Genomic DNA, 57,671 nt, shown 5'->3' with positions numbered 1-57,671 from the left:
GCGTAGAAGCCGCCCACTAGCCGCTTGCGGCTGGACAGGTAGCGGTGTTCGCGCAGGCTGATCTTGACGTTCTTGCCGGCCAGCGGCTTGCCGGCGGTGTCCAGTACCACGGCCTTGAGCTGCAAGGCGCGGCCGGCGGTGATCCAACTGTCCACGCTGATGCCCACTTGCAGGCCGGCCGGCCACAGCGGAATGCGGCGGGTCAAGGTTTGCACTTCACCGTTGGGGTCGCGGTAGGCGGCCTCGGTGACCAGGTCATAACGGCGGTCCAGCTTGGGCAGCTTGTCCAGCGTGGCCTTGCCGTTGCCGTTGGCGTCCAGTTGCAGCGCGGCCTTGTCCAGCAGCACCTTGCCGTCCAGCGAGGATTCGGCCTGATCGCGCTGGCGCTGCGGCGGCGAGAAGCTGTAAGCCTCATAGCCCTTGATGCGCTGATAGGCGTCGGCCAGCATGGCGCTGACTTCCACCGGCCAGCCCTTGGCCGGGCCGCCGTTGCCCCAGGACAGGGACACATTGAGCGGCAGCTGCTTGGGCGCGATGCCGGCGTTCTTCACCGTGGAGATGCGGCCGGTCATGGTGGGCAGGCGGAATTCCTCCACCCGGAAGTTGCCGCTGCGCAGCGAATAGCCGTCCAGCTCCGGGCTGGACGGTTTGTCCTTGTCGTCCGGGCCGCGCGCGCCCTTGCGTTCCAGGTAGAGCGTGTATTCGCCCAGCTTGGCTTCCTTGGGCAGCGCGTAGCTGCTTTCCGCGTAGCGGCCGTTGCGCCAGCTTAGCGGCAGGCTGATTTCGTCACCGCTGCCATCGTGGACGATGCGCAGTTGCTGAGGCAGCTGGCCGGGCTTGAGCTGGGCCAGGCCGCGGCTGACCTGGGTGCGCAGCAGGTGCTTCATCGACACGGTTTCGCCGGCGCGGAACAGGGCGCGGTCCAGGATGGTGTGGGCCAGGATGTTGGGGCTGTCGCTCCACTGGGTGGGGAAGGGGAAGCGCCAGGATTCGATGCCGCGGTTCCAGCTGGAGCGCACGAAGGACACGTCGTCGTTGCCCTTGGCGTCCTTGGCCGCGGCGGTGATGAACAGACCGGACAGCTCCTCGTTGTCGCAGTTGCCGGCCGGCAGCACGGATTTGACCGCGGCCACGCCTTTGGCGTCGGTTTTGCCGGACCACAGCGCGTTGCCTTTGCAATCGTAGATGTTGACGCGGGCGGCCGGCACCGGCTTGCCCTTGTCCAGCGTGGTCACCCACACCGCCGCGTTTTCCTTGGAGCTTTTGAAGTGCACCGCCATATTGGTGACCAGCGCGGCGGTACGCACATACATGGGCTTGGTGCTAGCCAGCAGCGATTTGCCCAGCAGCCGCGAGGATACTTCCACCACGTAGAGGCCGGGTTTGGGCAGGGGGATGCCCACCACTTCGAACGGCCATTTGCCCTGCTTGTCCGGCTGGCTGGGCAGCTTCAGCGGCTGGGCGGCTGGCTCCTTGGCCAGCAGCGACAGGCGCCGGCTTTCTATCGTCTTGTCCTTGCCGGCGGGCAGATAACTTTCGTGATAGCGCAACACCTTGGCCAGCCAGGCCATCATGTCCTGGTCTTTGTTCAGCCGCAGCGCCTGGCCGCCCAATTGCACGGATTTGATATTGAGGTCGCCCTCTACCCCGCGCAGGGTGATGGGCAGCGCCGCGTCCGCGCCGGATTCGATGATGCCGAACGGAGCGGCGGCGAATTTGGCCAGCGGCGGATAGTCGGCCAGCTTGATGGCCAGCGGGAAGCGCTCCGCGTTGACCAGCGGCCGGCCCACCTCGTCGCCAAAGTCCTTGGGCAGTTTCAGCGTCAGCGTTTCCAAGGGCGGGAACGGCGGCGCAAAGCTGATGCTGTCCACCGGCTCGCCCTTGCCGCGCGCCTCCGCCTGGGGCGGGCGTTCTGCACCGGCGCCGCTCAGACGCACCGCCATCGCCAGTTTTTCCGGCACCGGCGAGCTGAAATTGAGGGTAATGGGCTTGAACGGAATGCACGCGCCTTTAGCGTTCTCACGCAGGCAGCTCATGCTGGCGGTGAACGGCGGCCGCACCTGGTAATTGAGCCGGTCCGGCGTGGCCGCGCCGCGCAGGTGTACCAGGGTGAGCTTGCTGTCCGGCGCCAGGCGCTGGCCGCAGCGCAGCGTCAGCACCTTGGCGGATTGCGATTCCAGCTTCAGATGCTTGAGCAGTGCCGCGCGTTCGCCGGCCGGCAGGGGCTGGACCGGGATGCGCTCCGGCAGGCTGGAAGATTGGCAATACAAGGACGAAGCCGGCACGCCAACACCGTTGAATTGCAGCACGAAGGCTTGGTCTTCCTCGATACGGCCGTTACGCGGCCAGCGTTCCACCACGACCGGCGCGCCGGTGTAGAAGCGGAAACTCAGGCCGGAGCCCACGACATTGCCTTGCAAGTCCTTGAGGCCGGGTTTGGGCGTGAAGCGGCAATCGGTATTGGCGGCCGGGGTTTCGGATACGTCCAGCACCCAGGTCTTGTCGTCCACCCAATGCCCCTTGGCTTTTAGGCCGCAGCTCCAGGCGAACGGCGCCGGCGCGGCGCTATTGCCCAGCGGAATCATGCTGCTATTGAAGGTGGCGCGCACCTGCTGCACTTCTTTGACTTCGCCCTGGGGGCTGAAGGTGGTGACGCCGGCGGCAAGAGCGGCGGCGCAGGCGAAACTCAAAAGAGCGGGGGCAAGGCGGAATGGCAAAGACATGGGCGAAGCTCCGGAAAATACCATCGCAATTATACGCGGCTGGCAGACCATTGCGCGTGGAAGGGCGGCAATCTTTGTTTGCTGTTTTGGGGAGAGTATTAAAATTCGAACACAAATTTGTTGTTTTTTTACCATTCCATTGCGTTTTTTCTGAGTGAAATACAGGTGCTCGTTATGCGGGGATGAAGGTTTTTTCCTGAGGGATGCCCCATCTCCAGCGGAACTTCTGCGCGGCGTCCGTTTGCGTGCAAGCCCTGTCTGAGGCTTTCTCCATCAGGGTTGCGGGCTTGCTCTGGATAATGACCTAGAGCAAAAATTACTAATTAAAACAACGGCTTTTTTGTGTATTTGTGTGAAGATTAACATTCCCGGAATACGTAGTTATACGGATTGGGAGACAGCGCCACTGTCATAAAATCGCGGATTTTCAAGAAGACGCTATTTTTGTATGGGGCATTTGAAAGCATCGGCGCGGGTTTGCCGTAAGCCGGCCGGCCGCGTTGCGGCCTCGCTTTTGGCGTTGGGCTTTACCGCGCCGGCATGGGCGCTGCCGGTGGCGGCGCCGTCTCCCGATCAGCAATTGATCTTGCAGCAGGAGCGCGAGCGAGCCTTGCAAGAGCAGGTGCTGCCGGCAGCGCCCGACGTGCGCTTGCCGCGGCCGGCCGACGCTTTGGCGGACTATCCGGCCAGCGAGGCTCCGTGTTTCGCCATTCACGAGCTGCGCATGGTTGGCGAACTGGCCGAGCGTTTCCGGTGGGCCTTGACCGCCGCCGACGCCGCCGGCCGCTGCTTGGGCGTTCAGGGGGTAAACCTGGCGATGAAGCGGGTGCAGAACGCCTTGATCGCTCAGGGCTATGTGACTACCCGAGTACTGGTCAAGCCGCAGGACTTGAAGCCGGGGGTGCTGGCGCTGACGCTGATTCCCGGCCACATCCACGCCATTCGCTTCGCCGAGCCGGCCTCGCGGCGCGCGCGCTGGTCCAACGCGCTGCCGGCGCGGCCGGGCGATGTGCTCAATCTGCGCGATATCGAACAAGCGCTGGAAAACTTCAAGCGGGTGCCGACGGCGGATGCCGACATTCAGATAGAGCCGGCCGGCGCCGACGGTGAAAGCGATTTGGTGATCGCCTGGAAAGAGGCTTTGCCCATCCGCCTGTCTTTGAGCTTGGACGACGGCGGCAGCGACGCCACCGGCCGCTACCAAGGCAGCGCCACGTTGTCGCTGGACAATCTGCTCACCGTCAATGATCTGTTCTATTACAGCCAGGGCAAGGACTTGTTCCAACACGACCCGTTGGGCTCTAAAAGCCGTTCGCTGCATTACTCGCTGCCCTTGGGTTACTGGCAACTGGGCCTGACCCTCAATGATTACCGTTACCACCAGACCATAGCCGGCGCCAACGAGAAATACCTGTATCGCGGCGACAGCGAGAACAGCCAGCTGAGCCTGTCGCGGGTGGTGTACCGCAGCCAGGCGCACAAGACCACGCTCAGTCTGCGCGCCTATCAGCGCAAATCGCGCAACTTCGTCGAAGACACGGAAATCCGCCTGCAGCACCGGCAGACCGCCGGCTGGGAGCTGGGGCTGAACCAACGTTCTTATCTGGGCGAGGCCACCTTGGACGCCGGCCTCAACTGGCGGCGCGGCACCGGCATGCTGGGCGCCTTGCCCGCGCCGGAGGAAGAAACGGGCAACGGCGGCTCTCGTCCCAGCGTGGCGACCGCGGACCTGAGTTACAACCAGCCGCTGCAAATCGGCGCGCAAAAGCTGCGGCTCAACAGCCAATGGCGCGGGCAGTGGAGCAAGGGCGCGCTGGTGCCACAGGACCGCTTCGCCATTGGCGGACGCTACACCGTGCGCGGCTTCGACGGCGATCTGAGCCTGTCCAGCGAGCGCGGCTGGCTGTGGCGCAACGAGTTGTCCTGGGCAATGGGCCCCAGCGGCCAGGAATTGTATCTGGGGCTGGATCTGGGCCGCGTCAGCGGCGCCGCAAGCAGCCAGCTGATAGGCCGGCAGCTGGCCGGCGGCGCCGTCGGCATGCGCGGCAGCCTGTTCAAGCGCCTGTCCTACGACATGTTCACCGGCTGGCCTATCCAGAAACCCGCCGGCTTCCATACCGGCGCCGCGTCGGGCTTCAGCCTGAACCTGCAATTTTGATCTTTGAATTCGGGGCCGGCGGCAACGCTTTGCGTTCACGGCCTCGTCCTTGTCGAGAGTTTTGGCCATGAACCGTCTTTGTTACCGTCTGATTTTCAACCGCGCGCGGGGCCTGATCATGGCCGTCGCCGAAATCGTCAAGCCGATGGGCGCGGGCGGCGGCCGCTCCGCCGAGCCGGCGGCCAACCGGCGCTTGGGCGTGACCCTGCGCGGCATCGTCTGGGCCAGTTGGTGCGCGCTGGCCGGAGCGTCCGCGCTGGCCAGCGGCATCGTGGCGGACCCGAACGCGCCGGCGGCGCAGCGCCCCAGCGTGATCAATACCGCCAACGGTCTGCCGCAGGTGAATATCCAGGCTCCCAGCGCCGCCGGAGTGTCGCGCAACCAGTACAGCCAGTTCGACGTCGACAAGGGCGGGGCCATTCTCAACAACAGCGGCACCAGCGTGCAGACCCAGCTAGGAGGCTGGATTCAGGGCAACCCCAACCTCAATCCGGCCGCGCCGGCGCGGGTGATCCTCAACGAGGTCAACAGCGCCAACCCCAGCCAGCTGCGCGGCTTCCTGGAAGTGGCCGGCGGCCGCGCCCAGGTCATCGTGGCCAACCCCTCCGGCATTCTCTGCGACGGCTGCGGCACCATCAACGCCGGGCGCATGACCCTGACCACCGGCCGCCCGGAACTGAATCCGGACGGCAGCCTGGCCGGCTACCGGGTGGAAAGCGGCACTATCCGCATCGAGGGCGCCGGCATGCAGGCTGGCAGCACCGAGTACGCAGACCTGATGGCGAGGGCGGTGGACGTGCAGGCCGGCATCTGGGCGCCGCAGCTGAGCGTCAGCGCCGGCCGCAACCGTATTAGCGCAGATCATCAAAACGTTCAGGCCCTGGCGGCGGACAGCGCCGGACGGCCCGGCTTCGCCATCGACGTGGCGCAGCTGGGCGGCATGTATGCCGGCAAGATCCGCTTGTTGGCCACCGAGGCCGGCGTCGGCGTGCGCAGCAGCGGACAACTGAGCGGCGGCGAGCAACTGAAACTGGACAGCGCCGGCCAACTGACTCTGAACGGCCGCCAAAACGGCGGCGATATCCAATACCATGCCGCCGGCGACATCGAACACGGCGGCGCCAGCTACAGCCGCGGCAAGCTGGAGTTGAGCGGCGACGCCGCCCTGCGCCAGAGCGGCACCGTGGCGGCGGCCGGCGATGTGAAAGTCAGCGCGCGCGGCATCGTCGCCAGCGGCGATTTCGCCGCCGGCAGCGATGACAAAGGACAAGTGGGCACGACTGGCGCGCTGAGCCTGAAAGCCGGCAACAGTCTGCAACTGAGCGGCCACGCGCTGGCCGGTTCCAGCCTGGGCCTCAACGCGGCGGCGATAAACGCCGCCGACGCCAAACTGCGCGCCAACGATAGCGTGAGGCTGACGGCGGAGAACGGGCTGGGGCTCAGCCGCGCCAGCTTGAACACCGGCCGCTTGGTGGTCCAGGCCGGCGGCCGCATCGATAGCGACGCGGCCAAGCTTCAAGCCGGTCAATGGCAGGCCAGCGCCGCCGCGCTCAACAACCTGGGCGGCGTTTGGGAACAGATAGGCCAGGGCAGCGGCGACTTCCGCATCGGCCAGCTGCTGGACAATCGCGGCGGCCGTATCGAGGCCGACAGCCTGGCGTTGAGCCTCGGCCAATTGGACAACGGCGGCGGCAAATTGCTGGCCTTGAGCGACGCGGCGCAGTCCTGGAGCGTGCGGCAAAGTTTGAGTAATCAGGGCGGCTTGATCGGCGGCAACGGAAACCTGAGTTTGAACGTCGGCAACCTGGACAACGCCGGCGGCGCCGTGCAGAGCGCGCGTCGCCTTACATTGCGAATTGATGCCGCGGCAGGCAACCGTGGCGGCAAGCTGCTGGCCGCTGATGGTTTGAGCCTGGATGCGGGCAGCCTGGACAACCGCGACGGCGGGCGCGTCGACGGCGGAGAGAGCCTGGCCTTGAATACCTCCGGCCTGCTGGACAATGGGGCCGGCCTGCTGGCGGGCAGCGCCGATGTCGCCGTCAGCGCCGGCGCGCTGAGCAATGCCAAAGGCGCGATAGAAAGCCAGGGGGAACTGAGGCTCAGCGCCCAAGGCTTGTTGAACAACAGCCAGGGCAAACTGCTGAGCCGCCGCGCGCAAACGCTGAAGGCCGGCAGTTTCGCCAATGACGGCGGCAGCATTGGCAGTCGCGGCAGCCTGTCACTGGACAGCGGCGTCGCCAGCAACCGCGGCGGCGAAATACTTAGCCTGGGCGACGGGGCGTTCCAACTGGCCAGCCTGGACAATGCCGGCGGCAAGATTCACAGCGACGGCAAGCTGGAGCTGCGGGCGCAGGGCGACATCCTGAATCAGCAAGGGGTATTGAGTACGCTGCAACAGCTGGAACTGCATAGCCGCGACGGCAAGATAGCCAGCCAAGGCGGCAAGCTGCAAGCCGGCGATACGCTGACACTTAGCGCGCAACAGCTGGACAACGGCCAGGGCGGCGTCATCGACGGAGACGGCAAGCTGACGCTGAACAGCGCCGGTCAAATGAGCAACGACGGCGGGCGCATTCGCGGCGGAGCCGGGGTGGAGCTTCAGGCCGGCGGCCTGAGCAATGCCGGCGGCGCGCTGGAAAGCAAGACCACGCTTGTGGTCAAGGTAGAGGGCGCGCTGGACAACCACGGCGGCAAACTGTTGAGCGAACAGGCGCAGAGTTTGCAGGCCGGCAGTCTGAATAATGACAAGGGCAGCATAGGCAGCCGTGCCGGCTTGAAGCTGGAAAGCGGCGACAGCAGCAACCGCGGCGGCGAAATCCTCAGCCTGGGCGACGCAGAACTCAAGCTGGCCAGCCTGGACAACGCCGGCGGCAAAGTGCACAGCGACGGCAAGCTGGACTTGCGAACACAGAACGACATCCTGAACCGCCAGGGCCAGCTCAGCGCATTGAAGCAAATGGAGCTGCGCAGCCAGGCCGGCAAGCTGGACAACCAGGGCGGCAAACTGCTGTCCGGCGGCACGCTGAACGCCAGCGCGAAGCGGCTGGACAATAGCCAGGGCGGCGTCATCAGCGCCTCCGACAAATTGACGCTGGATAGCGCCGGCCGCTTGGACAATGCCGGCGGCCGGATCGGCAGCGGCGCCGACATCGCGCTGCAAGCGGAAGCATTCGATAACGCCAATGGCGTGGTGGAAGGCGAGGCCGCCGTCAGCGCAAATATCGACCAGGCGCTGAGCAATGCTCAAGGCAAGTTGCGCAGCAAGCAGGCGCTGAGCTTGACGGCCGGCAGCGTCAACAACGACGGCGGGGAGATCGCCAGCCATCAGAGCTTGAGCTTGCAGACCGGCGCGGCCAGCAACCGCGGCGGCGAAATCCTCAGCCTGGGCGATGGCGAGTTCCAACTGGCCAGCCTGGACAATGCCGGCGGCAAGCTGCTTAGCGACGGCAAGCTGCGCGTGCGGGCGCAAGGCGACATCCTGAACCAGCAAGGGGTAGTCAGCACGCTGCAGCAACTGGAACTACATAGCCGCGACGGCAAGTTAGACAATGCGGGCGGCAAGCTGCAGGCCGGCGATACGTTGACGCTTAGCACGCAACAGCTGGACAACGGCCAGGGCGGCGTCATCGACGGCGGCGGCAAGCTGACGCTGAACAGCGCCGGTCAACTGGGCAACGACGGCGGGCGCATTCGCGGCGGCGCGGCGGTGGAGTTACAGGCCGGCGGCCTGAGCAATGCCGGCGGCGCGCTGGAAAGCAAGACCACGCTTGTGGTCAAGGTAAAGGGAGCGCTGGACAACCACAGCGGCAAACTGTTGAGCGAGCAAGCGCAGAGCTTGCAGGCCGGCAGCCTGAACAATGACAAGGGCAGCATAGGCAGCCGGGCTGGTTTGAAGCTGGAAAGCGGCGACAGCAGCAACCGCGATGGAGAAATCCTCAGCCTGGGCGATGCCGAACTCAAGCTGGCCAGCCTGGACAACGCCGGCGGCAAAGTGCATGGCGACGGCAAGCTGGAATTACAGGCGCAAGACGACATTCTGAACCGCAAGGGCCAGATCAGTGCGCTGAAACCACTGGAGCTGCATAGCCAGGCCGGCAAGCTGGACAACCAGGGCGGCAAACTACTGTCCGGCGGCGCGCTGAACGCCGGCGGACAGCAATTGGACAATAGCCAGGGCGGCGTCATCGATGGCGGCGGCAAGCTGAGCTTGAACAGCGCCGGCCGACTGAACAATGCCGGCGGCCGGATCGGCAGCGGCGCCGACATCGCGTTGCGAGCGGGCGAACTCGATAACGCCAATGGCGTGGTGGAGGGCGAGGCCGCCGTCAGCGCCGAGGTAGATCAAGCGCTGAGCAATGCTCAAGGCAAGCTGCGCAGCAAGCAGGCGCTGAGCTTGACGACCGGCAGCGTCAACAACGACGGCGGGGAGATCGCCAGCCTGCAAGGCTTGGATTTGCAGACCGGCGCGGCCAGCAACCAAGGCGGCGTCATCGCCAGCTTGGGCAAGGGCGAGTTCCGACTGGACAGTTTGCGGAACGACGGCGGCAAAATCCTTAGCGGCGGCCAGCTGCAGCTGCAGGCGCAGCGCGATATCCAGAATGCGCGCGGCCTGATCGGCGCGGATCAACAACTGAAGCTGAGCAGCCTCAACGGCAAGATAGACAATGCCGGCGGCAAGCTGCAGGCCGGCGACACCTTGGCGCTCAGCGCGCAACAGCTGGACAACGGCCAGGGAGGCGTCATTGACGGCGACGGCAAGCTGACGCTGAGCAGCGCCGGTCAAGTGAGCAACGACGGCGGGCGGATCCGCGGCGGTGCGGCGGTGGAGCTTCAGGCCGGCGGCCTGGGCAATGCCGGAGGCGCGCTGGAAAGCACGACCACGCTTGTGGTCAAGGTAGAGGGCGCGCTGGACAACCAGGGCGGCAAGCTGTTGAGCGAGCAAGCACAGAGCTTGCAGGCCGCCAGTCTGAACAATGACAAGGGCAGCATAGGCAGCCGCGCCGGTTTGAAACTGGAAAGCGGCGAGAGCAGCAACCGCGGCGGCGAAATCCTCAGCCTGGGCGATGCCGAACTCAAGCTGGGCAGCCTGGACAACGCCGGCGGCAAAGTGCATGGCGACGGCAAGCTGGAGCTGCAGGCGCAAGGCGACATTCTGAACCGCAAGGGCCAGATCAGCGCGCTGAAACCACTGGAGCTGCATAGCCAGGCCGGCAAGCTGGACAACCAGAGCGGCAAGCTACTGTCCGGCGGCGCGCTGAACGCCGGCGCGAAGCTGCTGGACAATAGCCAGGGCGGCATCATTGACGGGCGCGGCGCCTTGGACCTGACCGCCAACGACGGCCTGGACAACCGCGGCGGCACGATCAGCGCCGGCGCCGGCTTGACGGCGCAAGCGGCCAGTATCGACAACGCCGGCGGCGCCATGGAAAGCGAGGCCGCGCTGAGCTTGAGCGCCAGCGGCCGGCTGAATAATGAGAAAGGCTCCTTGCTGAGCCACCAGCGGCAAAGCTTGAAAGCGGGCAGCCTGAACAACGACGGCGGCGATATCGTCAGCCGAGCCGCGTTGAAATTGCAAACCGGCGCCGCCAGCAACCAGAGCGGGCGGATCACCAGCCTGGGCGACGGCGAGATCCAGCTGGATCAACTGGACAATGGCGGCGGCAAACTGCAAAGCGGCGGCGCGCTGACCTTGTTGAGCCAAGGCGAGATCAACAACCAACTGGGCCGCATCAGCGCTCAGCGCTCGATGCGACTGGACGGCGGCGCGCTGCGCAATCAGCAAGGCACGCTGGCCGGTGGCGAAGACATCACCGTGCGCGCCGGCCAGATGAGCAATCAGAATGGCGCGGTGGCCAGCCAGCGCGGTCTGAGCCTGACGCTGGACGCGCTGGACAACCGCGACGGCAAAATGCAGACCCTGGGGGCGCTAACGCTGAGAAGCGCCGGCCTGCTGAATAATCAGGGCGGCAAGCTGGTGGCGAATCAGGGCCTGCAACTGAGCGCCGGCGAACTGGACAACCAGCGCGGCCTGATCAATAGCGGCCAGACCATGAAGGTGGACGGCGGCGTGCTGCGCAATCAGCACGGCAAGCTGATCAGCAGCGGCGATGCAAGCTATCAGCTGACGCAATTGCTTAATCAAGACGGCGAGCTGCAAAGCGGCGGCGCGGCGCAGCTGAGCCTGAGCGGCGCGCTGGACAATAGCCAGGGCAAGATCATCACCGATCAGGGCCTGCGGCTGCAGGCCGCCGCGGTCAGCAACGCAGGCGGCCTGCTCAGCAGCCGCGGCGCTTTGGCGCTGAGCGCCGGCGAGCTGGGCAACCGCTACGGCAGCCTGCTGAGCCTGGGCGACATCAGCCTGGGCCTGAGCGGCTTCGACAACCAATACGGCCAGGTGCAGACCGCGGGCGCGCTGGAGGCGCAACTGAGCGGCCAGATCGACAACCGCCAGGGCAAGCTGATCGCCGACCGCGACCAGCGGCTGCGCGCCAGCCAACTGCACAACCAAGGCTGCGCGGTCAGCAGCGGCCAGGCCTTGAGCCTTCACGCCGGGCAGTTGAACAATCAGAGCGGCAACATGGTGGGGCAGGCCAGCCTCAGCCTGGACCTGCAGCAGGACTATGTCTTCCGCGACGGCGACACCCTGGCCAGCCAGGGCGCGCTGAGTTTGCGCACCAGCGGCAGCCTGCGCAATGAGGGAAAATGGGCCAACGCCGGCAACATCAGCCTGCAAGCCGCCAGTTTCAGCAACGCCGCCGGCGCCAAACTGGCCGCGCGCGGCAAGCTGGACATCAATAGCGCCGGCCAGGCGCTCAACCAGGGCCGGCTGGACGCCGAGCAACTGAGCTTGACCGCGGCAGCGCTGGACAACACCGGCATGATCAGCGGCCGCGACGTCACGGTGAACGGCGGCGTCATCGACAACCACGGCGGGCAGGCGGTGCTGGCCGCCACCCGCAGCCTCAGCCTCAACGCCGGCTCCCGCTTGAGCAACCGCGACAGCGGCTACATCTACAGCGGCGGCGCCTTGAGCCTGAGCAGCGGCGACCTGATTGAAAACATCTCCACCACCATAGAGGCCGAAGGCGATGTTTCCATCCGCGCCGGCCGGCTCAACAACCAGCGCACCCACGTTAATATCCAGCGCGCGGCGGAAAGCGAAAACTATAGCTGGTACAAGTACAACTACTATTGGGACGTGTTCGAACGCGTGGGCGGCTGGGACTGGTCCGCGGTGACCAAATCCCTGCCCGTCAACGACGCGGAAGCGGCCAAGACGCGTTACGGCACCATCCTGCAGGTGAATGAAGCCAAGAAGCAGGCCCTGGTCCGCTTTCAAGGCACTCAGGAACGTTGGGTCAACTACAACGCCATCAAGAAAAACGACAGCGGCGGCTACGACATGACCTTCTACCAAGGTTACAGCTGCTTCCAGGGGGCGGCCTGTCCCTATGAGCACACTGTCTGGCGCGAGGTATGGTCTGGCCGCAACGAACAATGGAACCCGGCCATTCACATCAATCCGCTGGAGTTGGACTTTGTCGACCCGAATAACAAGTTCAACTTGCGGACCCGTTCCGCCAGCGGCACCAAGACCCGCGACAAACTGATCTCCGTCGGCGAAGTCGCCAGCCTGAGCGCAGGCGGCAATATGACGGTGAACATCAGCGGCCAACTCTTGAACGACGCCAGCCGCATCGCCGCCAATGGCGGCATCACCATCAACGGGGCGGATAACGGCGGCGGAGATGGCCGGGTGATCAACCGCGCCTATTCCGTCAACGAGCGCATTCAGGAAACCGGCACCGATCACTACGACCGCAACACCCGTCACTGGTATCCCACATACACCTTGGACAAAACGGTGGCGCTGCAGACCATAGACGCCACCATCGCCGGCCACCAGGGCGTCAGCGTACGCGCGCCCAGCATAGAAAACATCACTGTCAACCCGGCCCAGGTTAGCGTGGCGGAGGCGGCCAAGGCCGCCGCTCAAGCGGAGCAGGCGGCCTGGGACGGCTCGCAAACCGCAGCCAGCGCCGGTCAAGCTAGAGGCGGCCAAGGTCCGGAAGCCGGCCGTCTGGGCCAGGTGCCATCCGGCGGAGAAGCCTTGCCCCTGAGCTTGGGCGCGGGCGAACGCATCGCCCCTGGCACCGGGCATAACGCGGTGGCCGAGGTGCAAGCCGGCGCCGCGGCTCAGCAAGTCAAGCTGGAACAAAACCCATCCACCGTCGGCCCAGCGCTTGAAGGCGCCAAGCTGGACCATGCCCAGGCCGGCGGCGCTCCCGCCGCCGCGCAAGTGGCCACGGCCCAGCCGCGCGCGCAAACGCATCCGCTCAAGGGCAGCGCTGCCCAGCCCGGCTTGCTGGACCGCCTGCCCAACAACCAGTTGTTCCAGCAAAACCCCAGCCCCACGGCGCCTTACCTGATTGAGACCGACAGCCGCTTCACCGAGTACAACAACTTCGTCAGCAGCGATTACATGCTGAAGCAGTTGAACTACAACCCGGCCGGCGTGCACAAGCGCCTGGGCGATGGTTATTACGAGCAAAAGCTGGTGCGCGACCAGATCCTGGCGCTGACCGGCCGTCCATCGCTGCGCGGAGAAGACGCCACCGAGCAATTCAAGGCGCTGATGAACCAGGGCGTGAACGTGGCCAAGGACTTCCGCCTGACCACCGGGGTGGCGCTGACCCCGGCGCAAATCGCCGCTTTGCAGCAAGACATCGTCTGGATGGTCAGCGAAACCGTCCACACCGCCAACGGCCCGCAAACCGTATTGGTGCCCACCGTCTATCTGGCGCACAACACCGTGAGCCTCACCGGCGACGGCGCGGTGATCGCCGGCAAAGACCTTAGCCTGTCCGCCGCCAGCCTGAGCAATAGCGGCAAGCTGCAGGCGGACCAAAGCCTGGTGGCCAAGGCCGATGTCATCCGCAACACCGGCGGCCTGATCCAGGCCGACACCGTCAAGCTGTTGGCGGACAGCCTGACGCTGGACACCGATTTGCAGAACGCCGGCCGCCAGGCCGCCGTCAGCGGGCGCGATGTCAGCCTGAGCGGCGTGGACATCGCCTTGAAAGGCGCCAAGATCGATGCGACCGAACTGCTCAGCCTCAGCGCCAGCAACAACCTGACCTTGGGCACCGCGCGCAGCCGCAAGGAAGGCAGCGTGGATCTGATCGCCGGCAGCATGGGCAACCGCGACGCCACATTGGGCCCCGACGCGGGCGGCAGCGGCGTCGCCACCGTCAGCGGCGTGTGGGAGACCGCGCAGGGCAGCAGCCTGCAATCCGGCGGCAAGCTCAACTTGAGCGCGGGCAAGGATCTGACGTTGACCGGCTCCAGCGCCCAGGCCAAGGGTCAGCTCAATGTCAGCGCCGGCAACCGGCTGTCGGTGTTGGCCGACAAAACCACCAACAACACCAAGCTCACCGCCGATAGCGCGAGCTCTCGCGTGGAGGCGCGCTATCAGGCCGATACGCTGATCGCCAGCCAGCTCAGCGGCGGAGCCGGCGTGGTCGCCGTGGCCGGCCAGGAACTGAGCGTGCAAGGCAGCCGAGTCGCCAGCGATCAGGGCCAGGTGCTGTTGTCCGGCACCCAAGTGGACATCGGCGCGACGGAGCGCCATGTGGAAATCGACGACTACGAAAACAACCACATCGGCCAGACCCGCAGCCAGCGCCAGCAAGCCATACGCGACACGCAAGCGCAGGGCAGCCAGATCGGCGGTCAGCAGGGTGTGACCATCCAGGCGCGCGATACCGACATCAAAGTGCTGGGAAGCGATATCGCCAGCGATAAAGGCGATCTCAAGCTCAGCGCCTCCCGCGACATCCAAGTGGGCGCGGCGGAAGAAAGCTACAGCTTCCAGGAACAATCCAGCAGCACCCGCAAGGGCTTGGCCAGCAGCAAGCAAAGCCAGGGCAAGACCGATAATTGGCAAACGACAGCCAAAGGTAGCAGCCTGTCCGGCGACAGCATTCGTATGCAAGCCGGACAGGACCTGACCGTGGCCGGCAGCAGCGTGGCCGCGACTCATGATGTGGATCTGCTCGCCGGCCGGGACGCCAACGTCACCACCGCAGAGAATCGTCAGTACAACCACCACGAGGAAAGCGTCAAGAAATCCGGCCTGCTGGGCAGCGGCGGCATCGGCTTCACCATCGGCAGCCAGAAACAGCGAGACCAGGTGGGCGAAACCAGCATCAGCCAAACCAATAGCACGGTGGGCAGCGTACTGGGCAAGGTCAATATCGACGCCGGCCGCAACGCCTTGATCAAGGGCTCCGACCTGGTCGCCGGCGGCGATATCGACGTGTTGGCGCAGAACATTCGCGTGGAAGACGTGGCCAACCGCTATCAGCGCGACGAGAAGCACGAAGCCAGCAAGAGCGGCCTCACCGTGGCGCTGTCCGGCGTGGTGGGCGCCGCCGCCAATACCGCGGTGCAACAGGTGCAGGAACTGAGCAAGGCGCCCAGCGGCCGCCTGGCCGCGCTGCAAGGCGTTCAGGCCGGTTTATCAGGCTACCAGGCTTATCAGGCCTACCAGCAGGAAGCGATGAAACCAGCGGCGGAACAAAGCTTTGTCGGCGTCAGTCTGTCGGTGGGCAGCCAAAAGAGCGAATCCCACAGCCAGCGCCAGCAAAGCCAGAGCCAGGGCAGCCAGCTCACCGCCGGCGGCAATCTCAACCTCACCGCCACCGGCAGCGGCGCGAAGGATGCCCAGGGCAAGGCGCAGGATGGGGACATCAGCGTGACCGGCGGCCATCTCAAGGCCGGCAAGGACCTGACGCTGGACGCCGCGCGCGACTTGCAACTGCAGGCCGGCCATCACCAGGACAGCCAGAACGGCGGCAACAACAGCAGCGGCTGGAACGTGGGCGTCAGCATAGGCATAGGCCAGGGCGCGGGCATTTCCGTGTTCGCCAACGCCAACAAGGGCAAGGGCAAGGAAGAGGGCCAGGGCAGCCGCTGGAACGAAACCGTGCTCAGCGCCGGCGACACCCTGAACCTGCAAAGCGGTCGCGATACCAGCCTGACTGGCGCGCAAGCCAGCGGCAAGACTGTGGTGGCGGACATCGGCCGCAATCTGACGCTGCAAAGCCAGCAAGACCGGGACTACTACCACAGCCAGCAAAGCAATATCTCCGCCGGCGCCAGCTTCACTTTCGGCAGCATGAACGGCAGCGCCTCCATCAGCGGCAGCCGCCAGAAGGCGGACAGCGACTTCGTCAGCGTGCAGCAGCAAACCGGCCTCTACGCCGGCCAGGGCGGCTTCGACATCCAGGTGGGCCGCCACACCCAGCTGGACGGCGCGGTGATCGCCAGCACCGCCAAGGCGGACAAAAACACGCTGGATACTGGCACGCTGGGCTTCAGCAATCAGCACAACCAGGCGGACTTCAAGGTGGAAAGCCAAAGCTTCGGCTTCAGCAGCGGCGGCAGCCTCACCGGCACGCTAAAAGGCACGCTGATGAGCCAGGGCGCCAGCAGCGTGCTGGGCGGCGGCAACAGCAGCGGCCACGCCGAATCCACCACCTACGCCGCGGTCAGCGAAGGCGCGATCAAGGTCCGCGACCAGGACAAACAGCAACAGGATCTGAAAGAGCTGAGCCGCGACGCCGAGCACGCCGCCAACGGCCTGAGCCCTATCTTCGATAAGGAGAAGGAGCTCAACCGCTTGCAGGAAGCCCAGCTGGTAGGCCAGATCGGCGCGCAAGCCACCCAGATCGTCGCCACTGAGATGATGATGAAGGCGAACGAGGAGTTGCGACGCAATCCCGAATATGCGAACAGCGAAGACTATAAGAAGCTGAACGCTAAATGGGGTACCGGTAGTGACTTCCAAAGAGCGGCCCAAGCTGCCACCGCCGCGCTGCAAGGCCTGGCTGGCGGCAATGTGCAAGCCGCCATCAGCGGCGCCGCCGCGCCTTACCTGGCTGGCGTGGTCAAGGACATGACCGACGGCAATAAAGAAGCCAATGTGATGGCGCATGCCTTGCTGGGCGCGACGCTGGCACAGATGAAGGGAGAGAGCGCGGCGGCAGGAGCTGCGGGCGGCGCAGCGGCTCCCGTCGTGGCAGAATTGCTGCTTAGCCAACTATACCCAGGGAAAGCAGTCAAGGATCTCAACGAGTCCCAGAAACAGACCATTTCCGCGTTGACCACGATGGCGGGCAGCCTGGCGGGATCGTTGGCGGGCGGTGATAGTGCTGGGGCGTTGACTGGGGCACAGACGGCTAAGAATGAAGTAGAGAACAATACACTAAAGCCCAAAGAAATTGATGCGTTGGGAAGAAAGCTTGCAACTCAGTGTGGAGGGAAATCAGGTGCAGCTAAGTCATTGTGTGAAAATGACGTAATTAAAGTTGCGGTTCAAGCAAGTGATCGGCGAAATAACTTTAGCCCAGAGTACCAAAAGGCATTCAATACCGCATTGAATAATGCAATGTCTAGTGTGTCCTCAATTTGCAAGGCAGATAGTCAGTGTGTTACTGAGGTTGCAAACAGCTTGCAGTTGGCAAGGTTGACGTGTAGTACAGTTGAATGCGCCAATGATATGGCCGGAGGTGCAATACGTAATGCAGCCGTGCGTTATGGCGGGGTTCTGGATGTAGTTAAAATTGCGGCTGGTGATTTTGGTTGGTTGATAGGGTTGAAGGGGCCGAAAGCAATTACCTCGGGGGGGTCTGCAAACTCCGCGGCTCAAGCTGCAAAGGAAATAACTGCGGTTGAACCAATCGTAACGGCAAAAGGTACTGTGAATGGTAAAGTTTTCGAGGATGTCAACCAAACAGCGAAAGTTGGGGCCTCAAATGAACCGACTCTTATTGCCGATCGTATAGCGGCCAAGGTTGAGGCACGGGGGAAACCGTTCCCCAATGGAACTGTTGCCGAGTCTCATGCCGAAATTGGCGTAATTCACCAAGCGTACAGCGCAGGCAAAACCCAGGGAGCAGAAATGTCCATGTCAGTTGCTGGTAAAGATGTTTGCGGTTTCTGCAAAGGCGATATAGCCGCTGCCGCGGATGCAGCGGGGCTGAAATCGCTAACGGTTCAGGCCGTTGATAATATTACGGGGTTGCCCAAAACCTACTATTGGCAGCCCGGAATGAAATCAATCAAGGAAAAACTATGAGCATAAACACTATTCTTGGTGGCTACTTGGTTAATGCTGATGGTGCGCGGCATCAACTACCTCTTGTTCAGAATCCCAGTGATTCAATCACCGAGAACGTCATCAAAAGGGTGTCAAGTGCAGGTAGAGGTGTTGTCGTCTTGACGTGCAAGCCAACTCCAACAATCGGTCCCGAGAAATTGGAGCTGTATGTCGATGCTGGGAATTTCTTGCTGATGCTCGGCGTAAATGAGGAGGATGGCGATTACAGCGTGAGGACACTAGCAAACGAAAATATGCCAAATGAGCTAATAGTCGTCTTGGGAGAAAAATATCCCGCTAGGGCAGTTACACGCGATATCGATCTTGCATGTGCCGCTTTTTGTGAGTTTGCCCGGGTCGGGGATGTGCCGTTGATGCGATAACATAGCCTTTGCTGCAAATGGTGGTATCGTGGCTAACATAAGCAGTCTTGGCAAAGTGCTGGGTAAATACTCTGCAAACTCTGTGGCTCAAGCTACGACATTAGCTGATACTCAGGGAGGCCTGACACAACAATGGCTAAACTCCGAGCTGGGCTTACTGGGCCAGCAAAAAAGGGAGGGATGTTGGAGTTGTTGAAATTAATATCCCAGGAGTTCAAAAAACAATGGCAGCGTCAAGTTGCATAGTGCAACCAACAATAGATCAAGCTACGGTAGGCTTTGTTGGAGGTGTGCTACATGAACAATTAACCTATTGATGGAGTGGGTTTCTTGCTCAAGTTGTTCAAGTGTTATTCAGCAGTTTCAGCAAAAGTATCCGAACATTAAAATTAATGTTATTGATAGTGGTGGGGTTGTTAAGCCTGCAAGGTAGACGGCGCTTATTATGAGTCTTGAAGGTAGGGTAAATTATGATACTTTAAAAAAGTGGGCGCTAGATGCCTATTTTGAAGGATGTAGAGATCATGCAATATCAAAAGGATGGGGGCATGAGGAGGTAATTGGATATGTGGTATATCAGTTCGAAGATTACTTCTCTCTTGAGATAGAAAACTTAATGTGGGATGTCGTAATTTACATTTTGTCCGCAGGGTGGAATGTGGAAAGAGCTGGCATGGCGAGGGTGCAAATTGAGGCTTCAATAAATTCAGAAAAATTTGGGTACTTGATTGCGTCCCTACCAAATGAGGAGCGAGATGAATTTATGCATGATTTAAGAATTGTTGATTTGGCAAAATAAAGGAAAAGCATTTTTATTAGATCAGTCCCAGATGACCTGGATCTTTTGGTCTTTTTTGAGTCCGGTTCTTTTTTTGAAAACAAGCAGGACCTACATTTCTCATATGGATATACTGATACGAGTAATGTTACGGTTGTTTTTTATTGCGAGGTCGCAGGGTGGATTCAGGTTGTTTTGGAATTTCAGGGGTATGGAATATCTCGATTCTTGTGTGAGTGTGTTTCTTATTTTGAAAGAAGGCGAAATAGTGTTGGGGAGATTTTAAGTGCTGAGGTTATGCTTGGGGGTGAGGCATAATTTTTTATTAAGAGTGAATTCTTTTGTGAGATTTAATTGCTCAAATTTGGAGATGTAAGAGTGGGTGTCAAGGAAAATAAGGGGGCACATTTTTCAGTGAGGTGGTCGTCCTAAAAATAGGTAATGTAATGAAATTAATGATTAATCTCCCTGAGGATCTATTGTCTCAATCCTTGGTGCAGCAAAAAAATATACCCTGTCTTTGTAAGATAGGTATTAATTTTGAAGTGCATTTCCCATACTTGCAATATGAAAAATTTGGGCTCGTTGAGGATTGGGACAGAAAGGAGTTGGAGTGGCGAGCCCCTGCAGGAGCAGGTGGAGCATGGACGCATCATAGGTGCTGCTTGATTTCACTTGAGCCAGTATCTGATGGTGTATACAAAATTGAAGATCTCTCAATGTTTTATGAAGATATGGGATGGTTGCCAGTTCTCAAAAACTCTATATATGTGACGCCTGTCGGTATTTGGGATGAAGAGTAAGTTGAGTCGAGAGAATGGAGGTAAAGGGAACGATGCCCCCCAGTGTTGAGTAGCATGTGACTTTAGAGTCTAATCAATCATGCACGGAGATTGGACATGAAGATAACAACTCCTCAAAGATCTAGTGGTAAGCCAGGAAAAATTTTTGACGATATCGATGAAAGGATTAAACAATGCTTGCGGGTTTGATTTTTTAACAGAAGGCTGAGTATAAAAATCGTGTTTCAAAATTACTTTATTGATGTTTTTTTCCATCGATTGGGTTGATGGGAAGACATTTTTCCTAGGGTTGCCAGCAGGGCACGGGGGTTTGATTTCTTATGACTCTTCTCAAGTAGAAGTTGTCGACGCTACATTGGCGGGTAGATTGGTCTTTTGTGAGCTTAATCAGACTAAGGGAGTCTATCATTGGTCGATGATTGAAGAGCAATTGCTGGATGATTTGTTAGAGTCTGATGAGGATGCCTATCGTAGATTTTTGGAGATTATTAAAGAGGAGGGGCTTATTGATGCTGGATTTTGCTAAAAAGGGGGTGATGGTTTGTGCGCATTGATACTTGAGTAAATGGAAAGTTGTATCCTTGTTGGTAGCTTTGATAAATCAGTGCCTAATAGAAAGGTTGATAAATGATTGGACGTTATGTGTCTATTTATAATAAAGATACAGATGAGCTTGTTGAGGAAGTGGCTGTTTCTGCTGATTTGGCACTGACTGTGTTGGTCTCATTGCATGGTGATCAGGTGAACGATCCTGAGTTTTATGTGGAGTACCCTATTGATAAGGTGGTTGCTGTTGATTTGCTAAAAGAGTCGAGTTTGTCTATTGGGGTTGCTGGTGAGGATTATGTTTATTATTTGACGTGTGGTTGATTCGTCTGCAAGGCTTGTAAAGCCTAGTTTTTATCACGAAGGTTGTTGCTAACGCTTTGTTCTGAATGCGAGCCTCGTTAATGTGTTGTTGTTTGACTATGTGCAGGCTGTTAATTAGAGGAGTGACGATAGATGGCTGATAATTAGAAATTAAACCACCGCGCGCGATCGGGAAGCTTCCTACAGTTATTCATGCGCGTTATTTGGGGAGTAATTAAATGGATATTGAAATTTCAACTCCTGTAAGGGTGTTGTTTGACTTGCAGGAGGCTGACGATCATCTTCCTTCGGTGAAATTTGTTGTGTCATTGATTTCAAGTAAATTCGGATTTGATTTAAATGTAAATATGGCCATGTGGATTGAGTGTCAGTGTTTTGATGGTTTTGTCAAAAATTTGGGTGCTGGCCGGATGGCATGCTTGTCTGATATTGAGAATAATTTCAGGCTTGAGATTGATTATAATGCTGGACTTTTAGAGTGGTCTTTTAGTAAAGAGGGACTTGATGGTGGCAAGGTGATGTCATCAGGGAAGGAGTTGCTAACAGACGATGCACGTGCCGCGATATATAATTCTTTTTTCAATTATCCAAGATGGTGGTAGTGGTATTTCATATTTTACTGCAAATAATAAAGCAACCCGCGTTTACGGATTTTTGCTTGCCTTGATCATTGTTTTCAATGGTTTACAGATCAAGGCGCAAGCATAGCCGTTGAGGTGTAAATTCATCCCAGAAGGCTGAACAGTTTTTGCAAGCTCGCCCTCCTGAGCCCATGCGAAAGTACCGGCATCGCGCATCTGCGCTTTTCCCTGTGTGCTCCCACCATGCCCATTCAACGCCCCGGCCTTAAACTGAATCTCCCTCCTTTGAATATGGGCGCGCCTGCCGCCAGTGCGCCAGCGCAGTCCAGCGCAGATCATCTTCGCGCCAATATGGAAGGCTTGCGTCAGCTACTGCGGGCGATGCCGCCCGCTGATTTTCGCGAGGCCCAGCACGCTCCGGATTATGCCGGCATGCGGCAAAGCGGTTTCGCCTGCATGAGCCACGGCTTTATGTTGAGCAGCGGCGGGCAGGATGTGTTCATGCATGCCCGGCGGGAGCAGGCGCAGAATCAGGGCGAATTCGCCGGTGATAAATTCCATCTCAGCGTGCAGCGGGACTTGGTGCCGCAGGCGTTTCAGGCCTTGTCCGGGCTATTGTTTTCGGAATCCAGCCCGATTGATAAATGGAAAGTGACGGATATGGCACGCGTGGAGCCGGAGGCCAGAGTAGGCGCGGGCGCGCAGTTGACCTTGTATGTGAAGCCCGATGGCGCGGATTCTCTTTACAGCGCGCAGGGTTTGAGCCAGGTGCGCCAGTTTGTGGAGCGCCTGGAAACGACTTTGGCCGAGCACGGCATTGAGCCGGGCCAGCATCCGGAGTCCGATGTTCGTCCTGAACACTGGCGCTACGCCAGTTACCGCAATGAATTGCGCAGCGGCAGGGAGGGCGGCGATGCGCAAAGCCAGGCTTTGCGCGAGGAGCCCTTCTATCGCTTGATGACAGAGTAAGGCCCACCGCATCGCGCCCCTTTAACAGCCAGGGGCGCGTGGTGGTTTTAGAACGAGTAAATCAGCCCCACGCCAAGTGAGCGGATTTCGGCGTCGTAGAAGCTGATGTCGGCGTTGGATTTGCCGTAGGCGGCGCTGACGAAGGCGGACAGCGCTTTCTCGCCGAACAGCTGATGGCGCAGGTAGTTGAGGTCGACGGCGTAGGCCTTGCTGTCGGCTTTTTTATTGCCGAACAGCGGGTTACTTTGGTCGAAGCGCTGTTTGCGGAATTGCAGGCCGGCGCTGAAGGTGTTGAGATCGCTGCTGTAGGCGTAGTCCAGGCTCAGGCCATAGCTCTTGTTGCTCATCGCGCCGCCGTCCAGCTTGTCCTTGCCCCAGCTTAGACCCGGGGTCAGTGTTTGATTGGGGGCGAAGGCCCATTCATAGCCCGCTTTCAGCAAGGTGGCGTCGCCGTTGCGGTTCAGCGTGGCGCGGTCCGCTGTGCTGAGGCCGGCCACGCTCTGGCCGCTGCGCTCGTCGTCTATCTTGATGTTGCGCTGGGTCAGCTGGGCCTTGAAGCCGGTGCCCATGATGTTTTCCCAGCCCAGCAACAGGCCGGTGGATTTGCGCTTGGTGCCGTCGCGGTCCACGCCCACGGCGTAGGGATCGGTCCAGGTGTTTTTGCTGAGGCCGCCGTAGAGCAGGCCGGCGGAGACGATGCCGTTGTTGCCCACTTGCTGGCGCACGCCCAGTTCCAGGGTGTCGTCCATGCCCAGCGGGTCGTGGATTTGGCTGTCGAACACGATCTGGGTGCGGCTGGCGGCGAAGGTGTAGCTGAGGTCCAGCACCGGCAGAGCGAAGGAGTCGTTATGGGATTCCGGCGCGCTGTTCAGGCTGTTAGTTCTTTGATTTTTGTCCCCTTTGAAGAGGTTGGATTTGACGCGGTTGCCGCCCACGCCCAGGCCGATGCTGCCGGAGAAGCCGTTTTCTTCAGGTATCGGGTCCGCCATTGCGAGTTGAGCCGCCAGCAAAGCGGACAAGCCCACGCATATAGTGCGCATATTCATCATCCTCAAATAAAAAGAGCTACTTTAGGTTTTCACCGACGCAGCAGTGCATGGCGTCGATTTATGCAAAATGAATTATTTGTCCATGTTAAGCCGACGGCTGGCCGATTTGTCGCTTGCAGCGAAAATTTAGCCTGAGATCGCTTTGTTTTAGCCGCGGCTTGTTGCGGAATTACCATCGCGAGGCGATCGCTCCCGCAGAGGGAGAGACTGTTGCCGTGCGGACTAGCTGGGCCGTGACGAGTCTTGAAACTAGCCGGCCGGTGGCGGGATGAAATGGGCAAGGCGGCCGTGGCCGCCTTTGTGCATATCTTAAGTTTAAGACGGTGTTTGACGCAAGATCTGCTGCAGCGACAGCTCGTAGGTGTTGAGCCGGTCAATGTATTCGAACACGTCCAGCGGCGCGATGCTTTGCGTCATCACTTGTTCAAGCAGGTGGAAGAAGCCGGCCCAGCATGCGCTGGCCGCGCTTGGGTCGCTGAAGTTCACATCTTGGGCAATGCGCGCCAGCAGAAAACGGTCTGCGCAGCCGGGGTTGTCTTGCAGGAAGACGAGGTAGTGGCCCGCGTACTCCCCCCCCAGCAGATAAGCCTGGCGGCGATCGGCGAGCGGCGGCACTTGCCAGTAGCGGGCGCCGGCTTGGCCGGGCAGCTGCGCGGCGAAGGGCAAGGCGTGGTAAGGCTGGGGCTGAGGATCGGGGTGATAACGGCGGCGAAGGGGGAGAAGACATTTCATCACAATGCTCCTTTGCGAGGTTCTCGCTCGCTCACCCGCTCTCATTCGGGATGGCGAGCGCGTGACAGGGTTGAGAGACCGGCGCAAAGGACCCGGCAGACCATAAAGGTCTCCCCGCCACGGCTCGCCGAAAATTGGGCGTAGCAATGGCGCCGGTTGCTGTGAACAACCGGGAATCTTTGCAGAACGGGCTCTCAATCCCGGTGCCTGTAATCTCAAGCACGGCCGCATTATTGCCGGCTCGCGGCGTGCTAGGCAAGCGCGGCGTTTCCCCCGGGCGGGGATGTGGGGGCCGGGGGATGAGCGGGCGGGGCCGGAAATATTGGTGGTAGTATTGAACGATCAGCAACCATGCCGTGAAAGGGCTGGCATGACGAGGATTCGCCGCTTTGCCTGGGCTGTGCCGTTGTTGCTGGTCTTGTCCGCCTGTTCGCAGCAGCGCGCCGCCGATGGTTCGCTCCAACGCCGGCTGGATCTGCAGGAGGCGCTGGCTTTCGTGCATCAGGATGTGCCGCTGGCCGGCAATCATCTGGTGCTGCGCTCTTCGCTGGGAGGGCGCTTCGAGCTGAAATTCTATGACCGCCAACTGGTGACGCCGCTGGACGCGCAATGGCGCCGTGTGAGCATCGCGGACGCCCGCGTCGTCGGCGCGGACGCGCTGGTGCTGTTGCGCGCGGACGATGCGGAATGCGCGCCGGCTTACCGCCTGCTGCAAGTGCGCGACTACCGGGTGCGCAGCTGGACGCTGGTGGCCAGCTGCAATCAGGAGGGGGCGATGACGGTGGGCGAGGACGGAGGCGGGTGGCGGGCGCGTCAGCCGCGCAATCGTTTGAACGCGATGATCTGGACCTGGCGCGGCGGCGAGCTGGAGGCCAGGCTGGAGCGCCCGGCCTCGGCCTATGATTCGCCGCGGACGATTTCCCGCAGCGGCGGCGGGCGGGTCCCGCGCGGTCCGCGCGGCGGCCGAGGCGAGATGCCGGACAGCGAGCGAGGGCTGCCTCCGGCGGAGTAGGCGCTTAGAACCTGTTCAAAGTCTGCTGCGCTTCAGCGATACGGCGTTGAAAACGACTTCAGAATGCTCATGTACCACCTGTACATGAGCATTTCGAAGCCGGCACTCATCGCACAATCGCTCTACCGACGCGCAGCAGATCGTTAAGCAGGTTCTTATTGCGCCGGCGTTACTCGCACCTTGATGCTGCGCTCCAGTTGCACATTGCTGCGGCTGACGCCGATGAGCACGGTTTCCTGGCCGCCTTGGTCGCGGCCTATGCCGCCCACGGTCAGCCATTCGCCCACCGCGCCTTCCACGGTGGTGGCCAATTTGGCGCTGTCCAGGTTCTGGCCGTTGAAGGCTTGCTGGCTGGCGGCCAGTTCCAGCGTCACCCGCTGGCCGTGCAGCCGCGGCCGGGCGTAGAAGCCGGTGACGGCGTCCTGATAGCGCACGCCCACCACCGGCCGGCCGTCAGGGCCGAACATCAGCCAGGGCAGCGGCCGGCTGCTGCCTATCTCGATGAAGCCGGTCTTGCCGTCCAGCATGCGCAAGGCCTGGCTGGCCTGCAGCCGGGTGTTGGACTGGCTGGCGCCGCCGGCGATCACCACCTGGCTGCCGGGGCGCACCGTCATGGGCTTGCCGGTGCTGATGCTGTAGCCGCCGCCCTGAATCTGGCCGCCCAATTGCACCGCGGATTTGCTTTCTCGGCTGACGCCGTCCTGGGCCACTTCCACCAGCAGGGACGAGGATTTGACGTCCAGCTGGCGGATCAGCCGGCGCAGCTCCGCGCTGCGTCCGGGCGGGGCGTCCAGGATCAGTTGGTTGCCCAGCGCGCCCAGTTTTTCGCCGTCGCGCAGTTGCGGCCGCAAGGCGGCGGCCACTTCGTCGCCGTCGCGCCAGTTGAGGGTGATCACGTCGGCGGCGTTGGCCGCCGAGGCGAGGCCCAGCAGCGCGGCCGCCAATAGGGTTTTCTGTTTCGATCTCATGTCACAATTCCTTGCCGGAGCGCCAGATAGCCCATACCAGCCACACGCTGTTGAACATGGCCAGCATGAAGCCGACGAAGCCGAAGAAGGGCAGGCCGAACAATTTGGGGCCGGCGTTGACGGTCATCACGATGGAGGAGCCGATGATCAGACAGCCGGTGACGATGCCCATGGTTAGCCGGTTGGTGCTGCGGTCCAGCTGACGGCCGAAGCTGTCCAGCCGCTGCAGGTCCAGGTTGACGCGGAATTTGCCGTGGCGGATGTCCTTGCCCATGCGCATCAGGTCGCGCGGCAGGCTGGAGAGCATGGCCAGCGCTTCGCCCAGCGAGTGGCGGCCGCGTTTGAGCAGGGCCGCCGGATGGTAGCGGGCGATGGAGAGCTCGCGCACAAAGGGCGTGATGTGGGCGATGAGCTGGAAATCCGGGTCCAGCTGGCGGCCCAGGCCTTCCAGGGTGATCAGCGCCTTGAACAGCATGGCCATGTCCGGCGGCAGCAGGATGGAGTGGTCGCGGATCAGCGCCATGATGTCGGAGATCAGTTGGCTGATGTTGATACCCTTGAGGGGCACATGTTCGTACTGGAACAGGAATTCGCCCACGTCGTGGGCGAACTGGCGTTCGTTGACCGGGGTGTTGCCGGTCCATTCGATCAGCACGTCGATGATGCCGGCCTCGTCGCGGTTGGCCACGGCGGCGAGCAGATCGACGATTTCGTCGCGGCGGCCGTGGCTGATCCGGCCCACCATGCCGAAGTCGATGAAGGCGATGCGGTGCTCGGGCAGGAAGAAGACGTTGCCCGGATGCGGGTCCGCGTGGAAGAAGCCGTGGATCAGGATCATCTTCAACACGGCGTCCGCGCCGCGCTGGGCCAGCAGCACCGGATCCAGGCCGCTGTCGGCCAGTTGTTCCAGCCGAGCGGCCGGCACGCCGGCGATGTAGTCCTGCACGTTGACGGCGGCGTTGGTGTAGTCCCAGTAGACCTTGGGCACCCGGACTTCAGGATCGTCGGCGAAGTCGCGGGCGAAGCGTTCGGAGTTGCGGGCTTCCACCGCCAGGTCCATTTCCCGCTTCAGCGAGCGGGCGAACTGGCCGACGATTTCCACCGGTTGAAAGCGGCGCACGTCGGGGAATTCCAGTTCCAGCAGGCCGGCCAGGTGGTTGAGGATGCGCAGGTCCGCTTCCACCTTGTCCACAATGCCGGGGCGGCGCAGCTTGACCGCCACGTCGCTGCCGTCGTGCAGGGTGGCGCGGTGAACTTGGGCGATGGAGGCGGAGCCGATGGGGTTGAGATCGAAGTGGGCGAACACGGCTTCAGGCTCGTCGCCCAGCGCGGCCTTGACCAGGCGGCGAACCGCTTCCGGACGCACCGGAGGCACCTTGTTTTGCAGCTTTTCGAATTCGGCGATCCAGTCCGGCGGGAACACGTCCACGCGGGTGGAGAGAATCTGGCCTAGCTTGATGAAGGTGGGGCCCAGCTCTTCGAAGGCCAGGCGCACGCGCACCGGGGTGGGTGGGCGGTTTTCCGGTTCCGGCAGGTTGAGGTTCAACCATTGGCCGGCTTTTTCCACCGCGCGCGGTAATTTTAGCCTTTGGGCGAATTCGCCCAGGCCGTGACGAATCAGAATGCCGCTGATTTCCTTCAGTCTCGGCAGGTCGCGCATGGCGATCAGGGTTTCTCTCAGCATCGGTTCTGCCTTGTGGGCATGGGTTTTTACTCAAAAACAAAGGCTTGCCGTCCGGGCGCGCCGGCGCCGTCCCGCCGCGCGGTTTTGTCGCCGGCCATGCCAATGCGATGGATTGTACGCCATTAGTGCCGGCTGTCTCGCCCAAGGTTCAAGCGGGCCGGTCCAAAGCGCTGGAAACGGCCTGCCTGCGGCTTTACACTGCCGCCCCCGTCCGATAGAGTTCGCCCTATGAAATTGCAACTCCGCTTAATGACTCTGGTGCTGGCGGGCTTTATGGTATTCGCTGAAGCGGCTCCGGAAAAGGCCCCTCCGGAGGGGCGCCCCGCGGCGGAAGCTAGCGCGCAGTCCGGCCAGGACGATCCCATCTCGAAATTCTCCTCCCCCGCGGAAGACGCGGTGGGGGATTTGCTGTTGCAAGCCATGAGCCTCTTGGGCGTGGCCTATCGTTTTGGCGGCAATTCGCCGGAAAACGGCCTGGATTGCAGCGGTTTCATCCGTTATGTGTTTCAAAAATCCCTGAAAGTGAACTTGCCGCGCACTTCGGCTGAAATGGCCCGCGTGGGGAAATCCATCAATCGCAGCGAACTCGTGCCCGGCGATCTGGTCTTTTTCAATACCCGCGGCTTCAGCTATTCCCATGTGGGCATGTATATGGGCAACGGGAAATTCATTCACGCGCCGCGCACCGGCAAGAATATCGAAGTGGCCAACATCAACCAGAGCTACTGGAACGGCCGCTTCAACGGCGCGCGTCGTGTTAATCGCAGCACGGCGGCGCAGGCGGCGGACACGTCCGACGATCTGACCGTGGCGACGTCGACGCGCAAGGCCTCTGCGGAAAGCGCTCCGGCGGTCAAGTGCCGCAAGGGCAAGAAGTGCAAGCCGGTGGCCGCCAAAAAAGGCGGCAAGGCGGAAGCCAAGAAGGAGGGCAAGAGCGGCGGCAAGGCGGCGGCGAAGAAGGGCGGCAAGGCCGCCGCCGGCGCCAAGAAAAAAGCCAAGCGTTGATTGGCGGCTTAAGCTGATAAGGATGCAGGAACGACATTGCCCGCGTTGCGGGCAATGTGCTTTGGAGCGAAACGATGGCATTGAAAGTGGACATACCGGTGTGGAAAGACCCGCAAGGCAATGTGGTGGCTTGCGTGGAAAAACTGAAAGTGATGCAGGAGAACCTGGAGGAGCTGGCCCAGCTGGCGCAGGACGCCTTGGAGGACGCGGTGCTGATGGGCTGCGACGAGGGTCAGGTCAAGGATTTCCTGGTTCAGGTGATGCAAAGCCTGCACAACCCCTATCAAGGGCGCTGAGCGCCGTTTTCATCCACCCCCTCGGGTTGGCCGCCGCGCGCGGCGAACCCTCGATTCGCTCCGGAAAGGGGCTTTTTTGATGCATTGGCCTTTTGAAGCCTTTATCGGCCTGCGCTATTTGCGGGCCAAACGCCGCAACGGTTTCATTTCCTTCATTTCCCTGATTTCCATCGTCGGCATCGCGCTGGGCGTGGCCGCGCTGATCATCGTGCTGTCGGTCATGAACGGCTTCCAGAAGGAAATCCGCGGCCGCATCCTGAGCGTGGCCTCGCATCTGGAGGTGAGCACCTACGACGGCCGGCTGGATCATTGGCGGCAGGTGGCCCAGCTGGGCGGCGCGCAACCGCATGTGCTGGCCGCCGCGCCCTTCGTCAACAGCCAGGGCCTGTTTACCGCTTACGGCAATATCCAAGGCGGCCTGGTGCGCGGCATCGAACCGGCGCTGGAGGACAAGGTGGTGGACGTGGGCCGACACATGGTGGCCGGCAAGCTGGAGAATTTGCGGCCCGGCGAGTTTGGCATGGCGCTGGGCGCGGAGTTGGCGCGCCGGCTGAATGTGGGCCTGGGCGACAAGGTGATGCTGATGGTGCCGCAGGGTTCTATCACGCCGGCCGGCATGCTGCCGCGTTCCAAGCAGTTCACCGTGGTGGGCATTTTCAAGGTGGACATGTTCGAGTTCGACGCTTCGCTGGCGATGGTGAACCTGCGCGATGCCCAGGTGTTGTCGCGGATGGGGGACAACGTCAGCGGCGTGCGCTTCAAGCTGGACGACCCGATGCTGGCGCCGACGGTGAAGCAGGCGCTGCGCGCCAAGTTGCCGCAGAATCTGGTGACGGACTGGACCGACACCAATTCCAATTATTTCCGCGCGGTGCAAATCGAAAAAAGGATGATGACCATCATCCTGACGCTGATTGTGGCGGTGGCGGCGTTCAATCTGGTGTCCACGCTGGTGATGGTGGTGACGGACAAGCAGGCGGACATCGCCATTCTGCGCACGCTGGGCGCGTCCCCGGCCAGCATCATGAAAATCTTCATGATCCAGGGCTCGGTGGCCGGGGTGCTGGGCACTTTGTCCGGGGTGGCCTCGGGCGTGCTGATTGCCTTGAATCTGGACGTGATCGTGCCGCTGATTGAACGCGTCATCGGCAGCAAGATCCTGTCCAGTGAGGTGTATATGATCGACTATCTGCCGTCGGACGTGCAGTGGAACGATGTGTCCACCATCACTCTGATTTCCCTGCTGCTGGCCTTGTTCGCCACGCTATACCCCAGCTGGCGCGCGGCGCGCACCCAACCGGCGGAGGCTTTGCGCTATGAGTAATGTGTTGTCGTGCCAAGGCTTGGGCAAGTCCTATAACGAAGGCAAGTTGCAACTGACGGTGTTGTCCGATGTCAGCCTGACGGTGGAGAAGGGCGCCAGCCTGGCCATTGTCGGCGCGTCCGGCTCCGGCAAGAGCACGCTGCTGCATTTGCTGGGCGGGCTGGATACGCCCAGTCAGGGCCGCGTGGAGGTGCTGGGCCGGGATCTGGCGACGATGTCCGAGGCGGAGCGCGGCCGGATGCGCAACGCTTCGCTGGGCTTCGTCTATCAGTTCCACCATTTACTGCCGGAATTCAGCGCGCTGGAAAATGTGATGATGCCGCTGCTGATTCGCCGCATGCCGCGCAAGCAGGCGGAGCGGGAGGCGAGCGAGATGCTGGGCCGCGTGGGCCTGGGCCAGCGCTTGCAGCACAAACCGGGCGAATTGTCCGGCGGCGAGCGTCAGCGGGCGGCGGTTGCGCGCGCGCTGGTGACCCGGCCGGCCTGCCTGCTGGCCGACGAGCCTACCGGCAACCTGGACGTGCACACCGCCAAGCAGGTGTTCGATCTGATGCTGGAACTGAACCGCACGCTGGATACCAGTCTGATCATCGTGACCCATGATCTGGAGCTGGCAGCGCGAGCGCAGCGCACGCTGCGCTTGAACGAAGGCAGGCTGGCGGAGACGGAGCGCGCCGCGGGCGAGCCGGCTTAAATTCGAATTCTTGACTCCAAAAGGGAGATTATTTTGCTGTTCAAGCGTGAAGAAATCGACTTCGATGCCTTGCTGGACATCCTGCAAACCCCGTCCGGCATGATGGAGGCGGCGATAGGCGTGTTGTGCGTGTTCATCGCCTTCTATCTGGCCCGTTTCGCCTTCAAGCAGTTTTTCGATCACAACCCGGAGCGCTATGAGCGCTTTTTGCCCTATGTGGGCTTCCGCCTGGTGCTGCCGGTGGCGGCGCAGGCCTTGGTGATGCTGTCTCGCTCCGCCTGGGTGCACCTGCTGCACGAGCGCGCGATGGTGCTGCATCTGCTGAGCGCGATGCTGTTCTGGCTGACCTTGATCCGGCTGTGTTGCGCTGTGGTGCGCCAGGCGCTGCCCAAGGGCCGTTTCGAACGCCATACCGAACATTTCCTCGCCACGGTGCTGTGGCTGGGCTTTGTCAGCTGGGCCATCGGTTTCGACATGGTGGTGATCGAATGGCTGGAGTCGATGTCGTTCTCGGTGGGCAAGACCCGCTTGAACATGCTGACCATACTCAATGGTTTGTTGTGGGTGTCCATCATCGTGATGGTGGCTTTGTGGGTCAGCCGCCTGATTGAATCCCGCTTGCTGAATCTGAAGCAGCTGGACCCCAGCCTGCGCATCGTGCTGGCCAAGCTGACCCGCACGATATTGCTGGTTTTGGTGGTGCTGATCGCGCTGCCGGTGGTGGGCATTGATCTGACGGTGCTGTCGATGTTCGCCAGCGCGATGGTGTTTGGCTTGAGCTTCGGCATGCAGAAGATCGCCAGCAACTTCGTGTCCGGCTTCATCATCCTGCTGGATCACTCCATCCGCATCGGCGACCGGCTGATGGTGGAAAACCGCGTGGGCTACGTCACCAAGATGACTTCGCGCTATGTGGTGCTCAAGGGCGCCGACGGCACCGAGGCGCTGATTCCCAACGATGTGTTGATGACCAATACCGTGGTCAACCAGTCGTATTCCGACAAGAGCATGTGGACCAGCTTGCCGGTGTCCGTGGCTTACGGCACGGATCTGGACAAGGCGCTGGAATTGCTGCAGCAGGCGGCAAGCACACAACAGCGGATTGTGAAGGACCCGGCGCCGCGAGGCTTCGTCACTTTGTTTGCCGACAGTAGCATTAATCTGGAGCTGGGCTTTTGGGTGGCGGACCCGGAAAACGGCTTCATGGGTTTGAAATCCGATTTGAATATGGCAATTTGGCGCTTGTTCCAGCAACATGGCATTCAAATGCCGTTCCCGCAGCGGGAAATCCGCATTCTCAACGATAAGCCGCAAGACTAAGGCAAGGGAGACGCCGCCATGGCAGGCAAACGCTTGGCAATCATAGACGACGACGCCGCGGTGCGGGAGTCGCTGGTATGGCTGCTGGACGGCCAGGGTTATCTGGCCAGCGGCTTCGACAGCGCGGAGGAGTTTCTGGCTTGCCAGGACGGCGGCGACTTCAACGGCATCATCCTGGACCTGAGGCTGTCCGGCATGAGCGGCATCATGCTGCTGGAAAAGCTGGCGGGCTGGCCTTACTGTCCGCCGGTGATCATGCTCACCGCCCACGGCGACGTGCCGCACGCGGTGGCGGCGCTCAAGTTGGGCGCGCTGGATTTCATGGAGAAGCCGTTCGACGATGAACGCTTGCTGGAGCGCGCCGAGGCCGCGGTGCTGCGCGATGAACAGAACCGTTTGCTGCACGGCCGCCGCAGCAAGGTGTCCGCCGCCTTGTCCTTGTTGACGGACCGCGAGCGCGAGGTGATGCAGCTGATTCTCACCGGCAAGCTGAACAAGCAGATTGCGGAAGAGCTGACCATCAGCATGAAAACGGTGGAAGTGCACCGCGCCCGCGTGTTCGACAAGATGGGCGTCAAATCCGCGGTGGAGCTGGCCGGCTTACTGGCCAGTCAGAGCCCGTCCAACGGAGGCAAGGGCTGATGGGCGATAAGCAACCGGTATCGGTGCTGGTGGTGATCCACACCGTGGACGGCCAGGCGCTGTTGATCGAACGCGCTGATAAGCCCGGCTACTGGCAATCCGTGACCGGCAGCCGAGAGGGCGAGGAGGCCTTGCGCGACACCGCGCTGCGCGAACTGGCGGAGGAAACCGGCCTGGTCCTGACGCGGGACGATGCCCGGCTCAGCGACTGGGGCCTGGTCAACCGCTACGAAATCTATCCGCATTGGCGCCACCGTTATCCGGACGGCGTCACCCATAACGAAGAACATGTGTTTGGGCTATGCCTGGAGCAGCCGCTGACAGTGACGCTGGCGCCGCGCGAGCATCTGGCCCAGCAATGGCTGCCGTGGGACGAGGCCGCCGACAAGGTGTTTTCGCCGTCCAACGCCGAGGCGTTGCGGATGCTGCCGCAAAGGCTGGCGCCGGCGGCGGCGCGGTCATGAAGCCGCTGATCTGGCTGGCCGAGGATGAGGCCGGCATCGCGGACACTCTGATCTACACGCTGGAAACCGACGGCTTCGCCGTTGAGTGGTTCGAGCGCGGCCTGCCGCTGTTGGAGCGGCTGGATCACGCCGTCCCGGCCTTGTGCATCCTGGACGTGGGCCTGCCGGACATCAACGGCTTCGATCTGTGCCGCCGGCTGCGCGAGCGCGCGGATCTGCCGCTGATGTTTCTGACCGCGCGCAGCGAGGAGATGGACCGCATCATCGGCCTGGAGATCGGCGCGGACGACTACGTGGCCAAGCCGTTTTCGCCGCGCGAAGTCAGCGCCCGCGCGCGCACTATCTTGCGGCGCTACGCCAAGGGCCAGGCCCCGGCCGCCGCGCCGGCGCCCGCCGGCTTCGAGCTGGACGAGGCGCGGGCTTGCGTCCATTTCGCCGGCCGCAAGCTGAACCTGACCCGCTACGAATATCTGCTGCTGAAAACCCTGCTGGCGGAGCCGGGCCGGGTGTTTTCGCGCCAGCAGCTGATGGAGCGGGTGTGGCGCGACGCCGAGGACAGCTTCGACCGCACCGTGGACACCCACGTCAAGACCCTGCGTGCCAAGCTGCGCGACATCGACCCCGACGCCCAGCCCATCCAGACCCATCGCGGCCTGGGTTACAGCCTGGGCGAGTGAGATGCGCTTCGGCCTGCGGCTGTTCCTCGGTTATTTCCTGATCGTGGCCGTGGCCGGCTGGTTCGTGCTGGCCATCTTCACCCAGGAAGTGAAGCCGGGCGTGCGGCGCGCCACCGAGGGCACGCTGGTGGACAGCGCCAATGTGCTGGCCGGCATCGCCGCCGCGGACATGGCGGACGGCGACATCGCCAACGGGCGGCTGGCCCGCGCCTTCCGCGACAAGGCGCGGCCGCCCATCGCCGCCAATATTTCCGGCATCGTCAAAAACAATATGGAGTTCCGCGTCTACGTCACCGACACGCGCGGCGTGGTGATTTTCGACTCCAGCGGCCGCGACCTGGGGCGGGACTACTCGCGCTGGAACGATGTTTACCGCACGCTGCGCGGCGAATACGGCGCGCGCAGCACTCGCAGCAAGCCGGACGACGAAAACAGCAGCGTGATGCACGTAGCCGCCCCGGTGCGGCTGGACGGGCGCATTGTCGGCTCTCTGACCGTGTCCAAACCCAATGTGACGATGGAGCCGGTGATACGCCGCAGCGAACGCAAGATCATGCTGGCCGGCGGCGCGCTGTTGGGCGCCGCCTTGCTAATAGGCGCGGTGATGGTGTGGTGGATCAACCGCTCTATCCGCCGGCTGGTGGGCTACGCCGAGGCGGTGGCGGCCGGCCAGCCGGCCAATGTGCCGCGGCTGGGCAGCCCGGAGCTGGACAGCCTGGGCCAGGCGGTGGAGGCGATGCGGCGCAAGCTGGAGGGCAAGGCCTATGTGGAAGGCTATGTGCACACGCTGAGCCATGAATTGAAAAGCCCGCTGGCGGCGATACGCGGCGCCGGCGAGCTGTTGCGGGAAGACCCGCCGCCGGAAACGCGCCGCCGCTTCGTCGACAACATCCTGGCGCAAAGCCTGCGCATGCAGCAGTTGATTGAAAGGCTGTTGTGGCAGGCGCGGGTGGAGTCGCGGCTGCGGCCGGACGCTAGTCCGCTGGACTGGCCGGCCTTGATCGAGGAAACCGCCGACGGCAAGGCGCTGGCCGCCGCCCGGCGCGACGCGCGCATAGAGCGCCGGCTGGCCCCAGCCAGCCTGAACGGCGACCGCCTGCTGCTGACGCAGGCCTTGTCCAATCTGCTGGACAACGCGCTGGAGTTCAGCCCGCCGGGCGGCGTGATCGAACTTTACGGCGCGCCGGAAGAGGGCGGTTATCTGCTCCGCGTGCGCGATCACGGTCCGGGCGTGCCGGATTACGCGCTGGAACGGGTGTTTGAGCGCTTTTACTCCTTGCCGCGTCCGGACAGCGGCAAAAGCACCGGCCTGGGCTTGAGCCTGGTGCGGGAGGTGGCGCAGCTGCACGGCGGCCGCGCAGAACTGCTCAACCACGCCGACGGCGGCGCCGAGGCGCGGCTCTGGCTGCCGTTGGGTTGAGCCGCTCGGACTTCACACGCTTTTCACACCAGCCCATTCCCGCTTCACCCTCAAGACTTACGCTGTCTCCCGTGATGAAACCAGGAGGCAAGCGATGAAGAAAAACCCCTTATTGACCAAAATTCTGATCCTGCTGGCGCTGTCCTTGGCGCTGCTGGTGCCGGTGAGCGCGATCAGCAATCTGATTTCCGAGCGCAAGCACTACCAGGAAGAAGCGGTGGAAAAAGTGGTGGCCAGCACCAGCGGCGAGCAAACCGTGATCGGCCCGGTGCTGGTGATCCCTTATGTGGAAACCGTGGAGGAGAAGCAGAATGGCAAGACGCAAAACGTCAAGCACGAGCTGGAGCGTTACGTGCTGCCGCGCCAGCTGGCGGTGGACGGCAAGCTCAAGGTCAGCCCGCGCTCGCTGGGCATTTATCAGGCGCTGATCTTCGGCAGCGAGGCCGGCTTCAGCGGCCATTTCGAGATCCCGCCGCAGCCTGAGCTGCTCAAACCGTCGATTCAGCTGAAAACGCCCTATCTGGCGGTGGGTATCAGCGATCCGCGCGGCATCGGCAAAGTGCCGCAACTGAGCGCCGGCGGCAAGGCGCATCCGTTCGCGGCCGGCGCCGGCCTGCCGCGGATGAGCGAGGGCATACACGCGCCGCTGCCGCAGTTGCTCGATCTTGCCAAGGCGCAGACGCTGCCGTTCGCCTTTCAGCTCAATTTGCAGGGCACGCGCAGCATCAGCTATGTGCCGGTGGGCGAGAGCAGCACGCTGAGCTTGACGTCCAACTGGCCGCACCCCAGCTTTATCGGCAACTTCCTGCCGGTGCAGCGCAGCGTGGACGCCAAGGGCTTCAAGGCGCAATGGGAGAGCAGCTGGTTCGCCAATAATCTGAACGACCGCTTCCAGCAGGCCGCCTTCAGCGATGGAAAGTCCGGCTTGAGCGCCTTGCCGTCCTTCAGCACCGGCCTGGTGCAGCCAGTGGACCAATATCAGCAGAACGAGCGCTCGGTTAAATACGCGGTGCTGTTCATCGGCCTGACCTTCTTGTCCTTCTTTCTGCTGGAAACGCTGCGCAGCCTGCGCGTGCATCCCATCCAGTATGTGCTGGTGGGCATGGCGCTGGTGATGTTCTTCCTGATCCTGTTGGCGCTATCCGAGCATCTGGGCTTTGGGCCGGCCTATCTGCTGGCGGCGTCGGCCTGCGTCGGCCAGATCGGCTTCTACGTCAGCCACATCCTGGGCGGCTGGAAGCGCGGCCTGGGCTTCGCCGGACTGCTCAGCCTGCTGTACGCGGTGTTGTACGGCCTGCTGCAATCCGAGGACAACGCTTTGCTGCTGGGCAGCTTGCTGCTCTTCGCCGCGCTGACCGCCATCATGACGCTGACCCGGCGGCTGGATTGGTATCGCTTCTCCGCGCGGAGCGAGGAGGTGGCGCCGGAGGCGCTTGCGCCGCCGCCTCCGCCGCTGACTTGACGACATCATGATTTCTCGGTTTCACAAAACCGCCATCATCAGGTAACGCGTTCTCGCTATCGTTTTCCCGCCCGGCGTCGCAGCCGGGCTGGGCAGGGGCCCGGATTTTGCTTTCCGGGCCCTTGGTTTTTCATCGCGGCGCGGCGCGCCGCCACAAGACGACTGCACTCCGATGACGCTTACGACTCTTTCGCCAAGGTCCGCCTCTTGGGCGCGCCGGCTGGCCGCCTGTTTGCTGGCGGCCGCGCTCGCCGGTTGCCTGGGTGACAATCAGGACCAAGCCGGCCAACCGGGCAACGGCAATTCCAATCAAACCAAGCCGCCGGCCAAGCTCCGCTGCGCGCCCTGAACCCGTACGAGCCCGCCATGACCGACACCCCCGTTTCCTCTTCCCGCCGCCAGTTCATCAAGCGCGGCAGCGCGCTGGCCGCCAGCTCCCTGACGCTGTCCTTGTTGCCGGCCTCCATTCAGCGCGCGCTGGCCATTCCCGCCAATAACCGCACCGGCACGCTTCAGGATGTCGAGCACATCGTGATCCTGACTCAGGAGAATCGCGCCTTCGACCACTACTTCGGCAGCCTGGCCGGGGTGCGGGGCTTCGGCGACCGCTTCCCGCTGCCGCTGGCCGACAGCGCCTTGCTCAAGCGCAAGACCGTTTGGTATCAGACCAATCAGGGAAACAACGCCACGCCGCCGCGGGTGGTGGCGCCGTTCCACCTCAACACTGCGCAGACTTTCGCCTATATGCGGGTGGAGGGCACGCCGCATGTGTGGTCGGACGCGCAATACGCCTGGGGCAAGGGGGCGATGAACGCCTGGCCCACCTATAAGCAGAACCACTCCATGGGTTATTTCAAGGAGGCGGACCTGCCGTTCCAGTACGCGCTGGCCAACGCCTTCACCCTGTGCGACGCCTATCACTGCGCTTTCCAGGGCGGCACCAATCCCAATCGCGTGTTCCTGTGGTGCGGCGGCAACGACCCGCTGCAACAGGGCAAGGGTCCGGTGATCGCGAACGCCTACGACTCCGTCGATTACAACCCCAAGGGCGGCTACACCTTCACCACCTACGCCGAGCGGCTGGAAGCGGCCGGGGTGAGCTGGAAGATCTATCAGGACATGGCCGATAACTTCACCGACAACCCGGTGGCCGGCTTCCGCAGCTTCCGCGCCGCTTACTTCGGCGAGGCCGGCGCCAAGCCCGCGCTCAAGAGCAAGGGCTTGTCCACTTGGACGCTGGAGGATCTGCGCCAGGACGTGCTGGCCAACCGCTTGCCGCAAGTGTGCTACATCGTCGCCACCGCCGACGGCTCGGAGCATCCGGGGCCGTCCAGCCCGGCGCAGGGCGCTGACTACACCGCCCGCGTGCTGGACGCGTTGACTGCCAATCCGGAGGTGTGGAGCAAGACGGTGTTCCTGGTCAACTTCGACGAGAACGACGGCTTCTTCGACCACGTGCCGCCGCCGGCCGCGCCCAGCTATCTAAGCTGGGACGCGGACCCGGCCAAGGCGGTGCTGGCAGGGGGCTCCACCGTGGCCACCGACGGCGAATACCATCATCTGCGCAGCAGCGAGACCAGCAATGAGCGCGCCGACCTGATCCATGTGCCCTACGGGCCGGGGCCGCGGGTGCCGATGTATGTGATTTCGCCGTGGAGCCGCGGGGGCTGGGTCAATTCCCAGGTGTTCGACCACACCTCGGTGATCCGCTTCATTGAGCAGCGTTTCGGCGTCAAGGAACCCAATATCAGCGCCTGGCGACGCGCGGTGTGCGGCGATCTGCTGTCCTGCTTCGACTTCGTCAATCCCAACGCCGAACTGCCCAAGCTGCCGGCCACCGCCGCGTTGGCGGCGCGGGCGCGCGCCTTGCCCGGTCGCACCAAGCCCAGCGCGCCGGCCTTGCCGGAATTGCCGGTACAGTCCAGCGGCCTGCGCCGCTCGCGCGCCTTGCCCTACGAGTTGCACGCCAGCGCGCGCGTGGACGGCAGCGCCGGCACGGTGGAGTTGATTTTCGCCAATAGCGGCCAGGCAACGGCGGTGTTCCACGTCTACGACCGCCGTCATCTGGACGCGCCGCCGCGCCGTTACGCGGTGGAAGCCGGCAAGCAGCTGTCCGGGCTGTGGCGGGTCAATTACGACGCCAATCTTTATGACTTGTGGGTGCTGGGACCCAACGGCTTCCATCGCCATTTCACCGGCGACGCCGGCCAGTTGGGCCGCTTGAGCAAGGCGCAGCCGGAGATCCAGGTCTGTTACGATCCGGCCGCCGGGGACGTTTATCTGAAGCTGCACAATAGCGGCCGCGAGAACTGCGAATTCCAGGTGCGCGCCAACGCTTATGCGAAGACCGACCCGCAGCGCGTTGTCGTTGGCCCGCAAGGGGAGGCGGTGCTGAACTGGCCCTTGAAGGACAGCTACGGCTGGTACGACGTCAGCGTCAGCGCGCCGGTGTTCCCCGGCTTCAGTCGCCGCTTCGCCGGCCGGGTGGAAACCGGTCGCGACGGTTATAGCGATCCGGCGATGGGCGGCGCGGCGGTGGGCGAGCAGTGGACGCCGCCGGCTTAAACGGATGGCGCGAATGAAAAAGGCGGGGCTGATCGGCTCCGCCTTTTTCATTGGTGGAAGGACTAGAAGAAACCCAGCGGCTTGCCGTCAAAGCTCACCAGCAGGTTCTTGGTCTGCTGGTAATGGTCGAGCGCGCGTTTGTGGGTTTCTCGGCCGATGCCGGACTTCTTGTAACCGCCGAAGGCCGCGTGGGCCGGGTAGAGGTGATAGCAGTTGGTCCATACCCGGCCGGCCTTGATCGCGCGGCCAACGCGGTAGGCGCGGTTGATGTCATGGGTCCACACGCCGGCGCCCAGGCCGAACTCGGTGTCGTTGGCGATGGCGATGGCCTCCGCCTCGTCCTTGAAGGTGGCGATGCTGACCACCGGGCCGAAGATCTCCTCCTGGAACACCCGCATCTTGTTATTGCCCTTCAACAAGGTGGGCTGGATGTAATAGCCTTGCGCCAGCCCGCCTTCCAACGGCTCCAGCTTGCCGCCGCTCAGCACCTCGGCGCCTTCCTGGCGCGCGATGTCCAGGTAGGACAGGATTTTGTCGAACTGCTGCTGCGACGCCTGGGCGCCCACCATGGTGTCGGTGTCCAGCGGATCCCCGCGCTTGATCGCCGCTACCTTCTTCATGACCTCGGCCATGAAGGCCGGGTAGATGGATTCCTGCACCAGCGCGCGCGACGGGCAGGTGCAGACTTCGCCCTGGTTGAAGAAAGCCAGCACCAGGCCCTCGGCTGCTTTTTCGATGAAGGACGGCTCCGCCTGCATGATGTCTTCGAAGAAGATATTGGGCGATTTGCCGCCCAACTCCACGGTGGACGGGATGATGTTCTCCGCCGCGCATTGCAGGATGTGGCGGCCCACCGGGGTGGAGCCGGTGAAGGCGATCTTGGCGATGCGCTTGCTGGTGGCCAGCGCCTGGCCGGCTTCCTTGCCGAAGCCGTGAACCACGTTGATCACGCCCGGCGGCAGCAGATCGCCTATCACTTCCATCAGCACGGCAATGCCCAGCGGCGTTTGTTCCGCCGGTTTCAGCACCACGCAGTTGCCGGCGGCCAGGGCCGGCGCCAGTTTCCACGCGGCCATCAGGATGGGGAAGTTCCACGGGATGATCTGGCCCACCACGCCCAAGGGCTCGTGGATGTGGTAAGCCATGGTGTTGTGGTCTATCTCCGCCGCCGTGCCCTCTTGGGCGCGGATGCAGCCGGCGAAGTAGCGGAAGTGATCGGCGGCCAGCGGGATGTCCGCGTTCAGCGTCTCGCGAACAGGCTTGCCGTTGTCCCAGGTTTCGGTGACGGCCAGCACTTCCAGATTGGCCTCGATGCGGTCCGCGATCTGCAGCAACAGATAGGAACGCTGTTGCGCGGAGGTCTGGCCCCAAGCGTCGGCGGCGGCGTGGGCGGCGTCCAGCGCCTTGTCGATGTCGGTGGCGTCGGAGCGCGGAAACTCGGCGATGGGCTGGCCGTTGACCGGCGAGGTGGTGGTGAAATGCTGACCGTTGACTGGAGGCGTGAACTCGCCGCCGATATAGTTGCCGTAGCGGGGCTTGAAGGCGATCAGCGCGCCGGGCGTGCCGGGGTGAGCGTAACGCATGGTGTTTCTCCTGTTATGAATAGGCCGGTTGCCGCGCGGCGGCGGCTATTGTTCAGCAGAAAGCGTGCCAAGGGCGGAGGTCAGGAGCGCGTGTTGCGGTGCAAAACACGGCATAGCTAACTTATGCGGCTATTCTGCGGCTCACGCATTGCGGCGCGGCATGGCGCGGTCAGCGCCAGGCGGGCCACCTGTCCCATTGGACGCGGCGCAAACTGTTGCAAAACGCTACAGTGTCGCGCTCGATGCGACGCCGGCCCCGGCGCGCCGCATGTTAAGGTGACGCGCGGGTTCATCCGCCGCCGCAACCGTTTTCGTTCTGTCTCGTGGCACTTGCGAGACCTTGCGCCGGCTTTCATGTCCGGAGGGAGTTCACCATGGATCATCCCATCGCTTTGCCCGTGGAACGGGCGCGGCGCAGTTTCTTCCAGCAAGGGCTGGCGCCGGCGGGGCTCAGGGGCGAAATCGCCCAGTCTTGGCAGCGCTGCCGGCAACAAGCCTTGCCGCCGCAGGCCGCGTGGCAAGAAGACGGCCTGGAAGGCGCGGCGTTGAACGCGCTGCGCGAGGCCAACGGCCTGCTGCTGCGGCTGGCTCAGCCCGAGCTGGACGGGCTGGGGGAGCAAGTCATCGACCGCCGCGGCATTGTGCTGCTCAGCGACGCCGACGGCGTGATTCTCAATGCCGCCGGCTGCCCCGGCTTTTTGCCCAAGGCGGAACAGGTGGCCTTGCTGCCCGGCATGGCCTGGGGCGAGCGGGACCGAGGCACCAACGCCATCGGCACCGCTCTGGCCTTGGGCGCGGCGGTGCAGGTCAACGGCGGGGAACATTATCTGGCTAGCAACGGGGGGATTTCCTGCTCGGCCGCGCCCATTTTCGCGCCTAACGGCCGCCTGGCCGGCGCGCTCAATATCAGCAGCGACGCGCGCGCCCATGACGCGCACGCCTTGGGCCTGGTGCGGCTGGCCGCGCGCCAGATCGAACACCGTTGGCTGGCGCGATCGGCCGCCGGGCATTGGCTGGTGCGCTTCCATTTGAACCACGCTTTGCTGGGGTCGCCGCGCGAAGGCGTGCTGGTCTTCGCCGACGAGGTGCTGATAGAGGCCAACAGCTGCGCGCTGGCCTGGCTGGGCCTGGTTTGGGCGGACCTGGGCCGGATGCGCTTCGGCCAGCTGTTCGACGGCGAGCTGCAACCGGCCGACGGCTTGCGGACGCGGCTTAGCCGGCGCGGCCAGCATTTTCATCTGCACATCACGCCGCCGGCGCGCAAGGCCTTGGCTGAACGGCCTGCGCCCAAGGCCGAGGCGGCGGCGCGGACCTCTGCCGCCTTGCAACGCGCCGTCAAAGTGTTGAACGCCGATATCCCGGTATTGCTGCAGGGCGAAACCGGCGTGGGCAAGGAGGTGTTCGCCCGCGCTTTGCATGCCGCCAGCCGGCGCGGCCGCGGCCCCTTCGTCGCCGTCAACTGCGCGGCGATACCGGAGGCGCTGATCGAATCGGAGCTGTTCGGCTACGAGGAGGGCGCCTTCACCGGCGCGAGGCGCAAGGGCATGGCGGGCAAGCTGCGCGAAGCCGGCGGCGGCGTGCTGTTCCTGGACGAAGTGGGGGACATGCCGGCGGCGATGCAGGCGCGCTTGCTGCGAGTCTTGCAGCAGCGCGAGGTTACCCCCTTGGGCGGCGGTCAGACGCATGCGGTGGACTTCGCGCTGATTTGCGCCACCCATCGCGACCTGGCGGCGATGACGGCGACCGGCGAGTTCCGCGCCGATCTGTTCTATCGCTTGCAGGACTACCCAGTGCGGCTGCCGCCCTTGCGCGAGCGCGCCGACCTGCCGCGCCTGATCGACGAGATGTGGGACGAACTGGGCGCGGAACAACGCGGCGTGCGCTTGGGCGGACCGCTGCGGGCAGCCTTGCTGACCTGCAACTGGCCTGGCAACGCGCGCCAGTTGTACAGCGCCTTGCGCACCATGCTGGCCCTGGCCGACGACGGCGCGGAACTGGGGGTGGAAGAGCTGCCGGCCAGCTGCCGAGTCGATGCGTTCCGAGCTTCCCCTACGTTGACGGTTGGCCGCGACGAGTTGATCGAGCGGACGCTGGCGCGCTGCCAGGGCAATGTCAGCCGCGCGGCGGCGGAGTTGGGCGTGGCGCGCAGCACGGTGTACCGTCGGCGCAAGCAGACGCCGGGATAGAACGGGCATGGCCTGCCAAGGCAGGCCAGCCGCGCTTTTTCAGTGGTTTTTGCTTTGTCTCGCTCTTGCTTACGAGACGTTAGGCGAGTGCTTACAGCTTGGCGCCGTGAGGCGCGGACCAGATCTGGTTGACTTGCGGGGCCGTCTCCGCCGCGCAGCGATAAACCTCGACAGGTGTTCCCGCAACGGAAACCGCTCCTTGGAAAACATCCAGACAACCTTGGCTGTTTTTCAGATTGCCGGTCATGGTGTAGGCGAAGACTTGTTTCGGGTCATTCGCATCGCAGGCATCCAGCTTGGCCCATTGTTGAGTGGAGGCGTTGAGCGGTCCGGGGCCTGCCGTCGCGTTGGCGGACAAGCAGAGTTTGGCCCCCAAGAGTTTGATGTTGCCGTTGCTCTGCCGTTGCCATTGCTGCATGGGCGAGTTAGAGCAAGTGTCGATGACGATGCCCGCGCCGGACTTGGCCGCGCCCGCAACCGATAAGCACTTGGCGGCCACATCAAAGCCGGGCTGAGTCGTCTGAATCTGACCGGTGGGGGTCAGCGCGCCGCCGCCTACGATTCTGAGCATCATATTGTCGTGGGGAGCGATCCGCATCGTCACGGCCTTCACCGAGGACTGGCTTGCCCCGGTCCACAGGTGGTGCACGGTGTAAGCGCCGTTGGCGGTGGGAGCCAGGCCCAATGCGGCCAGATTCAAGGTATAGGCTTGTTCGCTAGCGTTCTTGTTCAAGACCAAGGCGGCCAGGCTGCCGTCCTTCAAGGGTTTGACGACGACGTCGAAGCCGGCGTTGCTGGCGGGATTGTCGCGCAGCACGCGGTAACCGCCGGCGCCCAAGGGGTCCTGATTGACCGCGATCACGCGCTGATTGCTCAAGATGGCGAGCGAATCCTTGAGGTGGGCGGTTTGAGGGTTGACCATTTTGCGGACGTCCGCGCTGATGAACAGAGGCGCGCCCATGATGGACCATAGGCCCATTTGGCTTCTTTCTTCACTGGTGGACAGGCCGTTGTCACCCAGCATCAGTTGGTCGGCGTCGTTCCAACTGCCGGGGCCGACATAGCGCGACAAGGCGATGGTGCTGTCGTAGCTTTGATAGACGCCGATTTCATAACCCGCCTCCTTGGAATCCCAAGGAGAAACCGGGGGCGCCGAATCATGTGTGATCTTGATGTCCGGCCCCACCCGCCACATCTGGCCAAGTTGCTTGGCCAGTGCCAGCGCAGTGTATTTGGCGGGGGATTGAGGGTATTGACCCGCCGGCAAGGAGGGATCGAACACAATGGGCCGGCTGACGTTTTTCAGCGCCGCCTGCATCTGCTTATCCAGTGTTTCCAGGGACACGCCGCCTTCAGCGCCGCAGTTGTCCAGCTTGAGAAAATCCACGCCCCAGGCCGCGTAAGAGTTGGCGTCGGCTTGTTGATGTCCTTGCGCGCCGGCCGCTTGCCCTTGGCAGGTTTTGGCGCCGGCGGTGTTGTATACGCCGCCCAGCAGGCCAAGATTGTGCAGGGTGTTCATATAGGCCGTCAGCTCATAATCAAAGCCAGGCTGTTGAGTGCCGGACCACTTGGGGTTGCCGTGCAGGTAGCCCTGTGAGTTGCGCATCATCCAGCAGTCGTCGACCACAACGGTTTTGTAGCCGGCCGCGCTCAAGCCGGAGTCGTGCAGCGCCCGGCCTTGGTCCTCCATGAAGCGCTGGAAGGAGTAGGCCGCCGGGTTGGAGCCGTCTAGCGGTTTTTGCGGCGTGCACTGAAACCTGGCCCAGTTATTGAAGCCCATGGGAGGCAGCGGCGCCAAGAGCTGCGCTTGAGCGGCCAGGCTGCACCAGGGGAGCGCCAGAATGGGCAGCAGGCGGCAACGGGAGAGTATGCTGGACATGTCGATTCCTTTATGGGCTTGCGATAGTCAAGAACCTTGGTGTTGAAACGGAAGGTCAAGCAACGACAAGATGCGGCCCCGCATCCTTCTTGTTTTTCTATCCGCGCATTTCGCGGCTCACGCTGAAACCGGGGCGGATATCTTGCCTCTCACTTGGCGGCCCCGAACCCATAGCGCCTGCAGTTGCATCCGGGCGTCCAGCGCCAGCACATTGGCGCGTTTGCCTATCGTCAGGGATCCCAACTCATGGTCCATGCCCAATAGCCGTGCAGGGTGCAGGGAAGCCATTTTGATAGCGGAAGCCAAGTCAGCGCCGGCCAGCTCCACCATATTGCGCACGGCATCCAGCAATCCCAGGGTGCTGCCGGCCAAACTGCCGCAGGCTGTTCGCACAATGCCTTCCCGCATTTCCACCATGCTGCCGGCCAGTTCGTAAGCGCCGTCCGGCATGCCGGCTGCGCGCATCGCGTCGGTGATCAGCAGCAGGCGTTCGCCGGCGCAGCAGCGGCATATTCGCAAAACAGCGGGGTGGACATGGTGGCCGTCGGCGATCAGCTCCAGCCAGGCTTTGGGATGGGCCAAACCCGCGCCGGCCATGCCCGGCGCGCGATGATGCAGGCCGCTCATGCCGTTGAAACAGTGCACAAGGCCGGCCGCGCCGGCGTCCAGCGCGGCTTGGGTGGCGGCGTAGTCGGCGCCGGAGTGTCCCAGCATGACCCGCACGTTCAACGCGCTCAGGTAATGGATGGCGGCGATGGCCTGAGGTTTTTCCGGCGCCAGGGCCACTACCTTGAGCGAGCCGGCCGCGCAATCGATCAGGCGGGAGAGCTCCGCGATGTCCAATTCTCGAAACCAGCGCTCTTCGTGAGCCCCTTTGTGGCGGGGGGTAAAGTAGGGACCTTCCAGATAGCTGCCCAGTATTTCCGCCCCGGGCGGCGTTTCATGGCGGACGTCCGCGATCAAGGCCAGCACTTGTTCCAATTCGGGCAGCGGGGCGGTGACGGTGGTGGCCAAAAAAGCGCCCACGCCTTCATCGGCCTTGGCCGCCGACAGCACGCGCAGCGAGGAGGCGCGGCAATCCATCACGTCGACGCCCCGTCCGCCATGCACATGGGTATCGATCAGGGCCGGGACCAGCCACTCGGCGTCGCGCTGTTCATCGTCGGGCGGAATCGCTTCTATCGCCGTAATGACGCCATCCTCGTGAACAAGAAGCTGGTGCTCCCGCCAGCCTTGCTCGGTCAATAAGCGGCGGGCGCGGATGAGGTTGATCATATTGGTCTCCGGCAGGCGCGGGCGGGGTTCAGATGCCGGCGCCGGGGGCGCCATCCAGCCAACGCGGCTTGCTCGGTTTCTGCAGTTCATCGGCAAGGCTGGTCAAACCGCGGCGGCCGCAGTCCAGCGCTTGCTGGCGGAAGGTCTCCAGGTTTTCACCGTTACGTTCCCCCAGCATTTCCACCGCCAATTGCAAATTGACTCCCGTCAACACTTCCACTTTCACATGGCGGTTTTGCACCGCCAGCGTGGAGGCGATCCGGAACGGCGTGCCGCCGAGAAGGTCGGTGAAGAAAACCACGCCTTGCAAATGATCCAGTAAAGCGAGCGCGTCGCGGCATTGCTGCTCCAACAGCGCAGTGGACGAGGTGGAGGGGAAGTCGATGGCGATGCAGTTGTGCTGTTCGCCCAGTATTTGTTCGGCGGCGCTGAGCAGGCCGCTGGCGAAGCGGCCATGGCCACAGAAAATGACGTTCAACATGGGTTTGCTCCGGTTGCTGGGGTCAAGGCCCCGGGATGGATGCTTTTGCCGTGCTGAGGCGACAGCGGCGTCGCCGAAGCGCAGCGGATTTTGATCAGGTTCTCAGAAGGTGTTTACGATCTCTCGAGCGCGCAGTAGATCGTAAACAGGTTCTCAGAGGAAGCCGCCAAAGGTGCCTGCCACCCCCAAGGCCAGGGTGATGACGATGAGCCGCAGAGGACTCCAGCCGCGGCGCACCAGCATATACATCGCCAGGGTGTAGGCCAGAGGCAGACAGGCGGGCATCAGCTTGTCGATCACGTCGGTTTGCAACTTGATCACCGCGTCGCCGGCGGTAATTTTCAAGGGGGTGGAGAGGCGCACGTAAGTGGCGACCAAGGCGCCGATCACGGTGATGCCGACGATGGAGGCGGCGTGAGCTGCCTTCAGTGTGTTGGCTTTGATCAAGGGAATCGCCGCGATGCCCATTCGGTAGGCGTAGTGAGCCAGGGAGAAGCGCAGGCCGAAGTGCACGGTGTTGAACAAGGCGAAGAAAAGCACCGCGCCAAGCGCGGAGCCTTGCAAGGCGAGATCGGCGCCGATGCCTCCGCAGATAGGCAGCAAGGTCAGCCAGAACATCGCGTCGCCGATGCCTCCCAGCGGGGCGCCCAGCGCGATCTTGGCGCTTTGGATGCTGTTGACGCTCTGTTTGGAGCGCTCCATCGCCAGGACGATGCCCATCACGAAGGTGACCAGGAAGGGGTGGGTGTTGAAGAAGCCCATATGCCCCTTCATCGCGCGCGCCAAGTCCCTTGGGTGGGTATGAATTTTGCGAAGCGCCGGAATCAGACCGTACAACCATCCCGCGCCCTGCATCCGCTCGTAGTTGAAGGACGCCTGCAACAGCAAGGAGCGCCAGGCGAAGCGATTGATATCTTGTCGCGTCAATTCCGCGCCAAGGCTCTGGTCTTCGTAGCGGTCGTCATCCATTTCCGCGGCGCTGGATTCCGCTTGCTGCGGCAGGGCTTGGGTCAAAGTGTTAGATGCCATCTTCTGCTGCCTCCTGAGGCGCGCGCGGCGGCGTTTGGCCGCCTCCTTTGCGCATGATGTCTATCATCGCCATGGCCAGCGCGGCGGTGGCGATGGCCAGTACCGGCAGCTTGAGCCAGGCTGCGGCAACGAAGCCGAGGATGAAGTAGGGGATATAAACGTTTTTCATCATAATCTTGAGCAAGATGGCAAAACCGATGGCAGGCATGATGCCGCCAGCGACGCCAAGGCCGTCGATCAGACGCTTGGGCAGCATGTCGATGATCGTTTTGCTGTGCTCGGCCCCAAAGTAGATGGGCAGAAAGGCGCAGAGAAAATAGAAGGAGCCCAAGGCCAGCAAGGCTAGATGATTCACCCGTTCAATGCCTTTGTAGTCGCCGGCGGCGGCCATGCCGTCGCAGCGCGACATCACGCCGGACATGACGGAAAACAGGAAGGTGATGCCCATCTGCACCGCCACGGCGAACGGCACCGCCACGCCAACCGCCACCTCGGGCTTGACGCCGGTGGTGATGGCGAAAGTGGCGCCGACGATGGTGCCGATGATGACGTTGGGCGGCTGCGCGCCGGCTAGCGGCGCAAGCCCCATCCACACCAGTTCCAGCGTGCCGCCCACCAGAATGCCGGTGTGCGCGTCGCCCAGAATCAGACCGACCAAGGGCCCCAGCACAACAGGCCGGTGAAAATGGGTCAGGCCGTTGAACAGGTCCAGCCCGGCGACAAAGGCCAGCAGGCCCAAGGCCAGGCCTTGTAACAGACTGATCTCCATCATGACACTCCTTCTTCTTGGTCTTGCAACAAGGGGTAGACGTCCTGTTCCGGCTCGGTGGGCACGCCTTGGATAAAGCATTCCACGCCTTTTTCGCGCAGCGCCCGGAAGTCGCGCACGTCCTGTTCGCCTACCGATACGGTTTTGTAGATCTGACGCTTGCCGTTGGCGTAATGCATATTGCCGACATTGATGCGTTTGATCGGCACGCCGCCTTCGATCAATTGCAGAAAGTGCCCCGGAGTCTTGCAGACAATGAGGATTTTTTGCCGGTCCGCGGCCAGGTGGATCTGGTCGATCACTTTTTGCAGCGGCCAAAACCGGATGGCAATGCCCTCCGCCAGCACCATCTCCATCAGGTTTTGCTGGAGGGCGTCCTCGGCAATCTCATCATTGGCCACCATGACCAGGTTGGCGCCGGCGAAACCCACCCATTGCACACCCACCTGTCCGTGAACCAGACGTTCATCGATGCGACTCAATACGATATTCGGCATTTCGCCTCCTAAGCCTCGGAATAGGGGTAAATGGTGACGCCCTGCACCACGCGGTTGACATGCCCGTCGGGAGACGGCGAGTCCGGAGAGATGCCCAGCAGCATGGAGGCTTGAAAAGCCATGTACTGCAAATACGGCAGGTAGCAAAAAGCCAGGCTCATATCGTCGCCCTCTTTTCCTGGAGGCAGATACAGCCGGTCGCCGGCGTCAATGACGGAGTCGCGGCGATCGGCAAGCGCTACGACTTGTTCCGCTCGCGCGTCTCGGCGCAGCTCTTGCAGCAGGTCTAATTCGTAACGGCGCACATGCGGCTGGTTGGAAATGAGCTGTATCACCACTGTCCGCTCGTCAATGACGGACTTAGGCCCATGGCGAAAACCAATGGCGGAATCGAACAAGGCCACGATGCGGCCCGCGCTTAACTCCAACATCTTGAGCGCCCCTTCGCGCGCGATGCCCTTGAGTTCGTTGCTGCCGAGATAAACCACGCGCTTCGGCGGGGCCGCCGCCCAGCCCGCCAATTGCCGCGGCAATACGTCTATCAGATGACGTCCGCGCTGAAGCATGTTCAGGCATTCAACGGGATTGAAGCGCCGCGGCAACAGGATGGCCAGACAAGCAAGCAACATGCAGCTAAGGCTGCTGGTCATGGCGAAGCCGCGATCGTTGCTGTCCGGCGGCATCAGCACGCTTAGCGCGCGGGGATTCTCGCGGCTGCGGCGATAGAGTTCGCCATGTTCACTGCAGGTCAGCACCAAGTGGCGGCAGGAGGGTTGCAGGCTGTCTGCCAACTCTATGGCCGCCAGGCTTTCCGGGCTGTTTCCGGAGCGAGCGAAGGAGACCAGCAAGGTGGGGCGCTTGGCGTTGAAATAGCTGACGGGAGAGGTAACGATGTCGGTGGTGGCGATGGACTCCACCTGCCTGCCGAGCCAGCGGCTGATATAGGGCGCGAGCGTTTCGCCGATGAAGGCGGAACTGCCTGCCCCCGTCAAAATGATGCGCAAGTTGGGGTGGGCGAGCAGCGGCGCCAGAAAAACGCTGATAGACGGCCGTCCGGCTTCGACGATGTCCAGCGTATCGGCCCAGGCGAGCGGTTGCTGGTCGATCTCCTGAGCGGTGGCCAACCCTCCCGCCTTCGCCAGGCCTTCACGGCTATGTCCCAGGATCATGACTGTTCCTCCGTTTCCGCGCGACAGGCCGCCGCGTAGGGGCGCAGCACCTCTCGGACGCAATCGATGACTAGCGCCTTGGGCTTGGCCTCCAACGTGCCGGCGCGCACACGCTGATATTGAGCAGGCAAATACTGACTGAGCAAGGTTTCTGGCAGGGCGACGGCGGAAAGATTGTTGAGCAGTGTCTGGCAACTGGCCTCCACCGCCGGGATGGGCCAGTAATAACGAATGCGGTCCGAGTAGCTGAAACTGCGGGCCAGCCGGCACTCCGTCTGGCTGCCGTGATAATGGCTTTGCCAGAAGGCGGGGCGCTCCAGCATCGATTGCTCCAGAACCTTGCGTAAATGGGAGCGTTCTTTTTCCGGCAGCAATTCGTTTTCAATGCCGGCAAGCGCGTATAAGGCCTCGCGCAATGCGAAAGTGAGAGCCGGGCCGACCTTGAGGATGGCGAAATGGTCTCGCACCAGTTGACGGTAGGCCGCGGGAGTTTGGTAGTCGGTGGAATGGGCTTCATAAACCAGGCCCGGATGCCCCTCTATCATGCGGCTGAGCGCGGCGGCGGCGGCGGGCTGATAGTTGGCCACGCTGATGTGATCGAACTCTACGCCGGGTTGCACCACCAGCGCGATCACGCGCTGCCATGCATCGTTCAGACCGGCGGCGGCAAAGGCTTCGCGGTGTGCGAGAAGAGTGCGCTCGGCGGCTTCCGGCCGAGTCACTGCAAGTTCATCCAGATGTTCCTGCGCGCCGCCGGGCGTAGGCACCTCGGTGCCCACCACGTATAAAAGCTCGCTGCGGCCATACAGGTGCCGGCCAACTTCTTCCGCCACACGGGCGAGGTCCGCCGCGCGCGCGGCGACTAGCGCGTCGTCCAGCGGGAGCTCGTCGTCGGCGCAGGCCATGCTGCAATCGAGATGCAGTTTTTGGAAGCCGGCGGCAACGTAAGCGGCGATCAAATCGCGGGCATGTTCCATCGCTTCCGCGGCGGGCAGGCTTTGCCAGCGATTGGGGCCGAGGTGGTCGCCTCCCAAAATCAGCTTGTCGGCGGGAAAGCCGCAGCCTTGCGCTAGTTGGGTCAGGTGTTCGCTGAAACCATGGGGCCTCATGCCGGTATAGCCGCCAAACTGATCTACCTGATTGGACGTGGCTTCCACCAGCAGGGCGGTTTGATTTTCGCGGGCCTGGATCAGTGCGGCTTCCAGCACAAGGGGGTGGGCGGAGCACACGGAAAAGATGCCGACGTGCTCGCCTTGCCTGTGGCGCCGCACTAGCTGTAGCAGGGGGTTCATTTGTCGTCTCGTTAGTTGATGGGAACGATTTTTGATTTCGTTTTGTTTCTTCTTGTATTATTTTCCATGCCTTTTAAGCTAAACGAAATGTGATTGTGATTTCAATAGCCGAAAGAAGAAAGGAAAAGAAAGATTTTGCTTTGTTGCTTTTTTGCCGAAGTGGGCGGGCGCGGCAGGCTGTGGAATAATGGCGGCAGGGCGGCCGGAAGGCGCTGATTTTGAGTCGCGTTAAAAGAAAAGAAACCGAAACTGCGTACAGCGGGAGCGCAAGATGATAGAAAGCAAAAACAGTGTCAGCACCAGCGAGCGTCGCGAGCGCATCGTTCAGCAATTGAACAAGCACGGCAGCGTGCAGGTTTCCGAACTGGCCGCGCAATTTCAGGTGTCGTCGGTAACCATTCGCAATGACTTGGCTTTTTTGGAAAAGCAAGGCGTAGCCACCCGCTCTTATGGCGGCGCGCTGGTGTTTGATCCGGTGCCCGCGCCCAAGGAACGAGCGATTTCAGACAAGAGCCTGCTCAATGCCGGCGTCAAGCAGCGAATCGGCCAGCTGGCCGCCACCCTGGTTGCGCCGGGCAAGCGCGTCATTCTGGATTCCGGCACCACGACCCAGCAAATCGCCAGTTGCCTGAGCGCGCATCAGGATTTGATCGTCATGACCAATGGACTGAATATCGCGAATGTCTTGGCGGACGCGCCGGGCGTGGAGCTATTCATGACGGGAGGGCAGCTGCGTCGCACTTCGCTGTCTTTCTACGGCACCCAGGCCGAGCAGTCGTTGCGGGACTATCATTTCGATCTCTTGTTTCTCGGCGTGGACGGGCTGGATTTGGAGCATGGGGTCAGTACGCACTATGAGGCGGAGGCCAGGCTTAACCGCTGCATGTGCGAAGTGGCCGACCGCGTCGTGGTGGTAACCGATTCCAGCAAGTTTCGCCGCACTAGCCTGCACAAGATTCTGGATACTCGCCGGATCGATACTTTGATTACCGATACCGGCATTCCTTCGGACTACCTGTCCGGCCTGCAGCAGGCCGGCGTGAAAGTGATGCAGGTAGCGGCGGGCTAGACGGGCCGTCCGCCGGGTTCGCGGCATGGCGGCGGGGGAATCAGCTGAACAAGCGTTCCCGCCGGCGTTGAAACGCATCCTCAGCCATAGCCGCGCTGTTTCAGCGCCAGGTAGAGCATGGCCGCGTTGATGGCGTCGTTGAGCGCGTCGTGGCGCGGCGGCGCGGGCATGTCCAGATCCTGGCAGATGCTGGCCAGCCTAAGGTCGATGTGGGCGTCAGGGTTCTGTCTCAGCTTGTAGTCGTAATAGCGGCCGGAAATCTCGATGCGCCGCTGCGGCAGAGGCACGCCCAGCCAGGGGCGGACGTAGCGGTTGAGCACCGCCAGGTCGTATTCCAGGTAATAGCCCAACAGCGGCCGGCCGCCGATGAAATCCAGCAGCCGCCTCACGGCGTCCTGGGCCGCCAGGCCCTGGCGGACGTCGATAGGCCGCAGGCCGTGGATGCGCACATTGTCCGCCTGCGGCGCCCGTTCCGGGCGCACCAGCAGGTAGAGCGCCTCGCTGGCGAGGATGCGGTTGCCGCGCAGCTTGACCGCGCCGATGGACAGCAGTTCGGCGTCCGCCGGATTCAGGCTGGTGGTTTCGCAGTCCAGGCTGACCAGTTCGTCCGGGTGTTCCCGGTACATCTCGGCGTAAGCCGGGTCGCGCAGCCGGCGTCGCTGCCATTGGCGCAGCAGGGCGGTCAGCATCAGAAGCTGCCCAGCCGGTAATGGTGGCGCAACTGCGCCTTGAATCGCTTGACAACGCCCAGCGTGTCCTTGAGCAGGTCCCGCTCCAGCGAGGACAGCTTTTCCGGTTCCAGTAGGTTGTCGGCCGGTTTGCCGGCGGCAAGCCGCTCCAGCCCCTGATCCAGCCGCAGTTGCATCAGATAGGACAGCGCCTCGCCCACATCCTCGGCCAAGCCGCGCTCCAGCCGGCCCTGCGCGGTCAGCGCCTGCAGTCTTTGCTGCGAGTTGTTTTCGCTGACTCCGTATTCCAGCGCCAGCGCGCGGATGCCGTGAACCAGAGGGAAGATGCCGCCTTTTTTCAGATCCAGCGCGGCGCGGCCGTCGCGGTCGCGAGTTTGCAGATGGGAAAACAGGCCCAGCGGGGTGTCGAACTGTTCGATGGCGCGAGCGAAGCGGGAGAAGAAGCCGGCGTCGTCGCGCAGGGTGAGGCGCAGATAGTTTTGGGCGTCCTCCAGCAGCGCCGGGTCGCCGCAGACGGCTTCCGCGTCCACGAAGATGGCCAGCCGCATCAAGGCGTTGCCGTCCGGGCTGTGCACCCAGCGGTGGAGGCGATCACGCAGCTCGGCGCCGCTGAAGCGCCAGTCCGGGTGGGTGAGCATGATGTTGCCGGGACAGGGCGGGTAGCCGAAACGGGCCAGCGCGGCGGAAAAGGCCTGGCAGCTGGCTTCCAGTTGCGGCCAGGGCGCGCCGTCGCGCAGCAGCAGCGCGTTGTCCTGGTCTGTTTTGAGGATCTGCTCGCCGCGCCCTTCCGAACCCAGCACCAGCAAGCAGCTGTTGGCCACCAGCTCCGGCGGCGCAATCAGCCGCCAGGCGCGGGCGAACAGCCGGGCATTGAGGCTTTGCACCAGCCGACCCAGCTGCAGCGCCTTGACGCCGTGCCCGGACAGGATGCGCACCAGCTGCGGAATCTGCTCCGCTACTTCCGCCAGTTCGTCCAGCGTGGCCGCGCGTTCCAAGCGCTGCGCGATCAGGTGGGAGTGGTTGGAAAAGTAGGAGAGCACGTCCACCTGGGCCAGCATGCTCACCGGCTCGCCGTGTTCAGTCACCACCAGGCGGCGCAGATTGCGGCGCGTCATCAGCAGCAGGGCGTTGAACAGGAAGTCGTCGATGTCTATGGTCAGCAGATCGTACTGGCAGTATTCCGCCGCCGGCGCGTCCGAGGACACGCCGTTGAGCACAATGTCCCGAAAATCGGTGGTGGTGAGGATGCCCAGCCGCCCGTCGCCGCGCAGCAGCACGGATTTGGATTTGTGCGACTTCATTGCCACCGCCGCGTCGCGCAGGCTGGCGCCGCCGTCCACAAACACCGGTTGGCGGCCGCCGACGTCGCGAACGGTGGCCGCCAACAAGGTTTGCAGTTCGCGCTGACCCGCCCGCTGCGCCAGCCGGCCCAGCTTTTCCGACACGCTGGCGTAAAAGTAGGCGCCGAAGCGTGGGTTGCTCTCGGTCAGCGCCAACACTTCCGCGCGAGGCAGGCTGTAGAGCAGCGCCTCTTCCTGCACGATGAAGCGGTGAGAGGTCTGGCCGGCGGCGGTGGCGCGGGCGTCGAAGCCGTCCTGGGCCCGGTACAGCGCGACGATCTCGTCGCCGGCCATTTCCCTCACCACGCCCTTGATCACTACGTAGAGAGCCGTGACCGGCGCGTCCGGCGTCAGCACGGTTTGCTCGTTGGCGTAGAACAGGATGTCGGCGCAAGCTTCCAGGCGTAGGCGCTCGTCCGGGCTCAGGGCGTCGAATGGGGCGTAGCTGAAGTCGAATCGCTGCATGGAGGCCTCGCTGAACAAGACATTGCCGCCAGCATAACACCGGCGGCAAAGGCTTGTCGGCGGGCGATCAGCCGGGCAGGTGTTGCGACAGCGGGGAGCCGTCGCGGAACAGCAGCAGCTCGCCGGGAACGAGCGGCGTCCAGCTTTCGTTGTCGGTCAGCGGCTGGGTGGCGATCACCGCCACGCGGTCGTGCGGGGTGGTGACCGAGGCGAAATCCACGCTGACGTCGTCGTCAACCAAATGCGCGGTGTTGAACGGCGCCTGGCGGATGATGTAGTGCAGATGGGTGGAGCAGTGGGCGAACAACACCTCGCCGTTGCTCAGCATGAAGTTGAACACGCCGTGGCTGGAGATTTCCGCCGCCAGCCGCGCCACTTCGGCGAACAATTCGTCCAGCTGCGGTTGCTGACACCATTTGGCGCGCAGCCGCTCCATCAGGTGGCAGAACGCCCGTTCGGAGTCGGTGCCGCCCACCGGGTTGTAATGGCAGCCAGCCTCGGGCTGGAAGTTTTCCAGGTTGCCGTTGTGGGCGAATATCCAGTAACGACCCCACATTTCGCGCATGAAGGGGTGGGTGTTGGCCAGGTTGACTTCGCCTTGGGTGGCTTTGCGGATGTGGGCGATCACGTTTTCCGACTTGATCGGATAGTTGCGCACCAGGTGGGCCACAGGCGATTCCACGGACGGTTTGTCGTCCAGGAAGATGCGGCAGCCCTTGTTCTCGAAAAAGGCGATGCCCCAGCCGTCGGCGTGGTGGTCGGTCTGGCCGCCGCGGCGGTGAAAGCCTTCGAAGGAGAACAGGATGTCGGTTGGAGTATTACAATTCATGCCCATTAACTGGCACATGGTTTTGGGTTCCACGGTAGAGAGGTTGTCATGGCCGGCCGTGCCGGCTGCGGTTTTGTTACAGAGCTTAGGCGATAAGCGAGGCCGCGGCAATCCTGCCGCGCCGGCCGTGGAGCCCGGGCGCGGCGGCGGAATCGACGCTCAGGCCGCGGAACGGACGAGGCCGCGCAACTTGGCCCAGCCGCCCTGACTCAGGCTGACGCCCAGCAGGATCAGCCCGCCGCCCAGCCAGTGGTAATCGTGGATGGTTTCGCCCAGCAGCGCGCTGGCGATCACGGCGGTGAACAAAGGCAGCAGATTCATGAAGATGGCGGTGCGCTCGCTGCCCAGGCCCTGGATGCCGCGCATCCACAGATAGGGGGCCAGCACCGAGGACGCGATGCCGGCGAAGGCGACCAGGCCGACGCCTTGCGGCGGCACCGCCAGGCTGTCCGCGCTCATCGCCACCGGCACCAGCATCAGCACAGCCAGCAGCACCTGGATGTAGAGATTGGTCCAGCTGCCGAACGGCGGCGCCCAGCGGCGCAGCAGAATGCCGTACAGCGCGTAAGAGAGGGAGCCGACCAGCATCAGCGCGTCGCCGCGGTTGACGCCGCCGCTAAGCAGGTCCAGCGGCCGCCCCTGGCCCAGCAGGTAAAGCACCCCCAGCAAGGACACCGCCACGCCGAATAGCGCGTGCGCGCCGGTGGGCTGGCGAAAGACGGTCGCGTTCAGCGCCAGGCCCAGCAGCGGGATCAAGGCGCAGATCACGCCCATATTGGTGGCGCTGGTGCTGTGCGCGGCGTAATAAGCCAGGCATTGGTACATCACCATGCCGAGCGCGGCCAATACGGCGAAGCGGCCCAACCAGGGGCGGATGGCGCGCCATTGGCGCAATACCGGCCTCAGGCTCAGCGGGGTGAGAATCAAGGCTGCCAACAGCCAGCGATAGAAAGAAATGGCGGCGGGGTCCAGCGCCTGGGCCGCGGCTTTGGACACCACGGTGTTGGCGGACCAGATCAGCACGGCCAGCATGGGAAACAATGAATACATGGGATGACTCCGGATGCGGCTCTCGTTCCGATGTGCGGTCGAGAGTACAGAAAAGCATTAACAGTAGGCAGTGTACTGCTGTCTGATTCAATGCATATAATGCAAAACAGACAAGATGATAGCGGGAAACCGACAAATTGGACTACTCAGATGTAGAAGTTCAGACCTGATCTGACAGTCTCCCGTTTTGACGGCACCCGACTGTCAGATCAATTCAAGTTGTCTACCTTCTCCCTCCATTCCCGTTTGCCATCAATAAAGGTTTGTACGGGCGTGCGGCCGCAGCACATCTTGCCTTGGTGGGTGCGTTCCTGATTGTAGCAGACCA

43 protein-coding genes (1 of these 43 running past the window's edge) are annotated in these 57,671 nt (G+C 62.5%); 24 read left to right on the top strand and 19 right to left on the bottom strand.

Translation table 11 applies throughout. From position 1 onward, the window contains the following. A protein-coding gene (locus tag B0T39_RS02605) for an alpha-2-macroglobulin family protein (protein WP_254894474.1) crosses the window boundary here: on the bottom strand, positions 1 to 2,723 show its start. 2,956 nt of this gene lie to the left of the window's left edge; 2,723 of the gene's 5,679 nt are visible here — the first part of the coding sequence; it begins with the start codon at positions 2,721 to 2,723; the stop codon falls past the left edge of the window. A gap of 448 nt (positions 2,724 to 3,171) precedes the next feature. Here B0T39_RS02605 and B0T39_RS02600 point away from each other — a divergent pair, with 448 nt between their 5' ends. From B0T39_RS02600 to B0T39_RS24740, 9 genes are all read left to right on the top strand, one after another. Then, positions 3,172 to 4,881, top strand: a complete 1,710-nt coding sequence (locus B0T39_RS02600) for a ShlB/FhaC/HecB family hemolysin secretion/activation protein (protein WP_081544669.1) — start codon at positions 3,172 to 3,174, stop codon at positions 4,879 to 4,881. Positions 4,882 to 4,948: 67 nt separating this feature from the next. Further along, positions 4,949 to 18,022 carry a hemagglutinin repeat-containing protein gene (locus tag B0T39_RS24765; protein WP_141111052.1) on the top strand — a complete coding sequence of 4,358 codons (13,074 nt, stop codon included), beginning with the start codon at positions 4,949 to 4,951 and terminating at the stop codon, positions 18,020 to 18,022. Next, positions 18,019 to 18,426, top strand: a complete 408-nt coding sequence (locus B0T39_RS02515; protein WP_081544668.1) for a DUF6911 family protein — start codon at positions 18,019 to 18,021, stop codon at positions 18,424 to 18,426. The genes B0T39_RS24765 and B0T39_RS02515 overlap by 4 nt, the downstream gene beginning before the upstream one ends. A 313-nt stretch (positions 18,427 to 18,739) precedes the next feature. Then, complete coding sequence (locus B0T39_RS26450; protein ID WP_368651268.1) at positions 18,740 to 18,859, top strand: deaminase domain-containing protein; 120 nt, start codon at positions 18,740 to 18,742, stop codon at positions 18,857 to 18,859. A 12-nt stretch (positions 18,860 to 18,871) separates the two neighbouring features. Then, the gene (locus B0T39_RS24760) at positions 18,872 to 19,225 is read left to right on the top strand and encodes a hypothetical protein (protein WP_141111051.1); all 354 of its coding nucleotides are present in this window, start codon (positions 18,872 to 18,874) and stop codon (positions 19,223 to 19,225) included. 425 nt (positions 19,226 to 19,650) lie between these two features. Next, positions 19,651 to 20,007, top strand: a complete 357-nt coding sequence (locus B0T39_RS24755) for a hypothetical protein (RefSeq protein ID WP_217806186.1) — start codon at positions 19,651 to 19,653, stop codon at positions 20,005 to 20,007. Positions 20,008 to 20,248: 241 nt separating this feature from the next. Next, positions 20,249 to 20,533, top strand: coding sequence for a hypothetical protein (locus B0T39_RS02500; RefSeq protein WP_081544665.1), 285 nt, complete (start codon positions 20,249 to 20,251; stop codon positions 20,531 to 20,533). A 101-nt stretch (positions 20,534 to 20,634) separates the two neighbouring features. Then, positions 20,635 to 20,877, top strand: a complete 243-nt coding sequence (locus B0T39_RS24750; protein WP_141111050.1) for a DUF7683 domain-containing protein — start codon at positions 20,635 to 20,637, stop codon at positions 20,875 to 20,877. Positions 20,878 to 21,095: 218 nt separating this feature from the next. Next, positions 21,096 to 21,479, top strand: coding sequence for a hypothetical protein (locus B0T39_RS24740; RefSeq protein ID WP_141111049.1), 384 nt, complete (start codon positions 21,096 to 21,098; stop codon positions 21,477 to 21,479). A 42-nt stretch (positions 21,480 to 21,521) separates the two neighbouring features. Here B0T39_RS24740 and B0T39_RS25535 read toward each other — a convergent pair whose 3' ends face one another. After that, positions 21,522 to 21,797 (bottom strand): hypothetical protein, encoded by a 276-nt coding sequence (locus tag B0T39_RS25535; RefSeq protein WP_176219464.1) that lies wholly within the window; start codon positions 21,795 to 21,797, stop codon positions 21,522 to 21,524. Here B0T39_RS25535 and B0T39_RS02495 point away from each other — a divergent pair. Then, positions 21,702 to 22,427, top strand: coding sequence for a type III secretion system effector phosphothreonine lyase (locus tag B0T39_RS02495; RefSeq protein ID WP_081544664.1), 726 nt, complete (start codon positions 21,702 to 21,704; stop codon positions 22,425 to 22,427). The two genes, B0T39_RS25535 and B0T39_RS02495, sit on opposite strands and share 96 nt — an antisense overlap. Before the next feature lie 47 nt (positions 22,428 to 22,474). Here the strand turns inward: B0T39_RS02495 and B0T39_RS02490 are convergent, their stop codons facing one another. Together B0T39_RS02490 and B0T39_RS02485 are read right to left on the bottom strand one after the other, a co-directional pair. After that, the gene (locus B0T39_RS02490) at positions 22,475 to 23,467 is read right to left on the bottom strand and encodes a DUF2860 family protein (protein ID WP_176219466.1); all 993 of its coding nucleotides are present in this window, start codon (positions 23,465 to 23,467) and stop codon (positions 22,475 to 22,477) included. A gap of 324 nt (positions 23,468 to 23,791) precedes the next feature. Continuing rightward, entirely contained in the window at positions 23,792 to 24,208 is a 417-nt protein-coding gene (locus B0T39_RS02485) for a hypothetical protein (RefSeq protein ID WP_081544662.1), read from the bottom strand. 370 nt (positions 24,209 to 24,578) lie between these two features. On the opposite strand from B0T39_RS02485, the gene B0T39_RS02480 reads away from it, so the two are divergent. Continuing rightward, a complete protein-coding gene (locus tag B0T39_RS02480) occupies positions 24,579 to 25,220 on the top strand; it encodes a hypothetical protein (protein WP_081544661.1) in 642 nt (213 codons plus the stop codon). A gap of 155 nt (positions 25,221 to 25,375) precedes the next feature. Here B0T39_RS02480 and B0T39_RS02475 read toward each other — a convergent pair whose 3' ends face one another. Beyond that, positions 25,376 to 26,188 carry a hypothetical protein gene (locus tag B0T39_RS02475; protein ID WP_081544660.1) on the bottom strand — a complete coding sequence of 271 codons (813 nt, stop codon included), beginning with the start codon at positions 26,186 to 26,188 and terminating at the stop codon, positions 25,376 to 25,378. A gap of 1 nt (position 26,189) precedes the next feature. Continuing rightward, entirely contained in the window at positions 26,190 to 27,872 is a 1,683-nt protein-coding gene (locus B0T39_RS02470; RefSeq protein WP_081544659.1) for an ABC1 kinase family protein, read from the bottom strand. A gap of 228 nt (positions 27,873 to 28,100) precedes the next feature. Between B0T39_RS02470 and B0T39_RS02465 the strand changes: the two genes are divergently transcribed. The 11 genes from B0T39_RS02465 to B0T39_RS02415 all read left to right on the top strand — a co-directional run bounded on the left by B0T39_RS02465 (position 28,101) and on the right by B0T39_RS02415 (position 39,741). Next, entirely contained in the window at positions 28,101 to 28,877 is a 777-nt protein-coding gene (locus B0T39_RS02465) for a C40 family peptidase (RefSeq protein WP_081544658.1), read from the top strand. A gap of 74 nt (positions 28,878 to 28,951) precedes the next feature. Beyond that, entirely contained in the window at positions 28,952 to 29,173 is a 222-nt protein-coding gene (locus B0T39_RS02460) for a hypothetical protein (RefSeq protein ID WP_048415208.1), read from the top strand. Between the two features lie 79 nt (positions 29,174 to 29,252). Then, positions 29,253 to 30,497, top strand: coding sequence for a lipoprotein-releasing ABC transporter permease subunit (locus B0T39_RS02455; RefSeq protein WP_081544657.1), 1,245 nt, complete (start codon positions 29,253 to 29,255; stop codon positions 30,495 to 30,497). Further along, positions 30,490 to 31,191: a lipoprotein-releasing ABC transporter ATP-binding protein LolD gene (gene lolD, locus B0T39_RS02450; protein WP_081544656.1), complete on the top strand. Its 702-nt coding sequence runs from the start codon at positions 30,490 to 30,492 to the stop codon at positions 31,189 to 31,191. Before B0T39_RS02455 ends, lolD begins: the two co-directional genes overlap by 8 nt. A 33-nt stretch (positions 31,192 to 31,224) precedes the next feature. Continuing rightward, a complete protein-coding gene (locus B0T39_RS02445; protein WP_254894473.1) occupies positions 31,225 to 32,511 on the top strand; it encodes a mechanosensitive ion channel family protein in 1,287 nt (428 codons plus the stop codon). 18 nt (positions 32,512 to 32,529) lie between these two features. Continuing rightward, positions 32,530 to 33,153: a response regulator transcription factor gene (locus B0T39_RS02440; RefSeq protein ID WP_081544655.1), complete on the top strand. Its 624-nt coding sequence runs from the start codon at positions 32,530 to 32,532 to the stop codon at positions 33,151 to 33,153. Beyond that, positions 33,153 to 33,617 carry a dihydroneopterin triphosphate diphosphatase gene (gene nudB, locus B0T39_RS02435; protein ID WP_081544654.1) on the top strand — a complete coding sequence of 155 codons (465 nt, stop codon included), beginning with the start codon at positions 33,153 to 33,155 and terminating at the stop codon, positions 33,615 to 33,617. Before B0T39_RS02440 ends, nudB begins: the two co-directional genes overlap by 1 nt. Continuing rightward, positions 33,614 to 34,294: a two-component system response regulator CreB gene (creB, locus tag B0T39_RS02430; protein WP_081544653.1), complete on the top strand. Its 681-nt coding sequence runs from the start codon at positions 33,614 to 33,616 to the stop codon at positions 34,292 to 34,294. Before nudB ends, creB begins: the two co-directional genes overlap by 4 nt. 1 nt (position 34,295) lies before the next feature. Next, entirely contained in the window at positions 34,296 to 35,714 is a 1,419-nt protein-coding gene (creC, locus tag B0T39_RS02425) for a two-component system sensor histidine kinase CreC (protein WP_081544652.1), read from the top strand. 94 nt (positions 35,715 to 35,808) lie between these two features. Beyond that, complete coding sequence (creD, locus tag B0T39_RS02420) at positions 35,809 to 37,176, top strand: cell envelope integrity protein CreD (RefSeq protein WP_081544651.1); 1,368 nt, start codon at positions 35,809 to 35,811, stop codon at positions 37,174 to 37,176. A 366-nt stretch (positions 37,177 to 37,542) separates the two neighbouring features. Then, positions 37,543 to 39,741: a phosphocholine-specific phospholipase C gene (locus tag B0T39_RS02415; RefSeq protein ID WP_081544650.1), complete on the top strand. Its 2,199-nt coding sequence runs from the start codon at positions 37,543 to 37,545 to the stop codon at positions 39,739 to 39,741. Positions 39,742 to 39,803: 62 nt separating this feature from the next. Here the strand turns inward: B0T39_RS02415 and exaC are convergent, their stop codons facing one another. Then, a complete protein-coding gene (exaC, locus tag B0T39_RS02410; protein WP_081544649.1) occupies positions 39,804 to 41,324 on the bottom strand; it encodes an acetaldehyde dehydrogenase ExaC in 1,521 nt (506 codons plus the stop codon). Positions 41,325 to 41,698: 374 nt separating this feature from the next. On the opposite strand from exaC, the gene B0T39_RS02405 reads away from it, so the two are divergent. After that, positions 41,699 to 43,510 (top strand): sigma-54-dependent Fis family transcriptional regulator, encoded by a 1,812-nt coding sequence (locus tag B0T39_RS02405; protein ID WP_081544648.1) that lies wholly within the window; start codon positions 41,699 to 41,701, stop codon positions 43,508 to 43,510. Positions 43,511 to 43,601: 91 nt separating this feature from the next. Here B0T39_RS02405 and B0T39_RS02400 read toward each other — a convergent pair whose 3' ends face one another. The 8 genes from B0T39_RS02400 to B0T39_RS02365 form a co-directional block, all read right to left on the bottom strand. Next, entirely contained in the window at positions 43,602 to 45,389 is a 1,788-nt protein-coding gene (locus B0T39_RS02400; RefSeq protein ID WP_081544647.1) for a hypothetical protein, read from the bottom strand. A 117-nt stretch (positions 45,390 to 45,506) separates the two neighbouring features. Further along, positions 45,507 to 46,664: an N-acetylglucosamine-6-phosphate deacetylase gene (gene nagA / locus B0T39_RS02395; RefSeq protein ID WP_081544812.1), complete on the bottom strand. Its 1,158-nt coding sequence runs from the start codon at positions 46,662 to 46,664 to the stop codon at positions 45,507 to 45,509. 28 nt (positions 46,665 to 46,692) lie between these two features. Further along, on the bottom strand, positions 46,693 to 47,145 hold the full coding sequence (gene agaF, locus B0T39_RS02390) for a PTS galactosamine/N-acetylgalactosamine transporter subunit IIA (RefSeq protein ID WP_081544646.1): 453 nt from the start codon (positions 47,143 to 47,145) through the stop codon (positions 46,693 to 46,695). A 153-nt stretch (positions 47,146 to 47,298) separates the two neighbouring features. Next, entirely contained in the window at positions 47,299 to 48,174 is an 876-nt protein-coding gene (gene agaE / locus B0T39_RS02385) for a PTS N-acetylgalactosamine transporter subunit IID (protein ID WP_081544645.1), read from the bottom strand. Continuing rightward, the gene (agaW, locus tag B0T39_RS02380) at positions 48,164 to 48,946 is read right to left on the bottom strand and encodes a PTS N-acetylgalactosamine transporter subunit IIC (protein WP_240937260.1); all 783 of its coding nucleotides are present in this window, start codon (positions 48,944 to 48,946) and stop codon (positions 48,164 to 48,166) included. Before agaW ends, agaE begins: the two co-directional genes overlap by 11 nt. Beyond that, a complete protein-coding gene (gene agaV, locus B0T39_RS02375) occupies positions 48,943 to 49,440 on the bottom strand; it encodes a PTS N-acetylgalactosamine transporter subunit IIB (protein ID WP_081544643.1) in 498 nt (165 codons plus the stop codon). Before agaV ends, agaW begins: the two co-directional genes overlap by 4 nt. Positions 49,441 to 49,448: 8 nt before the next feature. Continuing rightward, positions 49,449 to 50,609, bottom strand: a complete 1,161-nt coding sequence (locus B0T39_RS02370) for an SIS domain-containing protein (protein ID WP_081544642.1) — start codon at positions 50,607 to 50,609, stop codon at positions 49,449 to 49,451. After that, the gene (locus B0T39_RS02365) at positions 50,606 to 51,901 is read right to left on the bottom strand and encodes a D-tagatose-bisphosphate aldolase, class II, non-catalytic subunit (RefSeq protein ID WP_081544641.1); all 1,296 of its coding nucleotides are present in this window, start codon (positions 51,899 to 51,901) and stop codon (positions 50,606 to 50,608) included. Before B0T39_RS02365 ends, B0T39_RS02370 begins: the two co-directional genes overlap by 4 nt. Before the next feature lie 271 nt (positions 51,902 to 52,172). On the opposite strand from B0T39_RS02365, the gene B0T39_RS02360 reads away from it, so the two are divergent. Then, complete coding sequence (locus tag B0T39_RS02360) at positions 52,173 to 52,970, top strand: DeoR family transcriptional regulator (protein WP_081544640.1); 798 nt, start codon at positions 52,173 to 52,175, stop codon at positions 52,968 to 52,970. An 80-nt stretch (positions 52,971 to 53,050) separates the two neighbouring features. Here B0T39_RS02360 and B0T39_RS02355 read toward each other — a convergent pair whose 3' ends face one another. The 4 genes from B0T39_RS02355 to B0T39_RS02340 all read right to left on the bottom strand — a co-directional run bounded on the left by B0T39_RS02355 (position 53,051) and on the right by B0T39_RS02340 (position 57,343). After that, positions 53,051 to 53,659 carry a 3'-5' exonuclease gene (locus tag B0T39_RS02355; protein WP_176219465.1) on the bottom strand — a complete coding sequence of 203 codons (609 nt, stop codon included), beginning with the start codon at positions 53,657 to 53,659 and terminating at the stop codon, positions 53,051 to 53,053. Then, entirely contained in the window at positions 53,659 to 55,464 is a 1,806-nt protein-coding gene (locus B0T39_RS02350; RefSeq protein ID WP_081544811.1) for a putative nucleotidyltransferase substrate binding domain-containing protein, read from the bottom strand. Before B0T39_RS02350 ends, B0T39_RS02355 begins: the two co-directional genes overlap by 1 nt. 67 nt (positions 55,465 to 55,531) lie before the next feature. Continuing rightward, entirely contained in the window at positions 55,532 to 56,311 is a 780-nt protein-coding gene (locus B0T39_RS02345; protein ID WP_081544639.1) for a class II glutamine amidotransferase, read from the bottom strand. 141 nt (positions 56,312 to 56,452) lie between these two features. Then, positions 56,453 to 57,343, bottom strand: coding sequence for a DMT family transporter (locus B0T39_RS02340; protein ID WP_081544638.1), 891 nt, complete (start codon positions 57,341 to 57,343; stop codon positions 56,453 to 56,455). Positions 57,344 to 57,671: the final 328 nt, after the last annotated feature.

Source organism: Chromobacterium haemolyticum (assembly GCF_002081825.1).
GTDB lineage: Bacteria > Pseudomonadota > Gammaproteobacteria > Burkholderiales > Chromobacteriaceae > Chromobacterium > Chromobacterium fluminis.
The sequence above is the reverse complement of the archived record's forward strand: the minus strand, read 5'-3'. Positions and strand labels throughout refer to the sequence as shown.

Coding starts and splice junctions, on each gene's coding strand:
- B0T39_RS02600 (WP_081544669.1), top strand. CDS start 3,172: ATGGGGCATTTGAAAGCATCGGCGCGGGTTTGCCGTAAGCCGGCCGGC.
- B0T39_RS24765 (WP_141111052.1), top strand. CDS start 4,949: ATGAACCGTCTTTGTTACCGTCTGATTTTCAACCGCGCGCGGGGCCTG.
- B0T39_RS02515 (WP_081544668.1), top strand. CDS start 18,019: ATGAGCATAAACACTATTCTTGGTGGCTACTTGGTTAATGCTGATGGT.
- B0T39_RS24760 (WP_141111051.1), top strand. CDS start 18,872: ATGAGTCTTGAAGGTAGGGTAAATTATGATACTTTAAAAAAGTGGGCG.
- B0T39_RS24755 (WP_217806186.1), top strand. CDS start 19,651: ATGAAATTAATGATTAATCTCCCTGAGGATCTATTGTCTCAATCCTTG.
- B0T39_RS02500 (WP_081544665.1), top strand. CDS start 20,249: ATGTTTTTTTCCATCGATTGGGTTGATGGGAAGACATTTTTCCTAGGG.
- B0T39_RS24750 (WP_141111050.1), top strand. CDS start 20,635: ATGATTGGACGTTATGTGTCTATTTATAATAAAGATACAGATGAGCTT.
- B0T39_RS24740 (WP_141111049.1), top strand. CDS start 21,096: ATGGATATTGAAATTTCAACTCCTGTAAGGGTGTTGTTTGACTTGCAG.
- B0T39_RS02495 (WP_081544664.1), top strand. CDS start 21,702: ATGCCCATTCAACGCCCCGGCCTTAAACTGAATCTCCCTCCTTTGAAT.
- B0T39_RS25535 (WP_176219464.1), bottom strand. CDS start 21,797: ATGATCTGCGCTGGACTGCGCTGGCGCACTGGCGGCAGGCGCGCCCAT.
- B0T39_RS02490 (WP_176219466.1), bottom strand. CDS start 23,467: ATGCGCACTATATGCGTGGGCTTGTCCGCTTTGCTGGCGGCTCAACTC.
- B0T39_RS02485 (WP_081544662.1), bottom strand. CDS start 24,208: ATGAAATGTCTTCTCCCCCTTCGCCGCCGTTATCACCCCGATCCTCAG.
- B0T39_RS02480 (WP_081544661.1), top strand. CDS start 24,579: ATGACGAGGATTCGCCGCTTTGCCTGGGCTGTGCCGTTGTTGCTGGTC.
- B0T39_RS02475 (WP_081544660.1), bottom strand. CDS start 26,188: ATGAGATCGAAACAGAAAACCCTATTGGCGGCCGCGCTGCTGGGCCTC.
- B0T39_RS02470 (WP_081544659.1), bottom strand. CDS start 27,872: ATGCTGAGAGAAACCCTGATCGCCATGCGCGACCTGCCGAGACTGAAG.
- B0T39_RS02465 (WP_081544658.1), top strand. CDS start 28,101: ATGAAATTGCAACTCCGCTTAATGACTCTGGTGCTGGCGGGCTTTATG.
- B0T39_RS02460 (WP_048415208.1), top strand. CDS start 28,952: ATGGCATTGAAAGTGGACATACCGGTGTGGAAAGACCCGCAAGGCAAT.
- B0T39_RS02455 (WP_081544657.1), top strand. CDS start 29,253: ATGCATTGGCCTTTTGAAGCCTTTATCGGCCTGCGCTATTTGCGGGCC.
- lolD (WP_081544656.1), top strand. CDS start 30,490: ATGAGTAATGTGTTGTCGTGCCAAGGCTTGGGCAAGTCCTATAACGAA.
- B0T39_RS02440 (WP_081544655.1), top strand. CDS start 32,530: ATGGCAGGCAAACGCTTGGCAATCATAGACGACGACGCCGCGGTGCGG.
- nudB (WP_081544654.1), top strand. CDS start 33,153: ATGGGCGATAAGCAACCGGTATCGGTGCTGGTGGTGATCCACACCGTG.
- creB (WP_081544653.1), top strand. CDS start 33,614: ATGAAGCCGCTGATCTGGCTGGCCGAGGATGAGGCCGGCATCGCGGAC.
- creC (WP_081544652.1), top strand. CDS start 34,296: ATGCGCTTCGGCCTGCGGCTGTTCCTCGGTTATTTCCTGATCGTGGCC.
- creD (WP_081544651.1), top strand. CDS start 35,809: ATGAAGAAAAACCCCTTATTGACCAAAATTCTGATCCTGCTGGCGCTG.
- B0T39_RS02415 (WP_081544650.1), top strand. CDS start 37,543: ATGACCGACACCCCCGTTTCCTCTTCCCGCCGCCAGTTCATCAAGCGC.
- exaC (WP_081544649.1), bottom strand. CDS start 41,324: ATGCGTTACGCTCACCCCGGCACGCCCGGCGCGCTGATCGCCTTCAAG.
- B0T39_RS02405 (WP_081544648.1), top strand. CDS start 41,699: ATGGATCATCCCATCGCTTTGCCCGTGGAACGGGCGCGGCGCAGTTTC.
- B0T39_RS02400 (WP_081544647.1), bottom strand. CDS start 45,389: ATGTCCAGCATACTCTCCCGTTGCCGCCTGCTGCCCATTCTGGCGCTC.
- nagA (WP_081544812.1), bottom strand. CDS start 46,664: ATGATCAACCTCATCCGCGCCCGCCGCTTATTGACCGAGCAAGGCTGG.
- agaF (WP_081544646.1), bottom strand. CDS start 47,145: ATGTTGAACGTCATTTTCTGTGGCCATGGCCGCTTCGCCAGCGGCCTG.
- agaE (WP_081544645.1), bottom strand. CDS start 48,174: ATGGCATCTAACACTTTGACCCAAGCCCTGCCGCAGCAAGCGGAATCC.
- agaW (WP_240937260.1), bottom strand. CDS start 48,946: ATGATGGAGATCAGTCTGTTACAAGGCCTGGCCTTGGGCCTGCTGGCC.
- agaV (WP_081544643.1), bottom strand. CDS start 49,440: ATGCCGAATATCGTATTGAGTCGCATCGATGAACGTCTGGTTCACGGA.
- B0T39_RS02370 (WP_081544642.1), bottom strand. CDS start 50,609: ATGATCCTGGGACATAGCCGTGAAGGCCTGGCGAAGGCGGGAGGGTTG.
- B0T39_RS02365 (WP_081544641.1), bottom strand. CDS start 51,901: ATGAACCCCCTGCTACAGCTAGTGCGGCGCCACAGGCAAGGCGAGCAC.
- B0T39_RS02360 (WP_081544640.1), top strand. CDS start 52,173: ATGATAGAAAGCAAAAACAGTGTCAGCACCAGCGAGCGTCGCGAGCGC.
- B0T39_RS02355 (WP_176219465.1), bottom strand. CDS start 53,659: ATGCTGACCGCCCTGCTGCGCCAATGGCAGCGACGCCGGCTGCGCGAC.
- B0T39_RS02350 (WP_081544811.1), bottom strand. CDS start 55,464: ATGCAGCGATTCGACTTCAGCTACGCCCCATTCGACGCCCTGAGCCCG.
- B0T39_RS02345 (WP_081544639.1), bottom strand. CDS start 56,311: ATGTGCCAGTTAATGGGCATGAATTGTAATACTCCAACCGACATCCTG.
- B0T39_RS02340 (WP_081544638.1), bottom strand. CDS start 57,343: ATGTATTCATTGTTTCCCATGCTGGCCGTGCTGATCTGGTCCGCCAAC.